The sequence below is a fragment of the Streptomyces sp. B6B3 genome, assembly GCF_039871525.1.
Classification (GTDB): domain Bacteria; phylum Actinomycetota; class Actinomycetes; order Streptomycetales; family Streptomycetaceae; genus Streptomyces.
Window position 1 is genome coordinate 57,090 of the sequence record NZ_JBDPLU010000026.1, and the last position, 51,298, is coordinate 108,387.

42 protein-coding genes (1 of these 42 running past the window's edge) are annotated in these 51,298 nt (G+C 75.2%); 25 read left to right on the forward strand and 17 right to left on the reverse strand.

Features of this window, described 5'->3' with window-relative positions; all coding sequences use genetic code 11:
- From ABGB06_RS34435 to ABGB06_RS34455, 5 genes are all read left to right on the forward strand, one after another.
- Nucleotides 1-1,253 carry the 3' portion of a bifunctional 3,4-dihydroxy-2-butanone-4-phosphate synthase/GTP cyclohydrolase II gene (locus tag ABGB06_RS34435; protein WP_347597743.1) on the forward strand. It extends 55 nt beyond the left edge of the window, so only the last 1,253 of its 1,308 coding nucleotides appear in the window; its start codon lies off the left edge, out of view; the stop codon is at nucleotides 1,251-1,253.
- Nucleotides 1,254-1,332: 79 nt separating this feature from the next.
- Nucleotides 1,333-1,851 (forward strand): 6,7-dimethyl-8-ribityllumazine synthase, encoded by a 519-nt coding sequence (gene ribH, locus ABGB06_RS34440; RefSeq protein ID WP_347597746.1) that lies wholly within the window; start codon nucleotides 1,333-1,335, stop codon nucleotides 1,849-1,851.
- Nucleotides 1,852-1,864: 13 nt separating this feature from the next.
- Nucleotides 1,865-2,137: a phosphoribosyl-ATP diphosphatase gene (locus ABGB06_RS34445; RefSeq protein ID WP_347597749.1), complete on the forward strand. Its 273-nt coding sequence runs from the start codon at nucleotides 1,865-1,867 to the stop codon at nucleotides 2,135-2,137.
- Nucleotides 2,138-2,214: 77 nt separating this feature from the next.
- Nucleotides 2,215-3,063, forward strand: coding sequence for an ATP phosphoribosyltransferase (gene hisG / locus ABGB06_RS34450; protein WP_347597752.1), 849 nt, complete (start codon nucleotides 2,215-2,217; stop codon nucleotides 3,061-3,063).
- An 8-nt stretch (nucleotides 3,064-3,071) separates the two neighbouring features.
- Nucleotides 3,072-3,578, forward strand: coding sequence for a PH domain-containing protein (locus tag ABGB06_RS34455; RefSeq protein ID WP_347597755.1), 507 nt, complete (start codon nucleotides 3,072-3,074; stop codon nucleotides 3,576-3,578).
- 37 nt (nucleotides 3,579-3,615) lie between these two features.
- Here the strand turns inward: ABGB06_RS34455 and ABGB06_RS34460 are convergent, their stop codons facing one another.
- Both ABGB06_RS34460 and ABGB06_RS34465 read right to left on the reverse strand, forming a co-directional pair.
- Nucleotides 3,616-5,574 carry an AAA family ATPase gene (locus ABGB06_RS34460; protein WP_347597758.1) on the reverse strand — a complete coding sequence of 653 codons (1,959 nt, stop codon included), beginning with the start codon at nucleotides 5,572-5,574 and terminating at the stop codon, nucleotides 3,616-3,618.
- Nucleotides 5,575-5,586: 12 nt separating this feature from the next.
- Nucleotides 5,587-6,231, reverse strand: a complete 645-nt coding sequence (locus tag ABGB06_RS34465) for a hypothetical protein (RefSeq protein WP_347597761.1) — start codon at nucleotides 6,229-6,231, stop codon at nucleotides 5,587-5,589.
- A 192-nt stretch (nucleotides 6,232-6,423) separates the two neighbouring features.
- Here ABGB06_RS34465 and ABGB06_RS34470 point away from each other — a divergent pair, with 192 nt between their 5' ends.
- Complete coding sequence (locus ABGB06_RS34470) at nucleotides 6,424-7,812, forward strand: peptidase C39 family protein (RefSeq protein WP_347597876.1); 1,389 nt, start codon at nucleotides 6,424-6,426, stop codon at nucleotides 7,810-7,812.
- A gap of 78 nt (nucleotides 7,813-7,890) precedes the next feature.
- Here the strand turns inward: ABGB06_RS34470 and ABGB06_RS34475 are convergent, their stop codons facing one another.
- Nucleotides 7,891-8,484 carry a lytic polysaccharide monooxygenase auxiliary activity family 9 protein gene (locus ABGB06_RS34475; RefSeq protein WP_347597764.1) on the reverse strand — a complete coding sequence of 198 codons (594 nt, stop codon included), beginning with the start codon at nucleotides 8,482-8,484 and terminating at the stop codon, nucleotides 7,891-7,893.
- A 269-nt stretch (nucleotides 8,485-8,753) separates the two neighbouring features.
- Entirely contained in the window at nucleotides 8,754-9,173 is a 420-nt protein-coding gene (locus tag ABGB06_RS34480) for a hypothetical protein (RefSeq protein ID WP_347597767.1), read from the reverse strand.
- A gap of 220 nt (nucleotides 9,174-9,393) precedes the next feature.
- Here ABGB06_RS34480 and ABGB06_RS34485 point away from each other — a divergent pair, with 220 nt between their 5' ends.
- The 5 genes from ABGB06_RS34485 to fxsA all read left to right on the forward strand — a co-directional run bounded on the left by ABGB06_RS34485 (nucleotide 9,394) and on the right by fxsA (nucleotide 15,154).
- Nucleotides 9,394-9,834, forward strand: a complete 441-nt coding sequence (locus tag ABGB06_RS34485) for an Lrp/AsnC family transcriptional regulator (RefSeq protein ID WP_347597770.1) — start codon at nucleotides 9,394-9,396, stop codon at nucleotides 9,832-9,834.
- A gap of 44 nt (nucleotides 9,835-9,878) precedes the next feature.
- The gene (locus tag ABGB06_RS34490; protein ID WP_347597773.1) at nucleotides 9,879-11,447 is read left to right on the forward strand and encodes an amidohydrolase family protein; all 1,569 of its coding nucleotides are present in this window, start codon (nucleotides 9,879-9,881) and stop codon (nucleotides 11,445-11,447) included.
- 496 nt (nucleotides 11,448-11,943) lie between these two features.
- Entirely contained in the window at nucleotides 11,944-13,788 is a 1,845-nt protein-coding gene (lnt, locus tag ABGB06_RS34495; RefSeq protein WP_347597776.1) for an apolipoprotein N-acyltransferase, read from the forward strand.
- A complete protein-coding gene (locus ABGB06_RS34500; protein WP_347597781.1) occupies nucleotides 13,781-14,542 on the forward strand; it encodes a polyprenol monophosphomannose synthase in 762 nt (253 codons plus the stop codon). The genes lnt and ABGB06_RS34500 overlap by 8 nt, the downstream gene beginning before the upstream one ends.
- Nucleotides 14,543-14,545: 3 nt before the next feature.
- Nucleotides 14,546-15,154 (forward strand): FxsA family membrane protein, encoded by a 609-nt coding sequence (fxsA, locus tag ABGB06_RS34505; protein ID WP_347597784.1) that lies wholly within the window; start codon nucleotides 14,546-14,548, stop codon nucleotides 15,152-15,154.
- Nucleotides 15,155-15,494: 340 nt separating this feature from the next.
- On the opposite strand, the gene ABGB06_RS34510 is transcribed toward fxsA, so the two are convergent.
- Nucleotides 15,495-15,869, reverse strand: a complete 375-nt coding sequence (locus ABGB06_RS34510; RefSeq protein ID WP_347597787.1) for an RNA polymerase-binding protein RbpA — start codon at nucleotides 15,867-15,869, stop codon at nucleotides 15,495-15,497.
- A gap of 401 nt (nucleotides 15,870-16,270) precedes the next feature.
- Between ABGB06_RS34510 and ABGB06_RS34515 the strand changes: the two genes are divergently transcribed.
- Nucleotides 16,271-17,779: a PLP-dependent aminotransferase family protein gene (locus ABGB06_RS34515; RefSeq protein WP_347597790.1), complete on the forward strand. Its 1,509-nt coding sequence runs from the start codon at nucleotides 16,271-16,273 to the stop codon at nucleotides 17,777-17,779.
- A 47-nt stretch (nucleotides 17,780-17,826) separates the two neighbouring features.
- On the opposite strand, the gene ABGB06_RS34520 is transcribed toward ABGB06_RS34515, so the two are convergent.
- Nucleotides 17,827-19,533 carry a bifunctional 3'-5' exonuclease/DNA polymerase gene (locus tag ABGB06_RS34520; protein WP_347597793.1) on the reverse strand — a complete coding sequence of 569 codons (1,707 nt, stop codon included), beginning with the start codon at nucleotides 19,531-19,533 and terminating at the stop codon, nucleotides 17,827-17,829.
- 203 nt (nucleotides 19,534-19,736) lie between these two features.
- Between ABGB06_RS34520 and ABGB06_RS34525 the strand changes: the two genes are divergently transcribed.
- Nucleotides 19,737-20,009, forward strand: a complete 273-nt coding sequence (locus ABGB06_RS34525) for an SHOCT domain-containing protein (RefSeq protein WP_347597796.1) — start codon at nucleotides 19,737-19,739, stop codon at nucleotides 20,007-20,009.
- Nucleotides 20,010-20,069: 60 nt separating this feature from the next.
- Here ABGB06_RS34525 and ABGB06_RS34530 read toward each other — a convergent pair whose 3' ends face one another.
- The gene (locus ABGB06_RS34530; RefSeq protein ID WP_347597799.1) at nucleotides 20,070-20,909 is read right to left on the reverse strand and encodes a DeoR/GlpR family DNA-binding transcription regulator; all 840 of its coding nucleotides are present in this window, start codon (nucleotides 20,907-20,909) and stop codon (nucleotides 20,070-20,072) included.
- A 172-nt stretch (nucleotides 20,910-21,081) separates the two neighbouring features.
- Between ABGB06_RS34530 and ABGB06_RS34535 the strand changes: the two genes are divergently transcribed.
- Nucleotides 21,082-23,481 carry a hypothetical protein gene (locus ABGB06_RS34535; protein ID WP_347597802.1) on the forward strand — a complete coding sequence of 800 codons (2,400 nt, stop codon included), beginning with the start codon at nucleotides 21,082-21,084 and terminating at the stop codon, nucleotides 23,479-23,481.
- On the opposite strand, the gene ABGB06_RS34540 is transcribed toward ABGB06_RS34535, so the two are convergent.
- Entirely contained in the window at nucleotides 23,474-25,906 is a 2,433-nt protein-coding gene (locus ABGB06_RS34540; RefSeq protein WP_347597805.1) for a right-handed parallel beta-helix repeat-containing protein, read from the reverse strand. The genes ABGB06_RS34535 and ABGB06_RS34540 overlap by 8 nt on opposite strands.
- 385 nt (nucleotides 25,907-26,291) lie before the next feature.
- Here ABGB06_RS34540 and ABGB06_RS34545 point away from each other — a divergent pair, with 385 nt between their 5' ends.
- On the forward strand, nucleotides 26,292-27,704 hold the full coding sequence (locus tag ABGB06_RS34545; RefSeq protein WP_347597808.1) for a family 2B encapsulin nanocompartment shell protein: 1,413 nt from the start codon (nucleotides 26,292-26,294) through the stop codon (nucleotides 27,702-27,704).
- 127 nt (nucleotides 27,705-27,831) lie between these two features.
- Nucleotides 27,832-29,220, forward strand: coding sequence for a family 2B encapsulin nanocompartment shell protein (locus ABGB06_RS34550; protein WP_347597811.1), 1,389 nt, complete (start codon nucleotides 27,832-27,834; stop codon nucleotides 29,218-29,220).
- A 66-nt stretch (nucleotides 29,221-29,286) separates the two neighbouring features.
- Here ABGB06_RS34550 and ABGB06_RS34555 read toward each other — a convergent pair whose 3' ends face one another.
- Complete coding sequence (locus ABGB06_RS34555; RefSeq protein ID WP_347597814.1) at nucleotides 29,287-29,832, reverse strand: DUF6643 family protein; 546 nt, start codon at nucleotides 29,830-29,832, stop codon at nucleotides 29,287-29,289.
- Between the two features lie 236 nt (nucleotides 29,833-30,068).
- Here ABGB06_RS34555 and ABGB06_RS34560 point away from each other — a divergent pair, with 236 nt between their 5' ends.
- The 3 genes from ABGB06_RS34560 to ABGB06_RS34570 are packed head-to-tail and all read left to right on the forward strand — an operon-like array spanning nucleotide 30,069 to nucleotide 32,747.
- Entirely contained in the window at nucleotides 30,069-31,361 is a 1,293-nt protein-coding gene (locus ABGB06_RS34560; protein WP_347597817.1) for a TerD family protein, read from the forward strand.
- Between the two features lie 54 nt (nucleotides 31,362-31,415).
- The gene (locus ABGB06_RS34565; protein ID WP_347597820.1) at nucleotides 31,416-32,225 is read left to right on the forward strand and encodes an aspartate/glutamate racemase family protein; all 810 of its coding nucleotides are present in this window, start codon (nucleotides 31,416-31,418) and stop codon (nucleotides 32,223-32,225) included.
- A gap of 9 nt (nucleotides 32,226-32,234) precedes the next feature.
- The gene (locus tag ABGB06_RS34570; RefSeq protein WP_347597823.1) at nucleotides 32,235-32,747 is read left to right on the forward strand and encodes an NUDIX domain-containing protein; all 513 of its coding nucleotides are present in this window, start codon (nucleotides 32,235-32,237) and stop codon (nucleotides 32,745-32,747) included.
- A 17-nt stretch (nucleotides 32,748-32,764) separates the two neighbouring features.
- Here the strand turns inward: ABGB06_RS34570 and ABGB06_RS34575 are convergent, their stop codons facing one another.
- The 6 genes from ABGB06_RS34575 to ABGB06_RS34600 form a co-directional block, all read right to left on the reverse strand.
- Nucleotides 32,765-33,181, reverse strand: coding sequence for a PTS fructose transporter subunit IIA (locus ABGB06_RS34575; RefSeq protein WP_347597826.1), 417 nt, complete (start codon nucleotides 33,179-33,181; stop codon nucleotides 32,765-32,767).
- On the reverse strand, nucleotides 33,174-33,824 hold the full coding sequence (dhaL, locus tag ABGB06_RS34580) for a dihydroxyacetone kinase subunit DhaL (RefSeq protein WP_347597829.1): 651 nt from the start codon (nucleotides 33,822-33,824) through the stop codon (nucleotides 33,174-33,176). Before dhaL ends, ABGB06_RS34575 begins: the two co-directional genes overlap by 8 nt.
- A gap of 24 nt (nucleotides 33,825-33,848) precedes the next feature.
- Nucleotides 33,849-34,841, reverse strand: coding sequence for a dihydroxyacetone kinase subunit DhaK (gene dhaK / locus ABGB06_RS34585; protein ID WP_347597832.1), 993 nt, complete (start codon nucleotides 34,839-34,841; stop codon nucleotides 33,849-33,851).
- Between the two features lie 199 nt (nucleotides 34,842-35,040).
- Nucleotides 35,041-36,270 (reverse strand): PQQ-dependent sugar dehydrogenase, encoded by a 1,230-nt coding sequence (locus ABGB06_RS34590; RefSeq protein WP_347597835.1) that lies wholly within the window; start codon nucleotides 36,268-36,270, stop codon nucleotides 35,041-35,043.
- A gap of 182 nt (nucleotides 36,271-36,452) precedes the next feature.
- Nucleotides 36,453-37,916: a glycosyl hydrolase gene (locus ABGB06_RS34595; protein WP_347597837.1), complete on the reverse strand. Its 1,464-nt coding sequence runs from the start codon at nucleotides 37,914-37,916 to the stop codon at nucleotides 36,453-36,455.
- Nucleotides 37,917-38,124: 208 nt separating this feature from the next.
- Nucleotides 38,125-39,777 (reverse strand): sialidase family protein, encoded by a 1,653-nt coding sequence (locus ABGB06_RS34600; RefSeq protein ID WP_347597840.1) that lies wholly within the window; start codon nucleotides 39,775-39,777, stop codon nucleotides 38,125-38,127.
- A gap of 268 nt (nucleotides 39,778-40,045) precedes the next feature.
- Here ABGB06_RS34600 and ABGB06_RS34605 point away from each other — a divergent pair, with 268 nt between their 5' ends.
- Both ABGB06_RS34605 and ABGB06_RS34610 read left to right on the forward strand, forming a co-directional pair.
- Nucleotides 40,046-41,908, forward strand: a complete 1,863-nt coding sequence (locus tag ABGB06_RS34605; protein WP_347597843.1) for a serine/threonine-protein kinase — start codon at nucleotides 40,046-40,048, stop codon at nucleotides 41,906-41,908.
- An 85-nt stretch (nucleotides 41,909-41,993) separates the two neighbouring features.
- The gene (locus tag ABGB06_RS34610) at nucleotides 41,994-42,491 is read left to right on the forward strand and encodes a hypothetical protein (RefSeq protein ID WP_347597846.1); all 498 of its coding nucleotides are present in this window, start codon (nucleotides 41,994-41,996) and stop codon (nucleotides 42,489-42,491) included.
- A 24-nt stretch (nucleotides 42,492-42,515) separates the two neighbouring features.
- On the opposite strand, the gene ABGB06_RS34615 is transcribed toward ABGB06_RS34610, so the two are convergent.
- Nucleotides 42,516-43,634, reverse strand: a complete 1,119-nt coding sequence (locus ABGB06_RS34615) for a phosphotransferase (RefSeq protein ID WP_347597849.1) — start codon at nucleotides 43,632-43,634, stop codon at nucleotides 42,516-42,518.
- 240 nt (nucleotides 43,635-43,874) lie between these two features.
- On the opposite strand from ABGB06_RS34615, the gene ABGB06_RS34620 reads away from it, so the two are divergent.
- Complete coding sequence (locus tag ABGB06_RS34620) at nucleotides 43,875-45,359, forward strand: hypothetical protein (RefSeq protein ID WP_347597852.1); 1,485 nt, start codon at nucleotides 43,875-43,877, stop codon at nucleotides 45,357-45,359.
- Nucleotides 45,360-45,401: 42 nt separating this feature from the next.
- Here ABGB06_RS34620 and ABGB06_RS34625 read toward each other — a convergent pair whose 3' ends face one another.
- Nucleotides 45,402-46,856 carry a SpoIIE family protein phosphatase gene (locus tag ABGB06_RS34625; protein ID WP_347597855.1) on the reverse strand — a complete coding sequence of 485 codons (1,455 nt, stop codon included), beginning with the start codon at nucleotides 46,854-46,856 and terminating at the stop codon, nucleotides 45,402-45,404.
- A gap of 268 nt (nucleotides 46,857-47,124) precedes the next feature.
- Here ABGB06_RS34625 and ABGB06_RS34630 point away from each other — a divergent pair, with 268 nt between their 5' ends.
- The 3 genes from ABGB06_RS34630 to ABGB06_RS34640 all read left to right on the forward strand — a co-directional run bounded on the left by ABGB06_RS34630 (nucleotide 47,125) and on the right by ABGB06_RS34640 (nucleotide 51,228).
- Nucleotides 47,125-48,564 (forward strand): HEAT repeat domain-containing protein, encoded by a 1,440-nt coding sequence (locus ABGB06_RS34630; protein WP_347597858.1) that lies wholly within the window; start codon nucleotides 47,125-47,127, stop codon nucleotides 48,562-48,564.
- A 112-nt stretch (nucleotides 48,565-48,676) separates the two neighbouring features.
- Nucleotides 48,677-49,801, forward strand: a complete 1,125-nt coding sequence (locus tag ABGB06_RS34635) for a glycosyltransferase family 1 protein (RefSeq protein ID WP_347597861.1) — start codon at nucleotides 48,677-48,679, stop codon at nucleotides 49,799-49,801.
- A gap of 263 nt (nucleotides 49,802-50,064) precedes the next feature.
- Nucleotides 50,065-51,228, forward strand: coding sequence for a glycosyltransferase (locus tag ABGB06_RS34640; protein ID WP_347597879.1), 1,164 nt, complete (start codon nucleotides 50,065-50,067; stop codon nucleotides 51,226-51,228).
- The last annotated feature ends 70 nt before the right edge of the window (nucleotides 51,229-51,298 follow it).

A 51,298-nucleotide genomic window follows, 5' to 3' on the forward strand; every position in this document is an offset into this window, starting at 1 on the left:
CGCTCGACCCCGTCGAGCGCGCCGTGGCGGACATCGCGCTCGGCCGGCCCGTGGTGGTCGTGGACAGCGCGGACCGCGAGAACGAGGGCGACCTGGTGGTGGCCGCCGAGTACGTCACGCCCGAGCTCGTGGCCTTCATGATGTCCGAGTGCCGCGGCCTGATCTGCGTGCCGATGGCGCCCGCCGAGCTGGACCGGCTGCGGCTGCCGCAGATGGTCGAGCAGAACACCGAGTCGATGGCGACCGCGTTCACCGTCTCCGTCGACGCCACCGCCGCGCACGGCGTGAGCACCGGCATCTCCGCCGCCGACCGGGCCGCGACCATCCGGCTGCTCGCCGACCCGACCGCCACCGCGGACGACTTCGCCCGCCCCGGGCACGTCTTCCCGCTCCGCGCCCGTCCCGGCGGCGTGCTGGTCCGCCCGGGCCACACCGAGGCGGCGCTGGACCTGACCCGACTGGCCGGGCTGCGCCCGGCCGCCGTGGTGGTCGAGCTGGCGGCCGAGGACGGCACCATGCTGCGGCTGCCCGGGCTCCTGGACTTCGCCCGCAGGCACGATCTGGCGATCATCTCCATCGCGGAGCTGGTCGACCACCTGCGGCGCACCGGCTCCGACGGCCAGGGCCTGGTCCGCCGCGAGGCCGAGACCGTGCTGCCCACCAGCCACGGCGAGTTCCGGGCGTACGGCTACCGCGCCGACCCCGAGGGCGTGGAGCACATCGCGCTGGTCAGCGGCGACCTCGGCGACGGCGAGGACGTGCTCGTCCGGGTCCACTCCGAATGCCTGACCGGCGACGTCTTCGGCTCCCAGCGCTGCGACTGCGGGCCGCAGCTGCGGGCCGCGCTGGAGCGGATCCGCGCCGAGGGCCGGGGCGTCGTCCTCTACCTGCGTGGGCACGAGGGCCGCGGCATCGGGCTGCTGTCCAAGCTGCGCGCCTACGAGCTGCAGGAGCGCGGCCGGGACACCCTGGACGCCAACCTGGAGCTCGGGCTGCCCGCGGACGCCAGGGACTACGCCGCCGGCGCCCGGATGCTCGCCGACCTCGGCGTGCGCTCGGTGCGGCTGATGACCAACAACCCCGACAAGACCGCCGCGCTGACCCGGCACGGGCTGCGGATCACCGGCCGCGAGCCGGTCCCGGTGCCGCCGGGCGAGCACAACCTGCGCTACCTGCGGGCCAAGCGCGACCGGATGGGGCACGACCTCCCCTGGCTGGACGGGGTGCGGGTCTCGGCCTGCGGCAACCAGTGACCCCGGAGCCGGCCTGCGGCGGCCACCCGACACATCGACACATCGACATGATCACACAACGACACGACGAGGAGACACGGTGAGCGGCAAGGGCGCCCCGAAACTGGCGGTGCGGGACTGCGCGGACCTGCGGGTGGCCGTGGTGGCCGCGAGCTGGCACGACACGGTGATGGACGGGCTGCTGGCCGGCGCCCGGCGCGCGGCGGACGAGCTCGGCGTTCCCGAGCCCACGGTGCTGCGCGTCCCCGGCAGCTTCGAACTCCCGGTCGCCGCCCGGGCCCTGGCCGCCCGGGGCTACGACGCCGTGGTGGCCCTCGGCGTCGTCATCCGGGGCGGCACCCCGCACTTCGACTACGTCTGCCAGGGCGTCACCCAGGGCCTCACCCAGGTCAGCGTCGAGACCGGCGTTCCGGTCGGTTTCGGCGTGCTGACCTGCGACACCGAGGCCCAGGCGGTGGACCGCGCGGGACTGCCGGGCTCCACCGAGGACAAGGGGCACGAGGCGGTCACCGCGGCGGTCGCCACCGCCGTGGCGCTGCGCGACGTCGTGCCCGCCCCGGCCCGGACCGGTGGCCCGGCGGGTGAGGCCACGCCGTAGGCTAGTGGCCACCATGGCCAACAAGACATTCGACGGCCTCTTCACCGAGCTGAAGCAGAAGGCCGCCACGGGTGACCCCGCCACCTCCCGCACCGCAGAGCTGGTCGCCGCCGGCGTCCACGCCATCGGCAAGAAGGTCGTCGAGGAGGCGGCGGAGGTGTGGATGGCCGCCGAGCACGAGGACGCGGACCGGGCCGCCGAGGAGATCTCCCAGCTGCTGTACCACGTCCAGGTGATGATGGTGGCTCGCGGGATCTCCCTGGAGGACGTATACGCTCATCTCTGAGCCGATCCCCCGGGCCAGGGCCCCGGCCCGCCCCCTCCGCACCACCCTCATCTGACCTCGCGAAGGAGTGCCACTCCATGCTGCGCATCGCCGTGCCCAACAAGGGAACCCTCTCCGAGCCCGCCTCGGCGATGCTCCATGAGGCGGGGTACCGGCAGCGCAAGGACCGGCGCGAGCTGGTGCTCATCGACTCCGACAACCAGGTGGAGTTCTTCTACCTGCGGCCGCGCGACATCGCCGTCTACGTCGGCTCGGGTCAGCTCGACATCGGCATCACGGGCCGCGACCTGCTGCTGGACTCCGGCGCGCCGGCCGAGGAGATCATGCAGCTCGGCTTCGCCGGCTCCACCCTCCGCTACGCCACCCGGCCCGGCACCGTCAGCGACGTGCGGGAGTTCGGCGGCCTGACCGTCGCCACCTCGTTCGCCGGACTGGTCGCCCGGCATCTGGCGGACCACGACGTGACCGCCTCCGTCGTGCACCTCGACGGCGCCGTCGAGACGGCCATCCAGCTGGGCGTCGCCGAGGTCATCGCCGACGTCGTGGAGACCGGCACCACGCTGCGCAACGCCGGCCTGGAGATCATCGGGGAGCCCATCCTGGAGTCCGAGGCGGTGGTCATCCGCCGCGCCGGCGGCGAGCCGGCCAACGGCAGGGTGCAGCAGTTCCTGCGCCGCCTGCAGGGCGTCCTGGTGGCCCGCAGGTACGTGATGATGGACTACGACATCCGGGCCGAACTGGTCAGCAAGGCCGTCGCGTTGACCCCGGGCCTGGAGTCGCCCACCGTCTCCCCGCTGCACGACGAGGGCTGGGTCGCGGTCCGGTCCATGGTCCCGGTGCGGGACGCCCAGCGGGTGATGGACGAGCTGTACGACCTGGGCGCCCGGGCCATCCTGACCACCGGCATCCACGCCGCCCGGCTGTGACGCCCGAGGTGACCGCTTCCGGCGCCCGCGAGGCGCCCGTCCCGCCGGACCAGCCCGTGGCCCTGCCCGTCACCTTCCGCCCGGTGGTGACCCGGATCGTGCTGCTCACCATCGGCCTCGTGACGTTCGGCGCCCTCACCCTGATCTCGGTGCTGCTGCCCGCCGGGGGAGCGGTGAGCTGGAGCCTCGGCGACCGCGCCGCGGTCAGCGGCAGCGGCCTGCTGGCCTGCTGCGTCCTGCTGGTGCTCAGCCGGCCGAAGGCGGTGGCCGACCGGGAGGGCCTGACCGTGGTGAACCTGACCACCCGGCGCCGCCTGGTGTGGGCGGAGATCCTGCGGGTCACGCTCCGGCCGGGCGACCCCTGGGTGACGCTCGACCTGGCGGACGGCACCGTCCTGGCGGTGATGGCGATCCAGCCGGGGCTCTCCCGGCGCCGGGCGCTGGACGACGCCAGGACACTGCGGGCGCTCGCCGAGCGCCACGGCACCGCCCGCCCGCCGGCCGGCGCCGCCTGACCCGACCGGCCCGGACCGGCCTCCGGCCGGGCGAGGGTCAGGGTTCGGGCACCGCGTCGCCGTCGCCCGACCGGCGCGAGCCCCGGCCCGACAGCACCTCGCCGTACGCCTGCATCAGATCGGGCAGCCGCAGCGTGGACAGCTCCTGCCGGGTCGGCGCCGCCCCCGACTCGGACAGCCGGACGTCGCGGAACGCGCAGCTGGTCTCGTACAGCGTGCGGAGGAAACGGCCGTTGCCCAGCTCGTCGATCCAGCCCTCGGCGACCACGTGCTCGCTGATGCTCCGCAGCTCCTCCAGCGCCTCGGCGTCCCAGGCGTCGCCGTGCTCCGCGGCCAGCAGCTCGCCGATGGCCCGCAGCTCCCGCGGCTGGTAGCTGGGGAACTCCACCCGCGCGGAGAACCGGGAGCTGAGTCCGGGGTTCGCGCCGAGCAGCCGGTCCATGCCCTCCGGATAGCCGGCGAGGATCACCACCAGGTGCTCCCGGCTGTCCTCGGCCCGCTTGAGCAGCACCTGCAGCGCCTCGTCGCCGTACGCGTCGCCCTTGCTGTAGCCGGAGTGCACCAGGCTGTACGCCTCGTCGATGAAGAGCACCCCGCCCAGCGCGGAGTCGATCAGCCGGTTGGCCTTCACCGCCGTCTGGCCCAGGAACTCCCCGACCAGGTCCGCGCGCTGCGCCTCCACCAGCCGGTCGTGGCCGAGCACCCCGAGCGCGTGGAACACCCGGCCCAGTATCCGCGCCACCGTCGTCTTGCCCGTCCCCGAGGGCCCGGAGAACACGAAGTGCCGCTTGGGCGGCTGCACCGGCAGGCCCTGCCCGGACCGCAGCCGCGCTATCCGCAGCTGCGCGGACATCGCGCGCACCTGCTCCTTGACCGGCTCCAGGCCGACCATCCGGTCCAGCTCCCGGAGCGTCTGCTCCAGCAGCACCGGATCACCCGCCGGCGGCAGGTCCGCCGGCGCGGGCGTCGGCCCGGCGTGCCCCTCGACCAGGCCCTGCTGGCCCGGGAGGTATCCCCAGGCGCCCCCAGGACCGCCCGCCGGCGTGCCCCGGTTCGCGCCCGCCGGCGCGGGGGACGGCATCCGCCGGCCCGCGCCGTCGTCGGCGCCGCCGAACGGCAGGCCCTCGGGTGTCGGCAGCGCACCCGCCGGCACCGTGCCGTCCAGGCCGGCCAGCGGGCCGGGCTCCGGCCCCGAAAGCTGCGACGTCAGGTGCGCGGCGTCGGCGTCCTCACCGGACAGCGCCGCCAGTCGCACCTCGGTGTCCATGAACTCCGGATCCACCTGGTGCACCGCCCGGTACAGCGGCAGCGCCGCCGCGCTGCGCCCGCTGCCCTCCCGCGCCCTGGCCAGCCAGTAGCGCAGCTCCTTGCGCTGTGGCTGCTCGGTGCGGCAGCGCATCAACGCGGCCGCCAACAGCGGCTCCGCCTGGTCGAACATCTCCAGCCGCACCCGGGCCATGCCGGCGAACAGCCCCGCCTCCACCCCCAGTTGCGGGTCGTCCACCAGGGTGGCCGTGCACCGGAACAGTCCCTCCCAGTCCTTGGCGAGATAGCAGCGGCAGGCGTGCAGGAAGCGGGCGAACGGGTCGGACTCGGGGGGCGGGCAGGCCGCCAGGGCGATGTCCAGCTCCGCCATCCGGCGCCCGTCGAGCAGCTGCGAGGCGTACGCGAGCAGCAGGTCCCGTTCGGTCTCCAGCACCGGCTGCACCCACCAGCCCAGCCAGTACCAGGAGCTGAGCGGCCGGCCGTACCGCGTCCGCTGCTCGCCGAAGCGGGCCCGGTTCCGGTACATCTGCTGCAGCGCCACCGGCACGTCGGTGCGCAGCGCGTGCAGCCCGAGCCAGGCGTCGGCCATCTCCGGGTCCTGGCGCACCGCCGAGCGGAACTCCTCCTCCGCCTCGGCGTAGGCGGCCGCCGCGTAGGCGTCCACGCCGCGCAGCCACGCCAGATCGGCCGAGGTGTACCGATCCCGCGCGCCGTGCGTGCCAGCACTCATCTCGACCCCCACTCACGGGCTGCTCCGCTGCCTGCCGCGGGGACCCGAAGGCGCTCGGGTGCAGGCATCGTAGCTGTCACCCCTCGGTGTCATCAGGATATCCGCAAAGGGCCTTGACGGATCATCAGCGAAGTGACGGCGCTCGGCCGCCTCCCAGGTCCGCCAGAACCCGGCCTGTCCGGAACCGTCCCGGCGCCGGCCGCGCGCCCAGGCCACCTCGGCCGGCACCGCCAGCCAGATCAGGCAGGCCAGGTGCGGGCGGAGCGCCCGCCGACCGGCGCCCACGCCCTCGACCAGCACCACGGGCGCGGGCGGCAGCGCGGCGGTCGCGGTGAACGCCCGGCGCTCCCAGTCGTACACCGGGTGGTGGGCGACCTCGCCGCGGGACAGCGGCCCGAGCACCGTGCGCTCGAGCCGGTCGGTCCAGGCGAAGAGCGCGTCGTGGCTGGCGAGGTCGTCCAGCCGGAGCACCGGGGCCCCGCCCAGTAGGGCCGCCAGCCGGGTGGCCAGCGTGCTCTTGCCGGATCCGGCGTGTCCGTCGACCCCCACCAGGCGCACGGGACCGCAGGAGGGCGCGAGGGAGCGCAGCTGGGCGGCCACGCCGTTCAGTCCCCCCGGCAGGGGGTCGCGCCCGCCGGTGTCGGCAGGGGTGGTCACCGGCGCCACGATAGTCGTGCCACAGGTTCCACCAATATTGCCGCCGTGGGTTCTCGGGCGGTTACTGGTCGTCGGCCGCGCGAGCGGAGATAGTGGTGCCCTGCCGACGTGACCGTGCGCGTGACCCGCCGCGGTCCACCCCACAGCGTCCCGCCCCACCACGTGCCTCACCCCGCCTCGACCCGGGAGACCATCACCGTGCCCACGACGCCTCGCCGTACCGTGCTCGCCGCCGCCGTCGCCGCCGCGGTCGGCACCACCACCGCCTCGTTCGCCACCAGCGCGGGCGCCGCCGAGGCCGGCGGCGCCGCGCCCCGGCGCCCCAAGCCCTGCCCCGCCGCCGACTCCACCATCGAGTACCAGGGCTGGACCACCGCCCAGGACTGGCAGTCCGGCACCGCGCAGGGCGTCTCGGTGGTCGGCGGGGTGCGCCCCGGCGTCGTCATCGCCGTGCCGCAGGGCACCGTCGACTACACCGACCCGCACACCGGCACCACGGCCACCTGGGAGTACGGCCGCTGGCTGTCGCCCAGTCACGAGGCGGCCACCCCGGCCAGCGAGCTCATCGCCTCGTGGAACGCCGACACCCCGGCCGGCACCTGGATCCGGGTGGAACTGCTCGGCACCTACAGCGACGGCACCCAGACCCCCTGGTACACCCTGGGCGTCTGGGCCTCGGGCGACGAGGACATCCGCCGCACCTCCGTGGACGGCCAGGAGGACGGCAAGTCCTCGATCTGGACCGACACCTTCGCCATCGACGACCCGGACAGCGGCCTGCGACTGGCCTCCTACCAGCTGCGGCTGACGCTCCACCGCGCGGTCGGCGGCGACGCCACCCCGACGGTGTGGCGGGTCGGCGCCATGACGTCCGATGTGCCGGCCCGCTTCGAGGTGCCGGCGACCGAGCCGGGGCCGGCCGCGGGGATCGAGCTCTCGGTGCCGCCGTACTCGCAGAACGTGCACGTCGGCAGGTACCCGGAGTACGACAACGGCGGCGAGGCGTGGTGCAGCCCGACGTCCTCCCAGATGATCATCGAGTACTGGGGTCGCCACCCCTCGCCCGAGGACCTGGAGTGGGTGAACCCGGACTTCGACGATCCCCAGGTCTGCCACGCCGCCCGCTTCACCTTCGACTACCAGTACAACGGCTGCGGCAACTGGCCGTTCAACGCCGCCTACGCCGCCAGCTATCCGGACCTGCGCGCCGTGGTGACCCGCATCGCCACGCTCACCGACGCCGAGCGACTGGTCGCGGCGGGCATCCCGCTGATCACCTCGCAGTCGTTCTACGAGGCCGAGTTGAGCGGCGCCGGCTACGGCACCTCCGGGCACCTGATGACCGTCGTCGGCTTCACCGAGGACGGCGACGTGATCGCCAACGATCCCGCCAGCTCGGACAACGGCGCGGTGCGGCGGGTCTACAACCGGCGCGAGTGGGAGAACATCTGGCTGCGGACCCAGCGCTACGACCAGAACGGCGCGGTGCGCAGCGGCACGGGCGGCGTCTGCTACCTCTACTTCCCCGCGACGCTGTCCGTGGCCCAGCGGGAGGCGCTGGCCTCCGTCGGCGTGGTCTGAGGACCGACACCGCGCGGCCGACGGCCCCCCCACACGCCCGTGTGGGGGGCCGTCGGATCGCTGCCGGCGTCGCCGGGTTCAGAGGTCCACGTCCGAGCAGGCGTAGAAGGCGTTCCCGGTGTCCGCCACGTTCCACACCGCCAGGATGAGGTGCCGGCCGGACTTGCCCGCCGGCACGGTGCCCTGGTGGTGCTCCGTCGCGCCCGGCTGGGCGCCGCCCATCGACACGGTGAGGAAGGGCTGCGCCTCCAGGTCGGATCGGGTCAGCGGCTGCGAGGGGTCGTAGCCGTCGTTGGTGATGAAGTACTGGAAGTCGGCCGTGCTGTGCCGCGCGGTGAAGGTCCAGTCGAACGAGTAGGACTGACCGGCGTTCAGGTCCGTGGCCGGCCAGGACCCGCCGCGCGGGTCGTCCAGCGCCGCGAACCGCGAGTTGCCGCCCGAGCAGATCTGCCCGTCGGCCGGGCCCGCCGCGGGGAAGCCCTTCGGGCCCTCGACGCTCTGCGGCTCCCACTGGATGGCGCCGCAGTCCGACGCCGTGCCCTGGGCACAGTAGGACTGACGGCTCGTCGGGGACGTCGTGTAGCCGTGAGCCTGGGCCGTTCCGCTGGTGCCGAGCACGGAGACCGTGACGAGCCCGGCCCCGATGGCCGCGGCCGTGATCTTTCTGCGCATGCTTCGCTCCCGGAGGTCGTGGGGGGTGTGAGCGCTCCGTAGGCATGCCGTGCTGCGGTCTAGACCAACCCCGACCGTACTGGCGCCGCTTGGTCATGTCCAGACCAATGACATCGTGGGAAGCGGCCCGCCGCGACCGGGGCGGTCGGGTGCCGGAAACGCGGCCGGTGTCGCGGGTCGACCGCCCGGGGGAGCGGTCCGCGGCACCGGCCGGACGGTGCGGGCGGCGGCCGCCTTTCCGGCGTCGCGCCGGGCGCGACGCCGGAGGGTCAGGCGGCCTGACGCACGCTCGGCAGCCGCATCTCCTCCGGGGAGCCGGCGTGCGAGAACGGCCGGAGCCGCCAGTCCAGGCTCTCGGGCAACGCCGCCCGGACGGCGAAGGACCCGTCGTCGCGGGTCGTCGCCACCGGCGTGACCGCGGCCGGATCGGCCGGTCCTGACACGTTGCGGCCCGAACCGGGGCACACGGTCAGCCCGAAGGGGTTCCACGGGGTGGGGCAGAGGGCGTGCACCGGCAGGGCCTCGCCCGGCCCCTGCAGGGCGATCGGCTGTCCACAGTCGGGGCAGGCCAGCCGGACGAGGTCGGCGTCCGCCATCCCGTCGTCCTCGTCGTCGAGGAGACCCGGCGCCCGCTCGAGGTCACGCGGGGCACTCCCGGCCCGTTGATCCGGATTCACGGTGTCGTTCATGGTGCGCAAGACATCCCCCTCGGACGGCGCTGCGGCCCTGGCCACAGCAAGGATTTCCCGGCGGTCCGGCGGCTAATCGCGCACCCGAACCGGACGCCGCACCGCGTTTGTGGCGTTCGTCACAGATCCGTTGGGGCATCGTGCCCGAGCCGTGGCCGGCACCGCCCAGGGAATGCTCAGCGTGCCCGGGAGACGGCCGTTGCGGGTAGGTTACGGTCTCGTGGAGGAACTCGACCGGCGCATCGTGGAGCTGCTCGTCAGGGACGGGCGCATGAGCTACACCGACCTGGGCAAGGCCACCGGCCTGTCGACCTCGGCGGTGCACCAGCGCGTACGCCGCCTGGAGCAGCGCGGCGTGATCCGCGGCTACACCGCCATCGTGGACACCGACGCCGTGGGCCTCCCACTCACCGCCTTCATCTCGGTCAAGCCCTTCGACCCCAGCGCACCCGACGACATCGCCGAGCGGCTCGCCGAGGTGCCGGAGATCGAGGCGTGCCACTCGGTCGCGGGCGAGGAGAACTACATCCTCAAGATCCGGGTCGCCGCCCCGGCGGACCTCGAGAACCTGCTGGCCCGGATCCGCAGCCTGGCCGGCGTCTCCACCCGCACCACGGTGGTGCTCTCCACCCCCTACGAGGCGCGCCCGCCGCGGCTCTGACCCCGCCGGGCGCAGGCCCGCCGCGGGCGGGAAGACTGGCCGACATGACCGACCGCACCACCCCCCGCACCGTCCTGCTGCGCCACGGACGGATCCACAGCCCGGCCGTCCCCGGCGCCACGGCCCTGGCCGTCGCCGGGGACCGGGTGACCTGGATCGGCCGGGAGCCCGCCGCCGAGGACGTCGCCGCGACCGCTGACCGGATCGTCGATCTCGCGGGCGCCCTCGTCACGCCGGCGTTCACCGACGCACACGTGCACATCACGTCGACCGGCCTCACGTTGACCGGCCTCGACCTCGCCGGCGCCGGTTCCCTGGCCGAGGCCCTGGCCCGGGTCGCGGGGTACGCGACGGCGCCCGGGCACGCCGCCGACGCGGTGTTGCTGGGGCAGGGCTGGGACGCCGCCCGGTGGCCGGAACGGCGCCCGCCCAGCCGCGCCGAACTGGACCGGGCCGCCGGCGGGCGCCCGGTCTACCTCAGCCGCGTCGACGCGCACTCCGCGCTGGCCAGCACCGCCCTGCTCGACCGGGTTCGCGGGGTGACCCGGCTCGCCGGCTACCACGCCGACCACCCGCTCACCGGCGCCGCGCACCACGCGGTCCGCCGGGCCGCGCACGGCACGCTCGCGCCCGCCCAGCGGGCCGCGGCCCAGCGCGCGGCGCTGCGGCACGCCGCGGCCCTGGGCATCGGCTCGCTGCACGAATGCGCCGGACCCGAGATCTCCAGCGAGGAGGACCTGGTCGGGCTCCTCGCACTGGCCGCGTCCGAACCCGGTCCCCGGGTGGTCGGCTACTGGGCCGAACTCGTCACGAACGCGAAGGACGCGGAACGGGTCAGGGAGCTGGGCGCCGCCGGTGCCGCCGGCGACCTGTTCGCCGACGGCTCGCTGGGCTCGCACACCGCCCACCTGCACGCCCCGTACGCGGACGCGGCCACCCGCGGCACCGGATACCTGACCGCCGAGGACACCGCGGCCCACCTCACCGCCTGCACCGAGGCCGGGCTGCAGGCCGGTTTCCATGCCATCGGCGACGCCGCGATCGACGCGGTCGCGGCGGGCGCGAGGGCCGCGGCGGCCCGGCTCGGCGCCCCCCGGCTGCGGGCGCTGCGACACCGCGTGGAGCACGCCGAGCTGATCGGTCCCGACGCCGTCGCCACGTTCGCCGACCTCGGCCTGACCGCCTCGGTCCAGCCGGGCTTCGACGCGGCCTGGGGTGGCCCCGACGGCATGTACGCCGAGCGCCTCGGGCCCGACCGGGCCGCCGCGCTCAACCCGTACGCGTCCCTCCTGCGCGCCGGCGTGCCGCTCGCCCTCGGCTCCGACGCCCCGGTCACCCCCCTCGACCCCTGGGGCACGGTGCGGGCGGCGGCCGAGCACCGCACACCGGACCACCGGATCCCGTGGGAGGCGGCGTTCGCGGCGCACACCCGTGGCGGCTGGCGGGCGATCGGCCGGGACGACGGCGGCGTGCTGGAGCCCGGCGCGCCCGCCGACTACGCGGTCTGGGAGACCGTGGAAGGGGCCCAGGGCGCGGAGCCGCCCCGGTGCCTGCGCACGGTGGTCGCCGGGCGCACCGTGTACGACCACGCGGCGGACCCGCTGAACGAGTGATCCGGGCCCGCGCCGATACCGCCGAACGACGTGCCCTCCGCCTGTCGGACCGCCGGGAACACTCCGCACTGACCTGCCCCTTTGGCGAAAATCGCCAGGTCAGACGGCTGTTGACAGGCGGCGGTCGTGCCGGGGTAGGTTCGGCCGGGTCCACCACAAGACGTCCGGCCGGCGCTCCTCCGCGCAGTCGTCGAACGCTGCTGGGCCAGAGTGCGGGGTGCCGGACCGGCACGCCGCCACCCGGAGCCAGGTCCAGTGCCTGCGGCACGGGGGCGGAAGGTTTCGTCCGGCTGGCTGGTGCGACCCGGGCGGGGCCCGGAGCTCAGTAGACAACGGCTTTCGGCAGACCCGCAGCCAGCGGATCCCAGGTCGGCCCGAAGAGCGCCGGGTCCCGGCCCGCAGCCGTCGCACGTCGGGCGAGCGCCCGGCTGCCCGCCCCCGCCGTCGCCGAGGTACGGTCGTTCATCACCGCTCGTTCCCAGGGAAGGCCAGGACCGTGCCAACGGGCCCCGAGACGACCACCGCCAGCGACGCCGACGGCACCGCGCGGCAGTCCGCCGCGGACCCCGCCCCGGGGGCGGCGCCCGCCGCCGGCCGGCCGGGTGCCGCCCCGAACGGGCGGCTCACCGCCGCGCCGACCGGCTCGGTTGACCTGACCGGCTCGGTCGACGCCGCCGCGCCGGGTCCGGACGCGCCCGCCGGCGGCGACCCGGCGGCGCCCGCCGGCACCGTCACCCGGCGTCCCGGCAGGGCCCGCCGGCTCGTCGCCGCGGCCCGCCGGCACTGGCTGGCCACGCTGGTGGCCGCGCTCGCCGGCCTGGCGCTGATCGCCGCGTTCCCGCCGTACGACGTCTGGCCGCTGTCGGCGCTGTCCGTGGCCGTGCTGTCGGTCCTGACGCGCGGCCGGACCGCCCGGCAGGGCGCCTGGCTGGGCTTCGCGCTCGGCGTGCCGTTCTTCGTGGGACTGCTGAAGTGGCTCAACGTCGTCGGCTGGGACGCCGTCGTCGGCCTGGCGGTGATCGAGGCGCTCTTCTTCCTGCCGCTGGGCGCCGGCCTCGCCGTGACCTCCCGGCTGCGCGCCTGGCCGCTGTGGGCCGCCTGTCTGTGGGTGGCCGAGGAGTGGGCCAGGGACCGGGTGCCGTTCGGCGGCTTCCCCTGGGGGCGCCTGGCCTTCGCCAACACCGCCACGCCCTACACCCCGCTCGCCGCGCTCGGCGGCGCGCCCCTGGTCACCTTCGCCGTCGCGCTGACCGGCGCCCTGCTCGCGTTGCTCGGGCTGGAGCTGTACGGTCTGCGCCGCCGGCTCGCGACCGCCCGCGCCGAGTCCACCGGGCGCCTGCCGCGCGTCGCGCTGCCGGCCGTCGGGGCGCTGGCCCTGGCCGCCGCGACCACCGCCGCCGGCTACGCCGTGCCGGTGCCCACCGAGGCCGACGAGACCGTCAGCGTCGCCGTCGTCCAGGGGAACGTCCAACAGGCCGGCATGGACTTCCTCGGCCGCCCCATGCAGATCCTCAACAACCACGTCGAGGCCACCCTGGAGCTCGCCGAGGACATCGAGGCCGGCCGCACCGAGCGACCCGACCTGGTGCTGTGGCCGGAGAACGCCTCGGACCTCGACCCCTACCAGGAGCCGGAGGCCCGCCAGGCCATCGAGCGGGCGGTCGACGCCGTGGGCGTGCCGGTCCTGGTCGGCGCCCTCGTCGACCATCCGACCGAGGAGGGCTACGTCGAGAACCAGGGCATCGTCTGGGATCCCGAGACCGGCCCCGGCGACTCGTACACCAAGCAGCACCCGGTGCCGTTCGGCGAGTACGTGCCCTTCCGCGAGCAGCTGAGCACCTTCATCAGCCGGCTGGACCGGATCCCGCGCGACTTCTATCCGGGCGACGGGCCCGGGGTGCTGGACGTCGGCCCGGCCCGGCTCGGCGACGTGATCTGCTTCGAGGTCGCCTACGACGGCATCGTCAGGGACACCGTCAACGCCGGCGCCCGCGCCCTGGTGGTGCAGACCAACAACGCCACCTACGGCCGCACCGGCCAACCCGAGCAGCAGCTGGCCATGTCCCAGCTGCGGGCGGTGGAGCACGGCCGGGCCATCGTCACCGCCGCCACCAGCGGCATCAGCGCGATCGTGGCCCCGGACGGCACCATCGAGCAGCGGACCGAGGAGTTCACCCAGGACGTGCTCACCGCCGAGCTGCCGCTGCGCGACGACATCACGGTCGCGGACCAGGTTGGGGAGGCACCCGAATGGGCGCTCGCCGGCCTCGGCCTGGCGGCCTGGGGCTGGGTCGGGCTGCGGGCGCGTCGCGCCCGCCGGGAGGAGCACGCGCGTGGCTGACCGGGACGCCCGCCGCCGCGCCCCGCGGGTGCTGGTGATCATCCCGACCTACAACGAGGTGGACAACCTCCCGCCGCTGGTGCGGCGGCTTCGCGCCGCCCTGCCGGACGGCGACGTCCTGGTCGCGGACGACAACAGCCCCGACGGCACCGGCAAGGTCGCCGAGGAGATCGCGTCGGGCGACGCGCGCGTGCACGTGCTGCACCGCCCTGGCAAGGAAGGGCTGGGCGCTGCCTACCTGGCCGGTTTCCGGTGGGGCCTGGACCGCGGCTACGGGGTGCTGGTGGAGATGGACGGCGACGGCTCACACCGGCCGGAGGAGCTGTCGCGGCTGCTGACCGCGATCGAGGGCGCGGACGTGGTGCTGGGCTCCCGCTGGGTGCCGGGCGGGCGGATCGTGAACTGGCCGTGGTACCGGCAGCTGATCTCCCGTGGCGGCAGCGGTTACGCCCGGCTGCTGCTCGGCCTGCCGGTCCGGGACGTCACCAGCGGCTACCGGGCCTTCCGCGCGCACGTGCTCGACACGGACCTGCTCACCCGGGTGGCCTCCCAGGGCTACTGCTTCCAGGTCGACCTCACCCACCGTGCCGTGCGCGCCGGGCACCGGATCGCGGAGGTCCCCATCACCTTCGTGGAGCGCACGCACGGGGACTCCAAGATGAGCAGGGACATCCTGGTCGAGGCGCTGTGGCGGGTGACGGTCTGGGGCGTCGCGGCCCGGTTCAGGAAACTCGTCGGAGCCAGGCACACTTGAACCATGGCCACCGGCTCACCGAACCCCTATCGCACCCGCCCGCCACGAGGCGGCCGGACCGGCAGGAACCGGCGCGGCGCGCGCGCCCTGCTGCCGCTGGGCGTCGCCGCCTGGGCGCTGCTGGAGATCTGGCTGCTGATCCTGGTCGGTGAGGCGGCCGGAGGGCTGACCGTCTTCCTGCTGCTGGCCGCCGGGGTGGTGGTCGGCGGGTCGGTGATCCGCCTGGCCGGCCGCCGCGCCTGGCGCCGGCTGTCGGCCACCCTCCAGCCCGGGCACGCACCGGGCGCGGACCGTGAGCCGGCGCCCGACCGCGAGCGGCGTGGCGGCACCGGCCTGGCGATGCTCGGCGGGCTGCTGCTGATGGTGCCGGGGCTGCTCTCCGACGCCGTGGGCCTGCTCTGCGTCTTCCCGCCCACCGCGGCACTGCTGCGCCGGGCCGGCACCCGGGCCGGCGTGCGCCTGCTCGGCGTGCCGCCCGAGGTCTTCGAGCAGGCGCGCCGGGCGGAGGAGCAGCGCCGGACCCGCCGCACGGACGACGACCGGGTCGTGCCGGGCGAGGTGGTCCGCGAGGACCGGGACGAGCCGGACCGCCCCGACCGCGACAACGGCTGACCGGCACCCACGCCGACCCCGACGGCGACGCTCCTCGGCAACCGACATCCTCGGCCTCCGTCACCGTCGACCCTTGCCCGCGCGCCGGGTCCCCTGTGTCACGCGGGCGCGTCCGCGTGGTTGCCCACCGCGATGTGCTCCGCGGAGTCGCGGCGCGCCCGAGGCGGGCGCGCCCGAACCGGAGGTCCTGGGGGTGTGGTGACCGCGGCGCCGCGGCCACCACACCCCCAGGACCTCCGACGACCGCCCGGCAAGGGCAGCGCACACCAAAAGGGGCCGGGTCACGTGAGTGACCCGAACCCTGGTGTCTCGTGCGCTCGCCGGCGGCGCCGCGAGTCGACTAGGCCGTCTTGCGGCTGTCCCGCGGATGCACCGCGATGTTCATGGCGCCCGAACGCAGGACCGCCAGCCGCTCGGCCAGCACCTCCTCCAACTCCTCGCGGGTACGGCGCTCCATGAGCATGTCCCAGTGGGTGCGGGCGGGCTTCGCCTTCTTCTCCTCGGGGCCCTCGCCGTCGACGAGCAGGGCCTGCGCGCCGCAGACCTTGCACTCCCACTCCGGCGGGATCTCGGCCTCAACGGAGAACGGCATCTCGAACCGGTGCCCGTTCTGGCAGGCGTACTCCACCGCCTGACGCGGCGCCAGATCGATGCCTCGGTCCGTCTCGTAGCTGGTCACCACGAGCCGCGTGCCGCGTAGAGCTCGCTCACTCATGAATAGTGCCTCCCGGGCTGGTCGCCCTCAGGACAGATGTCACTGTCGTCATCACTCAGGTCAACGTCCGGTCGGCGGTGAAGATTCCCGCTGGGATTCCGCGTAGCCCGTCGTGCCGCCCCTTCTTGTACCCGCCAGGGTCCGGTTTGTCACATCTGACAGGAGATGTCACCCGGGGTCCGCACAGGATGACCTGCGGTCATGGCCCATCCGGCGGGACCGAAGGGGTAGGTTACCGCCTCCCGCCCGCCGGCCGAAATCGTGTTCCACCGGTTGGGCGCCGACGTCCGTCCGGGGGTCACCCGCGGTCGTCCGCTGGCCCGGGTGGGCCGGTACGTGCCACCCTGTGGCCTGAACGCGATGCCGCGCCATGGCCAATCGGCGAAAGGTGGCCCCTTCACATGCCCGAGTGGACCTCGACGGTGGGCACCGGGCGGCTCGCCCGGCTCCTCGGCTCCCAGGACGCCGGGGGCCGCGGCCCGGAGGCCCGCCGGGTGCCCGCCTACCGCTCGCTGGCGGACGGCGTCCGGCTGCTGGTGCTGGAGGGCCGGGTCCCGGTGGCCGCCCGGCTGCCCGCCGAACGGGAGCTCGCCACGGCCCTGAGCGTCAGCCGCACCACTGTCGCCGCCGCCTACGAGGCGCTGCGCACCGAGGGCTTCCTGGAGTCCCGGCGCGGCTCCGGCAGCTGGACCGCGGTCCCCGCCGGGCGCGAGCTCCCCGCCCGTGGCCTGGAACCGCTGTCGCCCGAGGCGACGGGATCGATGATCGACCTCGGCAACGCCGCCCTGCCCGCCCCCGAGCCCTGGCTCACCCGGGCCTTCCAGGGCGCGCTGGCCGAGCTGCCGCCCGCGGCCCGCACCCACGGCGACTTCCCCGCGGGGCTGCCCTCGCTGCGCCAGGCGCTGGCCGAGCGCTACACCGCCCGCGGCGTGCCCACCATGCCCGAGCAGATCATGGTCACCACCGGGGCGATGGGCGCGGTCGCCGCGGTGAGCCGGCTGTTCGCCCCGGGCGGCGAGCGGGTCGCGGTCGAGCACCCCTCCTACGCCAACGTGCTGCAGCTGATGCGGGAGGCCGGCACCCGGCTGGTGCCGGTGCCCATGGCCGAGGGCCTGGCCGGCTGGGACCTGCCGGCCTGGCGGCACGTGCTGGCGGCGGCCTCCCCGCGTCTCGCGTACGTGGTCGCCGACTTCCACAACCCCACCGGTGCCCTGGCCAGCGAGGCGCAGCGCGGCGAACTGGTCGCCGCCGCCCGGGCCGCGGGCACCGTCCTCGTCGCCGACGAGACGATGGCGGACCTCGCCCTGGACCTGGCGCCGGGCGAGGCGCCGCCGCGGCCGGTGTGCGCCTTCGACCACGGCGGTTCCACCGTCATCACCGTCGGCTCGGCCAGCAAGACCTTCTGGACCGGCCTGCGCATCGGCTGGGTGCGGGCGGCGCCCGAGGTGATCCGCCGGCTCGTCGGCGCCCGCGCCCAGGCCGACCTGGGCAGCCCGGTGATGGAACAGCTGGCCCTGGTCTGGCTGATGACGTCGGGCGGCTGGGACGAGGCGATCGCGCTGCGCCGCGCCGGGGTCAGGGAGTACCGGGCGGCCATGGTCGACGCGCTGCGCCGCCGGCTGCCCGACTGGGAGTTCCACGTGCCGAGCGGCGGGCTCACGCTCTGGGTGCGGGCCGGCGGCCTGTCGGGATCGCGGATCGCCGACGTGGCGGAGCGGCTCGGCGTCCGGGTGCCGTCCGGACCGCGCTTCGGGGTGGACGGTGCCTTCGAGGGCTACCTGCGGGTGCCCTTCGTGGTGGACGCGCCGCTCGCCGACGAGGCCGCGTCCCGGCTGGCCGCCGCCGCCCGCCGGGTCATCGAGGGCGGCGACGCCGGGCTGGCCACCACCCCGCTCGGCGCCACCACCTGACCGGCCAACGCGCCCCCGCCCGCGGCGCCCCGCCCGCCGGCCGCCGGCTACTTGGCGTCCGCGTAGCACTCGACCACCGCCGTGCTGAACGGGAACCGGACCGGGGTCGCGCCGAAGGCGAGCCGGCCGGCCTCCTCGCCCGCCGCCGCCACGGCCGCGCGCACCGATTCGGCGTCCGCCGCCGGGCAGTGCACGATCACCTCGTCATGCTGGAAGAACACCAGTTCGGCCGGGGTGTCGCGGAGGGCGCGGCGCAGCGCCGCGAGCATCAGCAGCGCCCATTCGGCGGCGCTGCCCTGGACCACGAAGTTCCGCGTGAACCGACCCCTGGCCCGGGCCGCCGGGCCGCTCCGGGCCGCGCCGTCCGCGACCGCCTCGCCTGCGTCGGCCGCGTCCGGCTCCGTCCAGTCCGCCGGCTGCTCCCCGGCCGGCGGGCAGGTCCGGCCCAGCCAGGTGCGCACCAGCCGCCCCTGCTCGCCGGCCCGCGCCGCCTCGTCCACGTACGCCACCGCGTCCGGGAAGCGCCGCCGCAGGTCGGCCAGGTGGCGCAGGCCGTCGCCCGAGGTCTGCCCGTAGACCGCGCCCAGCAGCGCCAGCTTGGCGTGCGCCCGGTCGCCCGAGAAGCCGCGCAACGCCAGCCCGGTGTACAGGTCGCCCGCGTCGCCGGCCGCGGCCATCAGCCCCCGGTCCCGGGACACGGCGGCCAGCACCCGGGGTTCCAACTGGTCGGCGTCGGCCACCACCAGACGCCAGCCCGGATCCGCCACCACCGCCCGGCGGACCACCCGCGGGATCTGCAGCGCGCCGCCGCCGTTGCTCGTCCAGCGCCCGGACGGCGCGCCGCCCGGCAGGTACTCCGTGCGGAACCGGCCGTCGCGCACCCAGGAGCGCAGCCACGACCAGCCGTGCGCGGTGTAGATCCGGTACAGCTTCTTGTACTCCAGCAGCGGGGCCACCGCCGGATGGTCGATCTCCTTCAGCTCCCAGGCCCGGGTGGAGCCCAACCGGATGCCCGCCCGGGCGAACGCCCTGATCACGTCGGCCGGCAGGTCGGGCCGGACCGGCGCGCCGCCGAACGCCTCGGACACCCGCTCCGCCAGCTCCGCCAGGCGCCGCGGCTCGCCGCCGCCCGCGTACCGCTCGCCGAGCAGCTCGTCCAGCATCCGCCGGTGCAGGTCGGCCCGCCAGGGCAGGCCCACCCGCCCCATCTCCGCGGCCACCAGCGTGCCGGCGGACTCGGCGGCCAGCAGCAGCCGCATCCGCTCGGGTCGCTCCGCCGCCGCCGTCCGCCGCAGTTGCCCCGCGTACACCGCGAGCAGCGCCTCCAACGGATCCGCGTCCCCCGGCAGCGGCACCGGACCAGCCTCGAACAGCGAGGGCTGTGCGGAGTCCGCGGCGGCCGGCGGCGGATCCTCCGGCACCGGCAGGCCGCGCAGCCGGGCCCAGGCGGCGCTCAGCGAACGCGGCCGGCCGTACCGCCCCTCGTGGCCCAGCAGCAGCGCCTCGGCCGCCTCCACGTCATAGCACCGCTCCACCCGCAGCCCGGCGTCCAGCGCCCGCGGATACGCCGCCGCGGTGCCCCGCCACACCCAGCGACCCACCCCGGGACGGGCGCGCAGTGCCGCGGCGAGCGACGGCTCGGTCAGCACCGGGCCGGCCGGTCGGCCCCGCTCGTCCACCGGGCACAGCCGGACCGAGCCGTCGGCGTACTCCGCCACGACGCATCTGCCGGGGTCCGCCCGCTCCTCGCCCATGGGCGGAGTCTGGCAGCCGGCACTGACAGTCCCCCGGAGCAGCCCGGATCCGGCCCGCTACTCCCGGGGCAGCAGGCCACAAGCCGCTGGCCGTACGACGACGCGGGCCGCCCCGGCGACGAGGCTGGAGGTGTTCCGAACGACGAGAGCACACGAGGCGGCATCCCGGGCGACGGGGCGCCGCGCGAGGAGCGTGAGACACCGTGAACACCCTGGCGAACCACTGGGCGGACGACGGGCCGGGACCGTGGATCCTGCTCTTCCCGCTGGTCTGGGCGGCGATCCTGTTCGGCGCCTTCTGGCTGCTGCGCCGCACCGTGTGGCGCGGCGGGCGACGCGGCCCCGGCGAACACGCGCCCGTCACCCTGCTCGGCCGGCGCTACGCCGCCGGCGAGATCGAGGAGGAGGAGTACCGGCGGCGGCTGGCCGTGTTGACCGCCGACACCCGGGCCGGCAAGGGCGGCGCGGACAGATGAGCCCCGCCGCCTCCCCGCGGCACCGTGAGGCCCGGCGGAACGCCCGCCGGGCCTCCGGCGTCAGTCCTCGGCGTCGACGCCGCCGGCGATCACCAGCTCGGCCAGATGCTCGGCGATCTCCCGCCGATCGGCGGGCGGCAGCCCGGCGTCCGTCACCAGCGTGTCCACCTCGTCCAGCGAGGCGAACGAACTCAGCCCCGTCGTCCCCCATTTGGTGTGGTCCGCGACGACCACCACGCGCCGCGCCGAGCGGACGAAGTGCCGGTTGGTCTCGGCCTCCGCCAGGTTCGGCGTCGACAGCCCCGCCTCCACCGAGATGCCGTGCACCCCGAGGAACAGCACGTCGAAGTGGAGCGAGCTGATCGCCGCGTCCGCGACCGGACCGACCAGCGCGTCCGAGGGCGTGCGCACGCCGCCGGTGAGCACCACCGTCGCCGCCGGCGCCCCTCCCGCGCCCCGACCGCCCTCGCCCAGATGCTGGGCGTTGTGGAACACGTCGGCGACCCGCACGGAGTTGGTGACCACGGTAAGGTCGGGGACCTCCAACAGCTCGTGCGCCACGGCGAAGGTCGTGGTCCCGCCGGACAGCGCCACCGCGCTCCCCGGCGTCACCAGACCGGCGGCGGACCGCGCGATCTCGCTCTTGGCGGACAGCTCCAGCGAGGACTTGGCCTCGAACCCCGGCTCGTGAGTGCGTGCCTCGGTCACCGGCACCGCGCCGCCGTGCACCTTCTCCAGCGCTCCCTGACGCGCCAGCACGTCGAGATCCCGGCGCACCGTCATGTCGGAGACCTGGAGCATGCGCGTCAGCTCGCTGACCCGGATGCCGCCCCTGCGGCGGACCTCGTCCAGAATGAGCGCTCTGCGCTGTCCCGCCAGCAGGTTCTGGTTGTCGCTCACGGCCCTCCTTCGTTCGCTCGAACCGGAGTCATCCTCGCACGTCCCGCTAACCGGGTGACGATTCCGTCGCGTTCCGCGGGCAGAAGCTGAACAGGACGCCCCAGCGGGCAGGAGTCCACCGCGGGACAGGAGTCCACGACGGGCAGGGCCGCAGGGGTGGAGCGGAGGAGCCATGACGAGCGAGAACGCGCCGCCGGCGATGGAGCTACTGGTGCACGGGGTGGGCGGGGCCACCCCGCAGGAGATGCTGGAGGACCCCAGGACCACCCGGATCACGGGCGACACCACCGCCTGCATACACCGCCGCACCGAGGACCTCGACGACCGCCCCTGGGACGAGGAAGCGCCGTGCCGCGAGGCGTACACCTGGTGCGGCCTCACCTCGGGCAACGGGGCCCGCGCGCTGTGGCTCCTGCTGCTGCCGTTCATGGTGGTCAACCTGGCGCACTGGATGCGTCCCGCCTGCCGTGGCTGTCACCGCACCCAGCACGCCTACGACGTGCTGGTGCGGCTGGTCGCCCTCTCCCTCACCGCGCTGTTCGCCTCCGGCGCCTGCGCCGTCTGCGTCGACCTCGTCGCCTGGCAGTGCGCCGGCTCCGAGACCTGCGCCGAGAACGCCTCCTGGCTCGGCCCGGTGGCCACCGGCGAGGGCTGGTGGAACCAGCCCGGACGCCGCCTGGTGCTCGCCGCGGTGCTGCCCCTCGGCCTCGTCGGCCTCCTGTGGTGGCTCTCGCACCGCACCTGGAGCGCGTACGAGTCCGCCTCGCCGCCGCCGCGTCCGCGCGACGGCCGGCGCGACGGGGCGCTGCTCGGCCTGCCCGGCTTCTGGTACGGACAGGGCATCGTGTCCCGGCTGCGCGCGGCGCACACCACGGCCGCCCTGCTCACCGTCTCCGCCTCGCTGCTGACCTCCACCGGCCCCTACGACCGGGGCCCGCGCGGGACCGAGGGCCTCGCCGCCACCGGCTGGCTGCTCACCGGCCTGCTGCTGTGCGGCTGGCTGGCCGTCGCCGGTCAGCTGCTCGGGCACGGCCGCACCGAGGAGGAGATCGACGAGCAGCCCGTGCCCCGGCTGGTCGCCCGGATGCCCTGGGCGGCCCTGGGCGTGGTGTTACTCGCCGCCGTGCACACCGCGTGGAGCCGTCCGGACTGGCAGACCGCCGGCCGGCATCCGGCCGGCGGCGGGGTCTTCGTGGTGCTGACCGTGGCGCAGGGCGTGCTGGTGGTCGGCATGGCGCTGGCCGCGTACCGGCTGCACCGGAACGCCCGGGACGGCGACCGCGGCGCGCTCGCCGGGCTCGGCGGCGCCGCGGTCGCGCTGTTGGCCTGCGCGACCGCCGGGGTGCTGACCGGGGGAGTGGCCCAGCGCGTCGCGGACTGGCTCGACCCCACCGCCGCCCCCGGCGAGCCGGGCGCCACGATCGTCGGGCCGCCCGTGCTGCTCAGCTGGCAGGCGGCCAGCATCCCGATCCTGCTGGCCGTCGTGCTCGTCCTGGCCCTGGTCGCCGTGCGCTCCGTGCGCCGGCGCCGGAACGAGCTGAGCCCCGGCGTCCGCGCCTGGTATCCGGACGAGCCGGGCGAGCCGCTCGAGGAGCGCAGCGACGCCATCGCCGCCGCCGTCGCCCGGGCCCAGCTGACCGACTCGGCGCCGCTGGCCGTCGGCTGGATCACCGGAGCCAGCCTGCTGCTCGGCGTGGCCGCGGTGGCCGGCGCGTTGACCGGGGAGTCGCCCTCGGCGCTTGCCGCGGACGTCTCCGACGGGGTGTCCGTGATCACCGACCTGGCCCAGCAGTTGGGCTCCTGGCTGATGGGCGTGGGCGTGGTGCTGCTGCTCACCATGGGCCGCCGCGCCTACCGCGACCCCGGGGCCCGCCGCACCGTCGGCATCCTGTGGGACGTCGGCACCTTCTGGCCGCGCGCCGCCCACCCCTTCGCCCCGCCCTGCTACGCCGAGCGCGCGGTGCCCGACCTCACCTGGCGCATGGCCACGTGGGTGGACGCCACCGGCGGGCGGGTGGTCATCTCGGGCCACTCCCAGGGCAGCGTGCTGGCCGCGGCCGCCGTGTGGCAGCTCGACGCGGCCACCCGGGCGCGGATCGCGCTGCTCACACACGGTTCGCCGCTGGAACGGCTCTACGGCCGATGGTTCCCCGCCTACTTCGGCCCGGCGGCGCTGCGCGCCCTGCACCGGGACATGGTGTGCTGGCGCAACCTGTGGCGGGCCACCGACCCGATAGGGGGCCCGGTGGGTGTGACCGGCGTGGACGGCGCGCCGGTGGACGAGGGACCGCTGGCCGACCCGATGCACTACGGCCGCACCTCCAGCTGGCCGCTGCCCGAACCGGTGCTGGGCCACGGGGAGTACGCCGCCGACCCGGCGTTCGCCGAGGAACGCGCCGCGCTGTACCGGCGGCTGCTCGACGACCACCACGAGGTGGCCGCGCCGCCCGACGCGGTGCCCGGTCCCGCGTTGGAGGCCCGCCCCGGCGCCGGCACGGGGCAGCCGCCGCCGGTGTCCCCGCCGCCGGGGCCGCGGTCCGGGCCGCCCGCCGAGCGGGAGGAGCTCAGATAGTCTCCGCGCGCTCGCCCGGCAGGTCCTCCGGGTACAGCAGGGTCAGCTCCTCGGTGCTGGGGTCCGCCAGCCGCGCCACCCGCCCGGCGTGCCGCTCCACCATCGACTCGAAGGTCTGCCGGGCGGTCCGCCCGTTGCCGAACGACGGGCCCCGCTCCAGCCCCGTGAAATAGCGGAGCAGCGCCTGGCCGGTGCCCTCGGCCAGCGCGTACTCCTGCTCCCGCGCCTGCTGTTCGACGATGCTCAGCAGTTCCTCGGGGGCGTAGTCGCCGAAGGTGATGGTGCGCGAGAAGCGGGACGCCACGCCGGGGTTGGTGGCGAGGAAGCGCTCCATCTCGGTGGTGTACCCGGCCACGATCACCACCACCGCCTCCCGGTGGTCCTCCATGAGCTTCACCAGGGTGTCGATCGCCTCCCGGCCGAAGTCCCGCCCGGCGTCCTCGGGGGACAGCGCGTACGCCTCGTCGATGAACAGCACCCCGCCGCGCGCCCGGTCGAACGCCTCCTGGGTGCGGATCGCCGTGGAGCCGATGTGCTCGCCGACCAGGTCCACCCGGGACACCTCCACGAGGTGCCCGCGCTCCAACACCGCGAGGGACGCCAGGATCTCGCCGTACAGCCGCGCCACCGTCGTCTTCCCGGTCCCGGGGGAGCCGGTGAACACCAGGTGGCGGCGGACCGAGGCGGCCTTCAACCCGGCCAGCTGCCGCCGGCGGCCCACCTCGATCATGTCGATGAGGGCCCGCACCTCCCGCTTCACCGTCCGCAGCCCGACGAGGGACTCCAGTTCGGCCAGCACCTCGTCGGACGGTCGGGACGCCGGGCCGTCGAGCTCACCGCCCGCGGGCGGGGCCGCGTCGCCCGCGCCCCGGGGCGCGGGAACGGCGGTCTCGGTGGCGACCGCGCCCGCCGTCGGGGCGTCCACGGCGGTCAGCCGGACGTCCGCGCCGGGGGCGGTGGTCTCGTCGCTCCGGCACTCCTTCAACACCGGGCCCTCCTCGGCGAAGACGTAGCCGCCGCGGGCACACCGCTCGGTGCGGCAGCCCGTCAGCTCGCTCCGGCAGCCGTCGATGATGTGGAAGCCGTAGCCGCCCGAGTCGGACACCCGGCAACGGCCGAACCGGCCCAGGCCGCCGGCGGAGACGTAGACCCCCGACTCGGCCGGCTCCGTCACCGTGCACTCCGTCACCTCCGGGTCCGCGCCCTTCGTGACGAGGACGCCGGTACGCGCCCCGGTGATGGTGCAGCCGGTGACCGTGCCGCCGCTGCCCGGGTCCCGGAACCACGCCCCGGTGCCCACCCGGCGGATGCGGCAGGCGTCCAGGCGGGCCGTGGCGCCGTCGCTGACCGAGACCGCGGAGCCGCGCACGTCCTCGATCTCGCTGTCCACCACGTCGGCGCGGGAGCCCGCGTCCAGCACGAACACCGCGTCGGGCACCCGGCGCATCCGGCAGGACTCCAGCACGGCGGTGGCGCCGTCGCTCACCCACACCGCCGGGTACTCCCCGGTGCTCTCGCCGATCTCGCAGTGGTGTGCGTCGGCGTGGGTGCCCGGGTCCCACACCGACATGCCGTTGCGCCCGAAGCGGCTGACCGTCGTCCGCACCAGCGTCAGCACCGAACGGGACCGCAGGTCCAGCGCGTTCTCCGGAATGTCGTGCAGGGTGCTGTCGGTCAGGGTCAGCACCGCGTCCGACTCCAGGGACACCCCGTCGCCGGTGGTCTCGCTGACCCGGCAGTCGGTCAGGTGGGCGGTGGCGCGCTCGGCCAGCCGCACGCCGGTGCCCCGGGTGCCGTGCACGCCGCAGTCCACGGCGTCCACGGCGCTGCCTTCGCCGCTGACCGAGAGCCCGGCGCCACCGGTCTGCCGGATCCGGCAGCGCTCGAGCCGCAGGTGCGCCGGTCCCCGCACCACCACGCCCGACTCGGTGGTCTCGGCGACCTCGCACTCCTCGAACAGGCCGCCGCCCCCGTCGGTCACCGTGATGCCGCTGCCCGCCGTGTTGCTGACGAGGCTCCGGCGCACGGTCGGCCGGGCGCCGCCGCGCACCGCGATGCCCGCGGCCGAGGTGGTGTGGACGTGCAGCGCGACGAGCTCCGGGGTGCTGCTCTCGATGAGCACAGCCGGGACCGAGGTGTCCTGGCCCTCGATGCGCAGCTGTTGCACCGTCGCGGAGCCGCGCACGGTCAGCGGCACCCCCTCGGGCGGAGCGATCCGGGCCGGACCCTCCTTGGCCTCCTCCGGGCCGCGTACGGTCACCGAGTGCTCGATCACCAGGTTCTCCCGGTACACCCCCGGCCCGAGCACCAGCACGTCGCCGTCGGCCGCGGCGGCCAGCGCCTCGGCCACCGTGCCGTAGACGGCGGTCCGGCGCCGCCAGCGTGAAGTTCCGGTGTGCGTCACCTGGACCGAGCCCGTAGCCATGGACTGATGTGCCCCAACCTCGTGCGATAACCGAGCGCCAACCCTGCCGAACTCGCGTTTCGTGGCGGCTCCACCGTAGCGCGCCGTCGGCGCACGCACGGACTTGACGGGTTTCGCGCCGGACGCGCCGTGCGCACGCGCCGCACGCTCCCGGGGTGCTACCGCACGCCACCGGCGCAGTCCGGTCACGCACTGTGCCGCGCCGCGTACCCATGGTGGCCGTGCCTTCGGGAATGAGCTCCCGTGATACCCAGCAATGCGCCGGGGAATCCCGGAAATAGCCCCTCTTTCGAGTGATTGCTCGCCCCGCGTGGGGCCGTTAGCTTCGATTGGCAGAAACGCCCGAACGGCCTACAAGAGCCCCTGGATTGGCGGTGTCCCCCGCATGACGACTTCCTCCGAGCCGACCCCTCAGAATGGTGCGGAGCAGCAGCAGTTGAGCCTGGCCACGACGGCCGCGCGGAATCTGGCGACAACCACCAAAACTCCTCCGCAGATGCAGGAGATCTCCTCGCGGTGGCTGCTCAAGGTGCTCCCCTGGGTGCAGGTTTCCGGCGGCACCTTCCGGGTCAACCGAAGGCTGACCTACACGGTGGGGAACGGGCGCGTCGAATTCGTCTCCACCGGGTCCGAGGTCCGCGTCATCCCGGCCGAGCTGACCGAACTGCCCGCGCTGGCCGGGTACGAGGACGAGGAGGTGCTGGCCCAGATCGCCGCCGCCTGCGTGCAACGCGACGTCGCCCCCGGTGAGGTGCTGGCGGAGGCCGGCGCCCCGGCCGACCAGGTGATCCTCGTGGCGCACGGCAAGCTGAGCCGGCGCAGCCCGGGCCTGTACGACACGGAGACCGAGCACGGCGTGCTGGCCGGCGGCGACATCCACGGCGACCGAACGCTCACGGACGACGAGCCCGGCGTCTGGGAATACACCATCACGGCCCTGACCAGCGGCACCGTGCTGACCCTCGCCCGGCAGACCTTCCAGGACATCGTGGCCCGGGCGGACAGCCTCCGCGCCCACCTGGAGGCGACCCGGGCCGCCACCCACGCCGAGCAGAACGCGGCGGGCGAGGCCGCCATCGCCCTGGCCGCCGGCCACAGCGGCGAGCCGGTGCTGCCCGGCACCTTCGTGGACTACGAGGTCGCCCCCCGGGAGTACGAGCTCAGCGTCGCGCAGACCGTGCTGCGGGTGCACACGCGCGTCGCCGACCTGTACAACGAGCCGATGAACCAGGTCGAGGAGCAACTTCGGCTGACCGTCGAGGCGCTGCGCGAGCGCCAGGAGAACGAGATGGTCAACAACCCGGAGTTCGGCCTGCTGCACAACGCCGACCTGCGCCAGCGGATCCACACCCGCAGCGGCCCGCCCACCCCCGACGACATGGACGAACTGCTCGCCACCGTGTGGAAGGAGCCCAGCGTCATCCTCGCCCATCCCCGGGCGATCGCCGCCTTCGGCCGGGAGTGCAGCAAGCGCGGGCTGTACCCCACCAGCGTGGACATCGGCGGCCACGCGATCCCGTCCTGGCGCGGCATCCCCGTGCTGCCGTGCAACAAGATCCCGGTGAGCGAGAGCGGCACCAGCAGGATCCTGGTCATGCGCACCGGGGAGAAGGCGCAGGGCGTGGTCGGCCTGCACCGCACCGGGATCCCCGACGAGTTCCAGCCCAGCCTCTCCGTGCGCTTCATGGGCATCAGCGAGCAGGCCATCATCTCGTATCTGGTGAGCGCCTACTATTCCGTGGCGGTCCTCGTCCCTGACGCCCTGGGAATTCTGGAGGACGTGGAAGTCGGGTTCTGACGCGGCGCCGGTCTCACCCCGCCGCGGGCGTGCTGGATTCCCGTCGTTCGTCACGAGAATTCGGCACGCCCTCCTGTCGATGAACGGTACGCCGAGTTGACAACCCGAAGGAAAGGCATATTCGCCCATGACATCTCCACCGGAGCCACCGGAGGCCCCCGAGCAGCTCGCGCTCGGCACCACCGCCGCACGGAAGCTCGCGGGAACCGTCAAGACGCCGCCCCAGATGCAGGCCATCTCCTCGCGGTGGCTGCTCAGGTCGCTGCCCTGGGTGCCGGTGACGGCCGGCACCTTCCGGGTGAACCGCCGGCTCACCTACACGCTCGGCGACGGTCGCGTCGAGTTCGTCGCCTCCGGGCCGAACTTCCGGGTCATCCCCGCCGAGCTGACCGAGCTTCCGGCGCTGCGCGGGTACGCCGACGAGGCCGCGCTCGCGGCGCTCGCCGACCACTGTGCGCAGCGGGAGTACCAGGCGGGCCAGCCGCTGGTGGAGGCCGGCACCCCGGTCGAGGAGGTGCTGCTGATCGCCCACGGCAAGGTCGAGCGGCTCGGCCCGGGGCGCTATGACGAGGAGGCCCGGCTCGGCGTGCTGGCGGACGGCGACCACGCCGGCGACCAGGCGCTGACCGGCCCGCCCGGCGACTGGCCGTACACGTTACGCGCCCTCACCCGATGCACGGTCCTGGCGCTGCCGCTGCGCGACGTGGCGGCCGTGGCCGAGCGGACCCCCGGACTGCGGGCGTACCTCGACGAGGCGGCCACCCGCTCGTCACCCCCGCAGAACCGGCGCGGCGAGGCCGAGATCGTGCTCGCCTCGGGCCATCAGGGCGAGCCGGTGCTGCCCGGCACCTTCGTGGACTACGACCCGGGTCCCCGGGAGTACGAGCTGAGCGTCGCGCAGACCGTGCTGCGGGTGCACACCCGGATCGCCGACCTCTACAGCCAGCCGATGGACCAGACGGCCGAGCAACTGCGGCTGACCGTCGAGGCGCTGCGCGAGCGGCAGGAGGACGAGCTGGTCAACAACCCGGAGTTCGGGCTGCTGCACAACGTCGATCCGCGGCAGCGGGTGCGCTCCCGGGGCGGCCCGCCCACCCCCGACGACCTCGACGCGCTCATCACCCGGCGCCGCAGGACCCGGGTGCTGCTGGCCCATCCCCGCACCATCGCCGCGTTCGGCAGGGAGTGCAGCAGCCGCGGCGTCTACCCGCAGGAGATCGAGGTCGACGGCACCCGGACCCGGGCGTGGCGCGGCATCCCGCTGCTGCCGTGCGACAAGATCCCCGTGACCTCCGCCCACACCAGTTCGATCCTCGCCCTGCGCACCGGTCAGGAGGACCAGGGCGTGATCGGCCTGCACCAGCCCGGCATCCCCGACGAGCACGAGCCCAGCCTGAACGTCCGCTTCATGGGCATCAGCGAGCAGGCGGTGATCTCCTACCTGGTCAGCGTCTACTTCTCCGCGGCCGTCCTGGTGCCCGACGCGTTGGGCGTCCTGGAGGACGTGGAAATCTGACACGGGGTCCTCGCCCGAGACCCCCGTGTCCGCCGGCGGCTGCGCTCCGCCCCGTCGTCGGCTCCGTCAGTGGCCCGGCCCCTGCTCCGCCCAGTAGCCCTGCCCCGGGTAGGGGTGCTGCTGCGCGGGGGCCGGGTACGGGTTCTGGTAGCCGCCCGGCATCTGCTGGGGCGCTGCCGGACGCGGCGCCGCGGGCCGGGGAGCCGCGGGGCGCGGTGCGGCCGGTCGCATCTGCTGCGGCGCCGGCGCCTGCGGGGCCTGCGGCGCGGGATACGGCCGGGCGGCCGCGGCCTGCTGCGGGAGGTAGTGCGCGGGCTGCGGCGTGGGCGCCGGGGCCGGCGCGGGCCGGGGCTGACGCGCGGGAGCGGTCTGGTAGCCCGAGTACCCGGTGGGAGGGGCGGGCTGCGCGGGGGAGGGAGCGGCCGGCAGCGCGGGCAGGGCCGGCTGGGTGCCCGGATGCGGGTACCCGCCGAGCGAGTCGTAGGCGGAGGGCACCCTGATCGGCGCGATCTGCGGGGTTCCCCGCTCGGCCACCAAGCTGTCGTAGATGGGGGTGTCGGGGAAGGACGGTGAGGAGTAGTAGCCACCACCGTAGGGGCGCGGGGAGGTCATGCCCCATAAGTTAAGCCCACCATGCGGTCATTGGGGAGACCGATTAGCAGGTCATTTCGCGTGGTTGAGCGGAAGACGAGGGTCCCAAGAGGAGAATTCCGGAAAATAAGGTCATGGTATGCCCCATCGTGCTGTGTCCGGGGCCGTTTCGGAGGGCCGTGACCGAGGTGGCATAGTTGGGATGCCGCCACTGCACAGGCCGGGAGACGACGGCCAACGACGGGGAGGAACCCAGGATGCTCAAAGGCTCGAACGTCCCCGTGCCGGCACGGTCGGTCCGTGTCGAGATCGGCTGGCAGACCGCCGCTGGTGTGCCGGACGTGGACGCCTCCGCGCTGCTCCTCGCCGGCGGCCGGGTTCGCTCGGACGACGACTTCGTGTTCTACAACCAGCCCCGGCACGCCTCGGGCGCGGTGCGGTACGAGGGCAAGCAGCCCCAGGGCGCGGCCGTCACCGACCGCCTGGTCATCGATCTGACCGGCGTGGAGCCGGCCATCGAGACCGTGACGCTCGCCGCCTCCGCGGACGGCGGCACCTTCGGACAGGTGCCCGGGCTGCACGTGCGCTTGGTGGACGCCGATTCCGGCGCCGAGGTGGCCCGCTTCGACAGCCAGGACGCGAGCACCGAGACCGCCTTCGTGCTCGGCGAGCTCTACCGCAGGCAGGGCGGCTGGAAGTTCCGGGCGGTCGGCCAGGGCTACGACACCGGGCTGGCCGGGCTGGCCACCGACTTCGGGATCAGCGTCGACGACGAGCCCGCCCCCGCCCCGGCGCCGCGCCCGGCCGCCACCCCCGCGCCCGCCGCCCCGCCGCCCCCGGCACCCGCCCCCGCCGCGGCGCCGCCGCCCCCCGCGGCTCCGGCGCCCGCGCTCTCCGGCGGGCCGGTGCGGCTGAGCAAGGTCACGCTCACCAAGGAGTCCCCGGCCATCTCCCTGGCCAAGCAGGGCGGCACCTCGGGCCGGCTCCGGGTGAACCTGAACTGGCAGGAGCGGACCGGGCAGCGGCAGAGCCTCGGCTGGAAGGAGCGGCTGACCAAGGCCATGTCCGGTGGCCTCGACCTGGACCTGTGCGCGCTGTTCGAGCTGGCCGACGGCCGCAAGGGCGTCGTCCAGGCCCTGGGCAACGCCTTCGGGTCGCTGCACCAGCCGCCGTACATGCACCTGGACGGCGACGACCGGACCGGCGCCGTGGCCACCGGCGAGAACCTCACGATCAATCTCGACCACGTGCGCGAGATGCGTCGCATGGTGATCTTCGTGACCGTCTACGCGGGCGCCACGAGCTTCAAGGGGATCGCCAACGCCACCGTCACCCTCACCCCCGAGCGCGGCGCGCCCGTGGAGTTCCACCTCGACGAGTGCACCGTCGACTCCCCGGTGTGCGTGCTGGCGCTGCTGACCAACGAGGGCGGCGAGCTGATCGTCAACCGGGAGGCCCGGTACCTGATCCCGGACCGCGGCGTCAGCCCGCAGCGCACCGTGGACCACGCCTACGGCTGGGGCATGCAGTGGACCCCGGGCCGCAAATGAGCGCCCCGCGCCGCGCCGCGTGACCCGCCGGACCGGCCGGTACCCTCGATCGTCGTGAAGATCGCGCTCATCGACTCGGGCCTCGGACTGCTGGCCGCCGCCGCGGCTGTGCGCCGGCTGCGCCCCGACGCCTCGCTCGTCCTGTCCTGCGACCCCGACGGCATGCCGTGGGGCCCGCGGCGTCCCGACGACATCGCCGCCCGGGCGCTGGCCTGCGCCCGGGCCGCGGCCGCCGAGGAGCCCGACACCCTGATCGTCGCCTGCAACACCGCGTCCGTGCACGGTCTGCCGGCGCTGCGCGCCGCGCTGGAGCCCGCGCTTCCGGTGATCGGCACGGTGCCGGCCGTCAAGCCCGCCGCCGCGGCGGGCCCCGTGGCGGTGTGGGCCACCCCGGCCACCACCGGCAGCCCCTACCAGCGGCGCCTGATCCGCGAGTTCGGCGGCGGCGTCGCCACCACGGAGGTGCCCTGCCACGGGCTGGCCGAGGCGGTCGAGCGCGCCGACGCGGTGGCCGTCCGCGCCGCCTGCCGCGCCGCGGCCGCGCTCACCCCGGCCGACACCCGGGCCGTGGTCCTCGGCTGCACCCACTACGAGCTCGTGGCCGACCGGATCCGGGAGGAGCTGGCGGGCACCCTGTCGGGGCCGGTCACCCTGCACGGCTCGGCCGCCGCCGTGGCCGCCCAGGCGCTGCGCCGCGTCGGCGCGGCGGCCGACCCGGGCGCGCCGCCCGGCGGCGAGCTGCGGGTGTTCGCCAGCGGCCGGCCGGCCGGGCTGCCGTCCGCCGCCCGCGCCTACCCGGAGGCCGCGCTGCTGCCCGCCCTCGCCCGGTCGGCCGCCGCCCCGGCGGCGCCCGGCGCCTCGTAGGCTCGGGGCATGACGACACCCGGCTTCATCCGCGAGCTGCGGGCCAGCATCGGCAACCGGCTGCTCTTCCTGCCCGGCGTCAGCGCCGTCGTCCTGGACGACGACGGCCGCGTGCTGCTCGGCCGCCGCGCCGACGACGGCCGCTGGGCGATCATCGGCGGCATCCCGGAACCGGGCGAGCAGCCCGCCGAGACCGCGGTGCGCGAGGTCTACGAGGAGACCGCGGTGCACTGCGTCCCGGAGCGGGTGCTGCTGGTGGAGACCCAGGCGCCGATGCGCTACCCCAACGGCGACAACTGCCAGTACCTGGACATCAGCCTGCGCTGCCGCGCCGTCGGCGGCGAACCCCGGGTCAACGACGACGAGTCCCTCGAGGTCGCCTGGTTCTCGCAGGACGCCCTGCCGCCGCTGGGGGAGTTCGCGCTCACCCGGATCAAGCTCGCCACCACGGACGGCCCGACGTGGTTCGAACCGGCACCGGACACCCTGCCCGGCATCCCCGAACCACCGGACAGGACGTAGCCGCGGGGCCGCCGGCCTCAGGACTTGCGGTAGGTGTACGCCTCGCCCGCCGCCGCGGCCACCGCCGACAGGTCGGCCCCGGCCGAGGCGGTGACCAGAGCGGCCACCGCGCCCTCCACGAACGGCGCGTCCACCAGCAGGGTGTCCGGCGGCAGCTCGTCGTCCTCGGCCAGCAGCGCCCGGACCGTCAGGACCGCGCTGCCGAGATCGGCCAGCACCGCGACCCCGGCGCCCCGGTCCACCCGCCGCGCGGCCGCCACGACCAGCTCGGAGCTGGTGCCGAAGCCGCCGTCGGGAGTGCCGCCCGCGGCCGCCACCGGGGCCAGGTCGCCGGCGCCGGCCAGCGCCTCGGCCAGCCGGGCCACCGACTCCGCGACCTCCGCGCTGTGCGAGACCAGCACGATCCCGACCGGTCCCGAACCGCCCTCAGCCATGCTGGCCCGCCTCCCGCGCGGCCTCCCCGGCCGCCTCGGCCAGCGCCGCGAGCAGCAGCACCGACGAGGCCGCGCCCGGGTCCAGATGCCCGATGCTGCGGTCGCCGAGATAGCTGGCCCGGCCCTTGCGGGCGCGCAGCGGCACGGTCGACTCCGCGCCGTCCACCGCGGCCTGCCGCGCCGCCTCGTAGCCGGGCAGCGCCGCCACCGCGGGCAGCAGCGTGTCGAGCATCGTCTTGTCGCCCGCCGCCGCCCCGCCGAGCCGCGCCACCGCCTCCACACCGGCGCGCAGCGCCTCCGCGAGCTGCTCGTCGGTGATCCGCTCCGCGTCGCCCAGCGCCTTGCCGGTGCTCCGCAGCAGCGTGCCGTACAGCGGCCCCGAGGCCCCGCCCACCGTCGAGACCAGCGTCCGCCCGGCGAGTATCAGCACCCCGCCGGGGGTCGACGCGGCACCGTCCGCCAGGGCGGCCCGCACCGCGGTGAACCCTCGCCGCAGGTTGGCGCCGTGGTCGGCGTCGCCGATGGCCGAGTCCAGCTGGGTCAGCCGGTCCGCCTCCTGATCGATGTCCGTCGCCGTGATGCTGAGCCAGCGCCGGACGAACCCCGCGTCCAGCCGAGCCGCCTCCTCAGCCACGTCAGCCACCTCGTATCCCTTCCCGCGTCCGCCTCACCGGCCCCAGCGCAGCCCCGGCGTCCGCACCGGCGCGTCCCACAGCCGCAGGAGCTCCTCGTCCACCTGGCACAGCGTCACGGAGCAGCCCGCCATGTCCAGCGAGGTCACGTAGTTGCCGACGAGGGTACGGGCCACCGCGACGCCACGCTCCCCCAGCACCCGCTGTACCTCGGCGTTGAACCCGTACAGCTCCAGCAGCGGAGTCCCGCCCATGCCGTTGACCAGCACCAGCACCGGCCCCTCCGGCGCGAGGTCGGAGACCAGCGCGTCCACCGCGACGTCGGCGATCTCGCCCGAGGTCATCATGCCGCGCCGCTCCCGACCCGGCTCGCCGTGGATGCCGATGCCCAGCTCCAGCTCGCCCGCCGGCAGGTCGAACGTCGGGCCGCCCTTGGCCGGCGTGGTGACCGCGCCGAGCGCCACGCCGAAGCTCCGCGAGGCGTCGGCCACCTGCTGGGCGACGGCGGTCACCCGCTCCAGCGGCGCCCCCTCCTCGGCCGCCGCGCCCGCCAGCTTCTCCACGAACAGCGTGCCGCCGGTGCCGCGCCGGCCCGCCGTGTAGAGGCTGTCGGTGACGGCGACGTCGTCCTGGACCAGCACCTTGGCGACCCGCACGCCCTCGTCCTCGGCGAGCTCCGCGGCCATGTCGAAGTTCAGCACGTCCCCGGTGTAGTTCTTGACCACGAACAGCACGCCCTGCCCGCTGTCCACCGCCGCCGCGGCCCGCACCATCTGGTCGGGGACCGGCGAGGTGAAGACCTCCCCGGGGCAGGCGGCGTCGAGCATGCCGGGGCCGACGAAGCCGCCGTGCAGCGGTTCGTGTCCGGAGCCGCCGCCGGAGACCAGCCCGACCTTGTCGGCCACCGGCGCGTCCCGGCGCACGATCACCCGGTTCTCGACGTCGACCACCAGCTCCGGATGGGCCAGCGCCATGCCGCGCAACCCGTCGGCGACCACCCGCTCGGGCACGTTCATCAGAATCTTCACGGAGCTGTCCTCCTGACCTCGGCGACCTCGCGGAGTGACGTCGGTGACGCCGTTGGCCAGCCTACGGACCTCCGGCCCGATCGGCCCCCCGTACGCGTCGTGGCCCGCCCGTCCGGACGCGCCCCGGCGTGCCGGTGCCCCCGGACACCGACGGCGTCCGGGGGCACGGCGGGCACCGGGCATCCGGCGCCGGGGAGCGCTACGGGGTCCGCGTCTGACCGGTCTGCGCGAACTCGATCTTGTGCAGTCCGCCCGGCAGGTCGTTGACGTAGTACAGCTCGCCGTTCGCGTCCTGGCCGATCGCGGTGGGCTGCGTCTGGAAGGTGCCGATGTTCGCCTGCTCGTAACCGCCGTCCGCGGTCGGGCGCATGGCGATCGCGGTGGCCCCGCAGTAGTCGGAGGCGAGGTAGGTGCCCTCGGCCAGGTCCGCGTACTCCTGGCCGTGGTACACGAGGCCGCCTATGACCGCGCAGTTGCCGCCCGTGAGGGGGTAGCTGTGGACGGGCTCGACGAAGTCCGGGTTCTCCGGGCACTGCGCCGCGTCGTACTCCACCGTCCCCTCACGGCAGGACCAGCCGAGGTTCGCGCCTCCCTGGCCCGGGGCCAGGTGGTCGATCTCCTCCTCCTGCCCCTGGCCGACGTCGCCGATCCACAGCGAGTTGTCGGCGGGGTCGAAGGAGAAGCGCCAGGGGTTGCGCAGCCCGTAGGCCCAGATCTCCTCGCGCGCCCCCGCCACCCCGACGAAGGGGTTGTCCTCCGGGACGCAGTAGGCGAGGTCACCGCAGGCGGCGCTGACGTCGATCCGCAGGATCTTGCCGAGCAGCGTGTCGAGCCGCTGGCCGCTGTCGAACGGGTCGCCGGAGCCGCCACCGTCACCGATGCCCCAGTAGAGCAGGCCGTCGGCGTCGAAGGCGAGCTGGCCGCCGTTGTGGTTGCTGTACTGGGCGTGCTCCTGGCTCAGCAGCACCTCCAGGGATCCGTCGGCCAGCGAGTAACGGCCCAGCGTGACGGCGCCGTCGGGCAGCGCCGTGTACGCCAGGTAGAGCTCCTGGCTGTCGTTGAAGTCGGGCGCGAGGGCCATGCCGAGCAGCCCGCGCTCGTTGCCCGACTCGTCGACGACGTCCGTGACGTCCAGCAGCGGCTCCTCGGCCAGCCCGGTGTCGGGGTGGTAGACGGCGACGGTGCCGGCCTTCTCGGTGATGAAGAGCCGTCCCGTGCCGTCGTCCGGCGCCGCGATCGCGGTCGGACGGGTGAGGCCCGAGGCGACCTGGGTGGAGGTGGCGGACAGTTGTTCGAGTGGGACCGCGGTGGTGGCCGGGGGCTCGTCGGCGACCTGGGGGTCCTCGGCGGCCCAGCCGTAGGCGGCGAGCGGGCCGAGGGTCAGGGCGGCGACGAGCAGCAGCCGGCCGGTCCAGCGACGTGGTGACATGGCGACTCCAGAGAAACGTGGGGGATCTCTCCTAGGGCCCGTCCGGCGTGGCCCACGGACGGCCGAGCGCCGGGGGCGTCCGGGACGCTACCCGGCCTCGCGCCGGTGCGCCAGAGGCAGTTGCGCGCACCGGTGCCCGAGCGACGCCCGGGACGACGGGCCCGGCCGAGGGGCGGACGGCGTCAGGTGCCGTAGTGCTTGACGTCTTCGAGCTCGTCGAGCGTGGTCACTCGCGGATGCCCGTAGACGTGTTCCAGATGTTCCCGGGAGTTCCACACCCCGTCGGTGAGGAACTCCCCGCTCCAGGTGACGAACCAGCTCCAGTCGGCCTGGTACGCCTCCAGCAGGTCCGGGTCGGGGATCGGACCCACCTCGGTCAGCGCCACCACCCTGGTGTCCTGGCAGAGCGACACCAGCTTGTCGTAGGTGGCGCTGACCGGGCCGTGGTCGCCCGCCGACGGGTACGAGTCGGCGCTGACCACGTCGACCACGTCGTCGCCCGGATACCACTCGGGGCTGACGGAGTTCCAGACCCAGATCAGGTTGTGCAGGCCGTGATGGCGCGTCATCCGGTCGTACATGAGCCGGTACAGCTCGATGGCCGGGCCCGGGCCCTTCGCGCCCCACCAGAACCAGCCGCCCTCGGCCTCGTGCAGCGGGCGCCACAGCACCGGGACGCCAGCGTCCTGCAGGCGCAGCAGCTGCTCCGCGATGGCGTCGATGTCCCGGAGCAGCAGGCGGTAGTCCGCCGAGGCGGGATCGGCCAGCGCCGCGGCCACGTCGAACGTCGTGGCGTCGGTGTAGAAGCCGCGCCACCACTCCCGGCCCGGTTCGTCGATCAGGCCGCTGGGCGCGTTCCAGTGCCAGGCGAAGGTCGTGATGCCGCCGCGCGCGTCCCAGTCCAGCGCGTGGTCCACGTCCACGCCCACGGTGCCGCGTTCGACCCGGCTGGGGGAGTAGTCCATCATGTCGAGGCCCGCGACGGCCGGCGTCACCCCGAGGTTGTCCTCCAGCCACTGGATGCCGGCCATGTCCTGCTGACCGCTGAGGATCGTCTCGCCGTAGTTGTCGGTGAGATAGCGCAGCAACGACCGGGCCTCGGGGGTGGCCAGCGGGTCCACCGGCTCGCCGGTCACCTGGTGCGGTGGGCGCTCGGGGGCCGGGGCCAGGGTGACCGAGTCGATCTCGTACCAGCCCCATCCGCTGCGCACGGTCACGGTGTTGGCGCCGGGCTCCAGCAGCACCCTGCCGGCCGGTACGGTGCCGAACTCGGTGCTCTCCGGCAGCGTGATCTCGCCCATGCCCTCCCCGTTGAGCTCCAGTTGGGCGTTCTTCTGCCCGTAGGGCGCGCGGTAGCCGACCGACAGCTCGTACAGGCCGCCGGGGCTGTCCGGGACGGTGACGGTGACCTGGTCCTCGGCGGCGTCGAAGCCCGACACGTAGCCGGTTCCCGAATAGCCGGGCGCGGTGGCGTCGACGGTCACGCCGACCAGCTCACCGTCCTCGGCCTCGTACACCTCGGCCCCGGGCGCCGGGGCGGTTCCGGCGTCGTGCGGCCGCGCCGCCGTCGAGGGCGCCGCGGTCGCGGCCAGCACGCCGACCACGGCCGCCGCCAGTGCGGCCCTGGCCGCTCGTCGCAGGGTCACGGGAGGTGCTCCTCACTGGCCGGGGCCGGGACGAGGGAAGCGTGTGGGAGCGCTCCCAAGCATGCGCCTCATTCGACCGTACGGCCGCGTGCATGTCAATGAGATGCGGTCCCTGTGTCCCCCCGCGACCGGGGCGGCGGGCCGTCGCCCGTCGACGCGGCTCCGGGCCGCCACCCGCCCCGGCGTCCCCACACGCCGGGGCGGGCGGTCACACCCGGACCAGGCTGAGCAGGTCGGGGCTGATCCGCAGCCCGGTGGCGTCCACGTGCTTGTCCACGACGGTGAACCGCACCGTGTGCCAGCCGCGGCTCAGCCGGCGGCGGCCCAGCAGGGCCGTCCGGAACGACCTGACGCTCAGCGTCGAGGTGTCCACCGGACCCCCGACCGGGTCACCGTCCACGCTGACCGTCACCGTGCCGCCGTTGGGCAGCTGCCGGAACCGCGCGTACAGCTCGTAGTCGGCCGTCCGCCGCACCTCGACCCGGGCCTCCACGAAGGAGCCGTAGTCGGAGCCGACCAGCTCCGCCCGCTGGCCGCCGCTGGCGTGGGCGTCGTCCACCACCAGCAGCTCGTCGCCGCCGGTCACCAAGGCCAGTGCCGCGAGGGCGTGTCCCGACTGCTCCGGTACGTCCCACCCGTCGTCCGCCCCGTCCGTCAACCACGCCAGGTCGAACGCCGCGAACACCACCCGCTCGGAGAAGCTCGTCGTCACCCCGTCCGCGTGGTCCCGCCCGTAGAGCACGCCGACCCGGCCGTCCGGCAGCGCCACCGCGTCCGAGTACGACGCGGGGCCGTCCGTGAGCACCCGGCCGAAGGGGAAGGTGCGGCCGTCGTCGTAGGAGAGCGAGACGGTGAGGTTCCGCCGGGACGGCGAGTCGGGGCGGCTGAAGACCACGCGGCTGGGCCCGCCGCCCGGCCCGCCGGTGATCCGGGCGACGCCGGTGTCCACCGCGTTGACCGGACGGACCGCCGCGTCCAGCACCGGCTCCGACCAGCTGTCGCCACCGTCCACGCTGACCGAGACGATCCGCGGGTGGGTGCCGCCCGAGGCGTACCGGCCGAGCAGCGCCAGCGAGCCGTCGGAACGCTCCAGCAGCCGGGACTCGTTGACCGGGTAGGCGCCGTCCAGCGGGACCGCGGCGCCGTGCCACCAGCTCGCGCCGTGGTCGTCGCTGTGGATCACCGACACGCCGTACCGGCGCTCGGCCACCGGGAACGCTATCGCCCGGCGGTGCCAGACCTGCAGCATCAGCCGCCCGTCGGCGCGCTGCAGGCCGTGCCCGGGGCCCGGCATGTGCAGGGTCCAGGCGTGCGGGTTGGCGTCGAACAGGGACGTCAGCTCCGTCGGCTCCGACCAGCTGAGCCCGTCGTCGTCGCTGCCGACGACGTAGACCCGGGAACGGTCGGGCGAACCGCCGGTGTTCCCCGGGTCCCTGAAGCACTCGGCGTAGAACAGCAGCACCCGGCCGGTGTCGCGGTCGACCAGGGGGGTGGGGTTGATCAGCGACGTCACGCCGTCCGACCGCCGGACGTACCGCAGCGCCTCCCAGGTGCGACCGCCGTCGCGGCTGCGGCGCAGCACGAGGTGGTGCGGGTCCGCGTCGTGCTGGGTGATGCGTCCCTCGGCGAAGGCCAGGACGGTGCCGCGGGTGGTCACGGCCAGTCCGAAGACGTGGAACACCTCCAGGCCCTCGTCGCCCGCGGTGAAGACCGTCGACTCGGTGTACCGCCCGGGGCGGGTGAGCCCCGCGGCGGCGGCCGGCGCGGCCGTCGCCGCGAGGGCGGTGACCCCCGCCGCGCCGGCGGCGCCGAGCACCAGACCGCGACGGCTGAGCTGCCCGGGAACCCCGCTGGGAGCCATCGCTCAACACCCTTCTAATACGTATTAGTTGATGTCACCCGACGTTACTCGCCGGGCGCGACGAGCGTCAAGAGTGGTGCACGGGGCGGGCGTCGACGGCTGGTGAGGACCGCTCCCCGGTGCCCCCGTTCGGGCGATCCCGGGGCTGGCGAAGCGTGGCGGACGCGGACGGAATCCGGTCACGGGCATAAGTACCTCCCCACCTGGAAGCCATACTGGGTAGGCGTGGTGCAGGTACCGGGCCGATGACGGGGGGCGAGAGACGGCGATGGCGCAGGGCACGCTGATTCACGACCGCTACCAGTTGCTCGAGCCGATCGGGCGCGGGGGCATGGGCGAGGTCTGGCGTGCCAGGGACGAGGCGCTCGACCGGTGGGTGGCCGTCAAGTGTCTGAAGCCGCTGGGCTCCCGGCACGAGGAGGCGTTCCTGAAGGTGCTGCGCGAGCGGTTCCGCCGCGAGGCGCGGGTGGCCGCCGGGCTGCAGCACCGCGGCGTCACGGTGGTGCACGACTTCGGCGAGTTCGAGGGCGTGCTGTATCTGGTGATGGAGCTGCTGGAGGGCCGTAACCTCAGCGAACTGCTCAGTGACCGGCGGTCCGCCCCGCTGCCGGCGGACGAGGTCGCCGACATCGCCGACCAGGTCGCCAGCGCCCTCGCCTACACCCACGAGCGCGGCATCGTGCACCGGGACCTGAAGCCGGCGAACGTCATGCGGCTCACCGACGGGACCGTCAAGATCTGCGACTTCGGCATCGCCCGGCTGGCCCACGACATCGGGCTGACGGCGAAGCTGACGAGCGTCGGGATGGCGATGGGCACACCGCACTACATGTCGCCCGAGCAGATCGCCGGCACCTCCGTCGACCACCGCAGCGACCTGTACTCGTTCGGCTGCGTGCTCTACGAGATCGCCACCGGCGCCCCGCCGTTCGACCTCGGCGACCCGTACGCCATCCTGGTCGGCCACCGGGACACGCCGCCCGAGCCGCCCCGGCTCCGCCGCCCGGAACTGCCCGAGGACCTGGAGGGCTTCATCCTCGCGCTGCTGGCCAAGGACCCGGACGACCGGCCGGAGGACGCCGCGGCGCTCGCCCGGCGGCTGGTCACCGGTCCGGGGCCCGGCCGGCGGGCCGGCGAGCGAGGCGGGACGGGGGCAGACCCGGCCGGGGGCTGGGGGATCGGGCCCGCGCGTCCGTCGGAGCGGCTCCCCGAATGGACCCAGGGCATGCGCGCCGGATCCCGGGCCAGCGGCTCCTGGTCGCTGCGGCTGCCGCCGCCCGACCGCTCGGCCGGCCTGACCGGTCAGTGGACCGGGCTGGTCGCCACCGCCGTCGCCCAACGCCCGGCGGAGCGCCCGCACGGGCCGTCGCCCGAGTACCTGGCGGTGCTGTCCAGCCGGCACAGCGCCGGGCTCAGCCTGGGGCGTCTGGGCCGCTGGGCCGAGGCGCACGAGGTGCACCGGGCGGTCGCCGCGGAGCGGGAGCGCGCGCTCGGCGCGAACCACCCAGACACCCTGGACAGTCACTACGAGACCGGCTATGCGCTGGGTCGCCTCGGTCGCTGGGACCAGGCCCTCGCGGCGTACCAGCGGGTGGCCGAGGCGCGGGCCGCGGTGTTCGGCCCCGAGCACGCGGGAACCCTCGACGCCCGGTACGAGATCGGCATCAGCCTCAGCCGCCTCGGCCGCCGGGCCGAGGCGCTGGAGCTGTACCAGGAGCTGGTGGCCGCGCGGATCCGCAGCCAGGGCCGCACCCACCCCGAGACGCTGCGCGCGCGGCACGGTTTCGGCATCAGCCTGGGGCGCCTGGGCCGCTGGGACGAGGCGCTGGGCGAGGCCCGCCAGGTGTGGGCCACCCGGGCCCGGATACTCGGCCCGGACCACCAGGACACGCTGGTCAGCCGCCGCGAGATCGCCGTCGCGCTCGGCTGGCTCGGTCGCTGGGACGAGGCGCTCGCCGAGTACCGGCAGGTGCGCCAGGCGCGGGAGCGGGTGCTGGGCGCCAGCCACCCCGAATCGCTGGCCAGTCGCAACGACGAGGCGCACTGCCTGGAGCGGCTCGGCCGGGCCGGCGAGGCCGTGGCCCTCTACCGGCAGGTGGCCACCCCGCCGGGCGGCGACGGGGCCGGTTGAGCCGCCCCGGGGCCGCCCGCGGGGACGGCCGTCGGGGGCGCGGAACCGGCGGGTGCGGCCCCGACACCCCACGTACCATGGCGGCATGTCCTTTCTCCGCCGCCGCAGCGCCGCCTCGCCCGCCGGTCCGGACTTCGACGTCCTCGCCATGGACCCCGGTGACTGGCCCGGCGTGCTCGGCGCCGGGCTGCTGCCCGCCGCCGACGGCAGCTGCCAGGGCGTCGTGCTGCGCTACGACCTGTTCGGCGGGCGCGGCCCGGCGATGGTGATCGGGAACCTGCCGGAGGGCTCGCCGGCCCGCGACGTCGCCGAGGGCGAGGTGCCCTTCGAGGTGCACCAGCTGCTCGCCGCGCTGGGCAACGACGAGGAGATCCGGGCCACCGGCACCGAGGAAATCCCGGTGATGCACGACGGCAACCTGCTGATCGTGCGCCGGATCTCGTGTACCGAGGGCCGGATCTCCTGCGTCCAGTTCGACCGCAGCGACGGCGTGCTGGTCACCATCGCCAGCTGGGACCGCCCGATCAGCGAGGAGCTGTACCAGCTGCTGAAGCCGCTGCCGGCGGAGATGTTCCAGCGCTGATCCGCGCCCCCGGCACCCGTGCCCTCACCGGGTGCCCACGGCCGCCCGCACCGCCCGCCTGGCCAGCCCGCAGTCGTCGTGCAGCCGGCGCAGCAGCAGCCGTTGCTCCTCGCCGAAGGCCAACGCCCCGCTCGGCGCGTCGGTGCTCGGCGGCAGCGCCGCGGGGGACTGCATGGCGCGTTGCACCGCCGCCTCGCAGACCCGGATCTCCCGCGTCAGCACGAGCATCAGGTTCACCAGGAACGCGTCCCGCCCCTGTGGCCCCTCGGCCTGCGCGAGCTGGCTGATCTGCCGCCGGCTCAGCGGCGCGTCGCCCACCACCGCCCACAGCGTGGCGAGGTCGTGGCCCGGCAGGTACCAGCCGGCCGCGCCCCAGCCCACCAGCACCGGACCGGCGGGGGAGAGCACCACGCTGGTGAGCGGCGAGCCGCCGTGGCAGAACTGGCGGGGCGGGCCCTGCCGGCCGGGCGCGCGCAGCCCGCGCAGCAGCGTCCGCAGGTCGTGCACGTCCCGGTCGGTCAGCAGCCCTCGCGCGTGGTATCGCGACAGCTGCGCCGGATAGTTGACGGCCTCGGGAAACATCCCGGGCGGCGGCCGCCAGGCGTTGAGCCGCCGCAGCGCGCCCAGCGTGGCCCGCAGGTCGCCGGCGGACGGCGGGGCGGCCGGATGCCGGCGGGCGGCGGCGGTCCGGCCCGGCACGAAGTCGACGACGAGGGTGCAGCTGTGGGTGTCCGCGGCGATCAGCCCGGGCACCCGCACGCCGGGGCGGTGGCGGACGAAGCTCCGGTAGGCGGCTATCTCCTGGCGCAGCCGGTCCGCGCCGGGACCCTCGGGTTCGAGCAGACACTTGGCGACGGCCACCCGCCGCCCGGTCATGCCGACCAACGACAGCGAGTCCCGGGTCTCCCGCAGCACCTGCACCGGGCTGAACTCCGGGCAGATCTCGTGGACCGCGGCCAGCGCCGTGCGCAGCCTGGCCCCCCGCGCTCCGGAGAAGTCCAGCCGCCCGCCGGCGGGCGGCAACGGCCCCGGGCGGCGCGCCCGGGCCGGGAACTGGTCCGCGACGGTGCCGGCCGCGCCGCCGAGCTGGCCGCCCAGCCGCGGACGCGCCCGGGTGGCCACGGGGGTGGGTGCTGGGTACATAAGCGGGCTTGGTCCCTTCGTGTGCCGGAAGGATCGAGGCGCCCCCAGGCCGGAGTGGACCGCTCGGACACCCTGGGGAAATGTCCTCGGGCCCATCCCGGACCGGGGTGGCGCGGGTCTACATCACTCCCTCGCGCGGGTGGCACACCATCTGGCGTGCCCTGGCGAACCGTGGCGAATGGGCGTGACGCCGTTGCGCGGCGGCTACTGTCAACTCAGCCGAGATCCTGGGGGCTTGACGTGACCGGACGACCCAACACCCGTCTCGCGGACATGTTCCGGCTCGCCGGGTGGTCCAAGGGCGAACTCGCCAGGCTGGTGAACCGCCAGGCGGCGGCCCTGGGCCATTCCCAGCTGGCCACGGACACCTCGCGGGTGCGGCGCTGGATCGACGGCGGAGAGACGCCGCGCGATCCCGTTCCCGAGGTGCTGGTGTCGCTGTTCACCGAGCGGCTCGGCCGTGTCGTGACCACCGAGGACCTGGGGTTGCGCCGGCCAGGGGAAGCGGGGACACGGCGGTCCCTGCACGGGCTGCCGTGGGCTCCCCACCGGACGGCCGAGGTCCTCACCGAATTCACGGGAATGGATCTCATGCTCAACCGACGCGGCATGGTGGGTGCGGGAGCTGCTCTTGCGGCGGGTTCCGCGCTCAGCGACGCCATGCATGACTGGCTCCGTGCCACCCCGGCATCGGACGCCGTGACCCCCGACGACCCATCGCTCACCCAGGACGCCGCGGGAGCGGACCGTTACGAGGCGGCCCCGGTCGGGGCCGAGGAGATCGAGGCGCTGGAGCACTCCGTGGAGATCTTCCGCGCCTGGGACGCCACCCGCGGTGGCGGTCTACAACGCAAGGCCGTGGTGGGCCAGTTGAACGAGGTGGGCGGCATGCTCGCCTACCAGCACGTCGCCCACCTGCAACGACGCCTGTGGGGCGTGGCGGCCAACCTCGCCGCGCTGGCCGGCTGGATGTCCCACGACGTGGGCATGGAGCCCACCGCCCAGCAGTACTTCCTGATCGCGGCGCACGCGGCCAGGGAGGGCGGCGACCGGCCGAGGGCGGCCGAGGCACTGTCCCGGGCGGCGCGCCAGATGGTGCACCTCGGCCGCCCGGCCGACGCGCTCGACCTCATGCGCCTGGCCCGGTCCGGCGCCGGGCCCGAGGCGCTGCCCCGCACCCGGGCCATGCTCTGCACCATCGAGGCCTGGGCGCACGCCACCGCCGGCAGCGGCCAGGCCATGCGGCGGGCCCTGGGCGAGGCCGAGGACCTGTTCGTGTCCGACCGGAACGACGAGCCCCAGCCCAGCTGGATGCAGATGTTCGACGAGGCGGACCTGCACGGCATGGAGGCGCTCGCCTACCGGACGCTGGCGGAGCACGACCCGTCGGCGGCGCGGCCGGCCGAGCAGCACGCCGGACAGGCCCTGGCGCTGCGCCAGCAGGGCCGGGACCGGTCGCAGATCTTCGACCACCTCACGTTCGCCTCGTCCTGCCTGCTCGCGGACGATCCGGAGCAGGCGGGCGTGCACGCCAGGAGGGTGCTGGGCAGCATCGGCACCAACTCCTCGCACCGGACGTGGGACCGGCTGCGCGGCATGTACCGGCTGACCGACCGGTACGCGGACCATCAGGACACCGCGGGGCTGCGTGAGGAGATCGAACAGGCACTGCCACGGGCGCCCCGACCGCCGCGCGGCGTGCGGAGCGGCGGCCAGCTGGTCTGAGAACGGACGGGTCCGCGGACGGCGCGCCCGCGTCCGGTGGCGTCAGGGTCTGACCCGCGCCACCAGCACGCAGGCGTCGTCGTCTCGGCCCGTCTCGCCGCACGCCTCCACGATCAGCGCGAGGCACTCCTCCGCGCTGCCCGCGGCCGCCAGTCGGGGCCCCAGGGCGAGCAGCCGCGGGTCTCCCGAGCGGTCGGCCGGGCGGTCCGGGGGGATGTCCGAAAACAGACCGTCCGTCGTCAACACCAGCACGTCGCCCGGCTCCAACCGGTCGGCGCGCTGCGGGTACCGGGCGTCCGTGACCGCGCCCAGCAGCGGCCCGACGGGCCGGGGCAGCGATCGGCCGGTGCCCGCGCGGCACAGCACCGGCGCCGGATGCCCGGCCTGGGCCCACGTCAGCACGCCGCCCGAGGCGCCGGCCCCGGAGCCGCCCGCCGGCTGGTACCGACAGCAGACGGTGCTGGCCAGCACCGGATGCACCCCACGGTCCAGCAACTGGTTCAGATGCCCGAGCAGCGGCCCCGGCTGGGTGCCGGTCAGCGCCATCCCCCGGATCGCGCCCAGCGCCGTCGCCGTGCTCGCCGCCGCGCTCGACCCCTGCCCGGACAGGTCGCCCACGCTCAGCAACCGGGCCCCGTCCGGCAGCCGCAGCGCGTCGTACCACTTACCGCTCATCGGCGTCCCGGCGCGCGCCGGCAGATACCGGGCGGCCAGCTCCAGCGAGCCGGGCGGCCCGCTGGCGTCCCGCGGCTCCGGGGCGCGGAGCCACGGCGCGAGCGCGGTGTCCGCGAGCTCGATGGCCAGCCCCCGCTCCGCCCGCGCGATGCGGTGCTGCCGCCGCAGCTCCTCGTTCTCCTCGGGGACCGCCGCCAGCGCCCGCACCTGGCTCCGGCGGAGCTCGCTGACGTCCCGGATCATGGCCCACATCGCGACCGTGCCGCCCTGCTCGTCCAGCACCGGTTCGCCGGACAACTGCACGGTGCGCGTCCCGCCGTCGGGCCGCAGCACCCGGAACTCGCAGTCCATGCCGCGCCCGTCCACGAGGCAGCCGGTCACGGCCGCGGTCAACGCCGGCTGGTCCTGTGGCGGCAGGCAGGAGGGCAGCTGGTCCAGGGTGAGCGGGCCGTCCTCGACCGGACGGCCGAAGATCGCGTACACCTCGTCCGACCAGACCACCCCGTCGGTCAGCAGGTTCCACTCGGCGCTGCCGATATGCGCGCCGAGCCGGGCCCGGCCGTCCGGCGCCGCCGCCAGCCGGAGCTGGTCGAGCCGGTCCCGGAAGTCGTCGAGCTGGTGCGTCGCGAGATCCCACACCGCACGCCGCACCCGCTGCCGCGGCCCGTGGACGGGCTCGGCCCGGCGCGCCGCCTCCACGCCGTCCCGCAGGCGGCGGGTCTGCGCGACGAGCTCGGCCAACGCGTCGTCGGCGCTCTCGGCGCCGGTCGATGGGTCCGCCGGGTGAGGGACAGGGTGGTCAGGGTGCTGGGAGGAGAGCATGACTGGTCCCCGGAATGGCGAGGTCGGGCCGCGACCCGCTGGCGTTGCTGTCCGCCGCGAGGGCTGGCGGCGGTTGACTTCAGACTGTCGCACAGCCCACGCCGCTCCGTAAGAGTTTCGGCCGCTCCGGGCCCCTCCGTCCGGTGCCCGGCACCCCCTTCGCGCCACACGCGGGTGCCGTGGAGGTGTAGAAACGACTCGCACCGGCAAGGAGCGGCGCAAGGAAATCCCGTTGCCAGCGGGTCCCCACCAACGGATGCTGACTCATATGTTCGCCAGTCCTCTCGAAACAGGCATAGCGCCCAGCGGCACCCTCCTCGGGCTGCTCCAGCGGGGCCGCGGCGACGGCTGGCTGCACGCGCTGGCCGCCCCGCGGGCGACGGCCGTCGCCGCGCTGGAACACTGCGTCCTGCACGATCCCCGCAGGGACTGGCGACTGGAACATCGCTCGCTCTACTACGCCCGCCTGTACCGCGAGCTCGACGCCGGGCTCGACGCCGTCGCGGCGCACCTGTTCCATCCCGCCGACCACCCCGACAACCATCCCGAGGAGCGCACCGGCCTCGCCCTGTCGGTCCTCGGCCACCTCACCTCCTACGGCGACGAGCGGGCACTCGACCTCCTGCGCCGGTACGCGGTCAGCGGCGCGAACTGGCGGTGGGCGCTCGACGAGCTGGCGGTGCGCGACGACGACGCGGGACTGCGCGCCCTCGGCCCGAGCATCCTGGACCGCTTCCCGCGGACCGAGGCGGGCGAGCGGGCGCTGACCGCCGCCGTGCGCGACTCCTTCGAGCCCCGCCCGTGGCGGGTGTGGGCCGAGGATCCGGGCCGCCCGAACCAGCGCGACCGGCTGAGCCGGGCGCTGACCGACGGCGACTTCGACCGCTGGCAGCGCCAGATGCGCCCCCCGGGCCCGCAGCCCGGCTGGAGCGTGGCCGCCGTGCTGGCCTGGGCCCAGGAAGGCTACGAGCAGACCCCGCGGCAGTGGCGCGAGGCGTCCGCCGCGCGCTGCCTGGGGGCCGTCGCCGGGCCCGCCGACCGGCCCACGCTGCTCGCGGCCGCCGCCGGGGGCCCGCCCGCGGCCCGCGCCGCCGCGCTGCGGCACCTCGCCGAACGCGGCGACTCCCGGGTCTTCGCACTCGTAGAGGCGGCCGCAGCCTCCGTCGACGAGGACGTCTCCCGCGCCGCGGTGACGGCGTTCTCCCGGATGAGCGACCGCGGCGCCCTGGCCTGGGCCAGGCGCTGGGCCGCCCGCCCCGACGACCTCGGCTCCTGCGCCGCCGCCATGCTCGCCCGGCGCGGCGAGGCCGGCGACGCCCCCCGGGTGCTCGCCGCGCTCCGCCGCGCGGTGCGCGGCCACGGCACCGACGCCCGGGAGCTGCGACCCCTGGTGGAGGGCGCCGGGCGGCTCGGCGTGACCGCCGCGGTGCCGGTGCTGCGCCACATCTACCGGGAGACGTCCTCCTCGCAGCTGCGCGGCCACACCGTCCGCGCGCTCGCGGCCACCGACACGTCCTTCCCGACCGGCTTCGCCGTCGAATGCCTCTGGGACTGCGAGGAGGACACCCGCGAGCTCGCCGCCCGTTCCGCCGCCACCGCGGACGTCCGGGTGGTCGAGCGGCTCCGCCGGCTGGCCACCGACCCCGCCGAGCGCGCCGGTGTGCAGACGGCGGTACGGGGGCGGCTGGCCGCCCGCACCATCGGCTGAAAACCGGCGCACCCCGGCGCGTGCCCCGTTCGCGCCCACCGCTCATGGGACGTTTTCCGAACGGACATGCGGATGTGGACGGGGGCACGCCGGGGCGGGCGACAACGTCCGTATGCGCGTTGTCATCGTCACCGAGTCGTACCCCCCCGACATCAACGGGGTGGCGCACTGCGCCGTGCAGACCGCTCAGCACCTGGCGCGGCGCGGCCACCACCCCCTGGTGATCGCCCCGGCGCCCCCACCGGGCGTCCGCGCCCCGCACGACGGCCCCGCCCCCGTCGTGCACGTCCCCTCCCTCCCGCTCCCCGGCTACCCGCAGGTGCGCGTCGCGCTGCCCAGCCGCCGGCTGGCCACCGCGCTCACCGGACACCGACCCGACCTGATCCACCTGGCCAGCCCGTTCGTGCTCGGCGCCCGCGGCGTCGCGCTCGCCGTGCGGGCCGGCGTGCCCGCCGTCGCCGTCTACCAGACCGACCTCGCCGGATACGCCCGCACCTACCTCGGCGCCGGCGAGGTCGCCGCCTGGCGCCGGATCCGCGCCATCCACGGCGCCGCCGACCTCACCCTCGCCCCCTCCACCGCCTCCGCCGACGAACTCGAGTCCCGGGGCGTCCCCCGGGTCCGGCTCTGGCCCCGCGGGGTCGACACCGAACGCTTCCGCCCCCAGCTGCGGGACGCGGACCTGCGCCGCGAGCTCGCCCCCGACGGTGAACTGCTGGTCGGCTACGTCGGCCGGCTCGCCCCGGAGAAGCACGTGGAACTGCTCGCCGAGGCCGACGCCCTGCCCGGGGTCCGACTGGTGGTCGTCGGCGACGGGCCGAGCCGGCCGCGGCTGTCCGAGGCGCTGCCCCGCGCCCGTTTCCTGGGCCGGCGCACCGGCGCCGACCTGGCCCGCGTCTACGCCTCGCTCGACGTCTTCGCGCACACCGGGCCCTTCGAGACCTTCTGCCAGACGGTCCAGGAGGCGCAGGCCAGCGGTGTCGCGGTGGTCGCGCCCGCGGTCGGCGGGCCGCTCGACCTGGTCGCGCACGACCGCACCGGACTCCTCGTGCCGCCGCGCGACCCCGGCGCGATCGCCGAGACCGTGCGCGCCCTCCGGGACGACCCCGAGCGGCGCGTCCGCCTCGGCGCCGCGGGCCGGGCCGCCGTGGCCACCCGCACCTGGGAGGCGGTGGGTGACCAGCTCCTGGACCACTACGCCGAGGTGCTCGGCGCCCGATCGGTGGCGGTCGCGTGACCACCTCCGACGGCCGCGTACCCGCCCACTCCACCCCCGGGCCCCCGCCGACCCGGGACGAGGCGCCAGCGAACCCCACGGCGGGTCGCGGCTCCGCCGCCCCGCCCACGAACGGCGCCCCGGTCCTCACGACGACTACTCCCACCGCCGGCCCGCCGACCGCCCCGGGCGGGGTGGCCGCCGGCGGCGCGGCGCGGCCCGCCGCCCGCACCACGCCCGCCCTCCCCACGCCGACCCTCCAGGGCGGCGGCAAGCCGCTCCGCATCGTGCGGTTGGCCAACTTCGTCGCCCCCGCCTCCGGCGGCCTGCGCACCGCGCTGCGCGAGCTCGGCGCGGGCTACCTGGCCGCGGGCCACGAGTCGGTGCTGATCATCCCGGGACCCGCCGAGAACGACGCGTGGACCCGGCAGGGCCGGGTCATCACCCTGCCCGGCCGCCTCGTCCCCGGCACCGGCGGCTATCGGATGCTGACCGACCGGCGGCGCCTGCAGCGGCTCCTCGCCACGCTGGCCCCGGACCGGCTCGAGGTGTCCGACCGCACCACGTTGCGCTGGACGGGGGAGTGGGCCAGACGCCACCGGGTGCCCGCCGTGATGGTCTCGCACGAGAGCGTCGACGGCGTGCTCGGCACCTGGGGCCTGCCGCCGGCCGTCTGCCGGCGAAGCGCCGACTGGCTCAACCGCCGCACCGCGCACGCCTACACCTCCGTGGTGTGCACCACCGAGTGGGCTGCCAGGGAGTTCCACCGCGTCGGCGCCCGCAACATCCTGCGCGCCCCGCTCGGCGTCGACCTGCGCCGCTGCCGACCTGACCTGCGGGACCCGGCGCTGCACCACGAACTGACCGGCGGCGTCCCGGTGCTGCTGGCCCTGTGCTCCCGGCTCTCCCCCGAGAAGCGCCCGGGACTGGCCCTGGACGCGCTCGCCGCGCTGCGGGACCGCGGCGTCGACGCCAGGCTGGTGGTCGCCGGGGACGGACCGCTCGCCGCCCGGCTGCGCGAACGGGCGCTGTCCCGGCGCCTCCCGGTGACCTTCCTCGGCCACGTCGGGGACCCCGCCGACCTCGCCGTGCTCCAGGCCACGGCCGACGTGGTGCTGGCGCCAGGCCCGGCGGAGACCTTCGGGCTGGCCGCCATGGAGGCGCTGGCCTGCGGCACACCCGTGGTGGCGAACGGCCGCTCGGCGGTGCCCGCCCTGCTCGGCCCGGCCGGAGCGGTGGCGCACGGCGACGGCGACTCCTTCGCCGACGGCGTCCAACGCCTGCTGGTCCGCCCCGCGGGGCAGCGCCGCGCGACGGCCCGGGCGCGCGCCGAACGCTTTCCCTGGAGCGCCGCCGTCGACGCGTTCCTCGCCGCCCTCCAGGCCCCGCCGCTCACCCCCCGACCCGTGCTCCGCCCCACCACCCCCGCCGAAGGCAGCCGCGGATGACTCCCCACACCCCCGCCCCCGCCCCGGCCGCGCCCGCCCCCCCCGCCCCGCCCCCCCCCCCCCCCGGCCG

Coding starts and splice junctions, on each gene's coding strand:
- ABGB06_RS34535 (WP_347597802.1), top strand. CDS start 21,082: ATGACGAGCGAGAACGCGCCGCCGGCGATGGAGCTACTGGTGCACGGG.
- ABGB06_RS34480 (WP_347597767.1), bottom strand. CDS start 9,173: ATGAACGACACCGTGAATCCGGATCAACGGGCCGGGAGTGCCCCGCGT.
- ABGB06_RS34490 (WP_347597773.1), top strand. CDS start 9,879: ATGACCGACCGCACCACCCCCCGCACCGTCCTGCTGCGCCACGGACGG.
- ABGB06_RS34635 (WP_347597861.1), top strand. CDS start 48,677: ATGCGCGTTGTCATCGTCACCGAGTCGTACCCCCCCGACATCAACGGG.
- ABGB06_RS34610 (WP_347597846.1), top strand. CDS start 41,994: ATGTCCTTTCTCCGCCGCCGCAGCGCCGCCTCGCCCGCCGGTCCGGAC.
- ABGB06_RS34630 (WP_347597858.1), top strand. CDS start 47,125: ATGTTCGCCAGTCCTCTCGAAACAGGCATAGCGCCCAGCGGCACCCTC.
- ABGB06_RS34615 (WP_347597849.1), bottom strand. CDS start 43,634: ATGTACCCAGCACCCACCCCCGTGGCCACCCGGGCGCGTCCGCGGCTG.
- ABGB06_RS34625 (WP_347597855.1), bottom strand. CDS start 46,856: ATGCTCTCCTCCCAGCACCCTGACCACCCTGTCCCTCACCCGGCGGAC.
- ABGB06_RS34570 (WP_347597823.1), top strand. CDS start 32,235: ATGACGACACCCGGCTTCATCCGCGAGCTGCGGGCCAGCATCGGCAAC.
- ABGB06_RS34445 (WP_347597749.1), top strand. CDS start 1,865: ATGGCCAACAAGACATTCGACGGCCTCTTCACCGAGCTGAAGCAGAAG.
- ABGB06_RS34575 (WP_347597826.1), bottom strand. CDS start 33,181: ATGGCTGAGGGCGGTTCGGGACCGGTCGGGATCGTGCTGGTCTCGCAC.
- ABGB06_RS34550 (WP_347597811.1), top strand. CDS start 27,832: ATGACATCTCCACCGGAGCCACCGGAGGCCCCCGAGCAGCTCGCGCTC.
- hisG (WP_347597752.1), top strand. CDS start 2,215: ATGCTGCGCATCGCCGTGCCCAACAAGGGAACCCTCTCCGAGCCCGCC.
- ABGB06_RS34605 (WP_347597843.1), top strand. CDS start 40,046: ATGGCGCAGGGCACGCTGATTCACGACCGCTACCAGTTGCTCGAGCCG.
- ABGB06_RS34520 (WP_347597793.1), bottom strand. CDS start 19,533: ATGGGCGAGGAGCGGGCGGACCCCGGCAGATGCGTCGTGGCGGAGTAC.
- ABGB06_RS34555 (WP_347597814.1), bottom strand. CDS start 29,832: ATGACCTCCCCGCGCCCCTACGGTGGTGGCTACTACTCCTCACCGTCC.
- ABGB06_RS34600 (WP_347597840.1), bottom strand. CDS start 39,777: ATGGCTCCCAGCGGGGTTCCCGGGCAGCTCAGCCGTCGCGGTCTGGTG.
- ABGB06_RS34510 (WP_347597787.1), bottom strand. CDS start 15,869: ATGAGTGAGCGAGCTCTACGCGGCACGCGGCTCGTGGTGACCAGCTAC.
- ABGB06_RS34545 (WP_347597808.1), top strand. CDS start 26,292: ATGACGACTTCCTCCGAGCCGACCCCTCAGAATGGTGCGGAGCAGCAG.
- ABGB06_RS34475 (WP_347597764.1), bottom strand. CDS start 8,484: ATGCGCAGAAAGATCACGGCCGCGGCCATCGGGGCCGGGCTCGTCACG.
- ABGB06_RS34540 (WP_347597805.1), bottom strand. CDS start 25,906: ATGGCTACGGGCTCGGTCCAGGTGACGCACACCGGAACTTCACGCTGG.
- ABGB06_RS34560 (WP_347597817.1), top strand. CDS start 30,069: ATGCTCAAAGGCTCGAACGTCCCCGTGCCGGCACGGTCGGTCCGTGTC.
- fxsA (WP_347597784.1), top strand. CDS start 14,546: ATGGCCACCGGCTCACCGAACCCCTATCGCACCCGCCCGCCACGAGGC.
- ABGB06_RS34590 (WP_347597835.1), bottom strand. CDS start 36,270: ATGTCACCACGTCGCTGGACCGGCCGGCTGCTGCTCGTCGCCGCCCTG.
- ABGB06_RS34515 (WP_347597790.1), top strand. CDS start 16,271: ATGCCCGAGTGGACCTCGACGGTGGGCACCGGGCGGCTCGCCCGGCTC.
- ABGB06_RS34460 (WP_347597758.1), bottom strand. CDS start 5,574: ATGAGTGCTGGCACGCACGGCGCGCGGGATCGGTACACCTCGGCCGAT.